The following is a 57,671-nucleotide window of genomic DNA, read 5'->3' as shown; positions in this document are numbered from 1 at the left end:
ATGCTTCGGCGGCAGGACGATCGTGCGGGCGCTGTGCGCGGCCGCGACGAGGGGGGCGTCGACGTTCGTTCATGCTGCTGTTGTTGAGTAAAGGTGAATACTCCGCCTGCTCGCCCATGACTGAGGGCCGACTGCAAAACTGCGGAAACTCGAGGTCAAGCTGGTGTGTCAACGCTGCGCGACATCGCGCAGAGCGCGCAGCCGGAACCGCTCTGAATCCTGTATGGACTCGCAGTGCGGAATCGACGCAATGTGGCGGGATCGATGCGACGCTTGCTTTGCCTTTAGCCGCTAAGAGCGAAGTTGGCTCACGGCGGTGCCGGCTATCGTCATGCGGCGCGGCGCGTCAACCAACCGGAGAATCGCTCGAGCGCGGACCCAGTCTGCCACGCCAAATCGGAGCGACCGAGCGGACGACGTCGCAGTCGTACCGGCGGACGCCTACGAGTATCGCCACTTACTCGATGTCGCGCAACCCTGAAGTTAATACCCTGCCACGAACAATGCGCTGCGAACTTCGTGCCGCACCCCGAACATCGCGCAATCCCGGCAATCCAATCCATCTCCGGTAGTGCGCCCCGTCACGTTGCGCTGCCTCCCAATACGTCCAGTCGCCGCACGAGTGTCACGATGCGACGGCACAGCTCCACCATCCGGTCTACTGAAGCACGTTGCTCGCTCGTTAGTTCCTCGAGTTGCATCAGCTGCGCTTCCGCGAGAAGTGCGGCGAGCGGATTGTTGATGCCGTGCTGAAGGGACAGGGCCATCTGTCCCGCGGCGAATGTCCGGCGCAGCTGGATCAGCGCCGCGGATTGATTCACGTCGATGTCGAGTGCGCTCGCCAATGCGGTGCCCAATGAAATCGGGTTCGCGTCGTCACGCGGTAAACGCGTGGCACCCAAGGCCGCCGCCGTCGAGTGCAGGCTGGAGTCGTCAGGCACTGGCGTTACGAGAACGATCGGTCGCGTGAAACCATGCCCTCGCAACAATCGCAACGAGTCCGCCGCACCACGGACTACTGCGCCGCCGTCGATCAGTGCGATGTCGGCTGGCGGGAGTCGACCCTCCGCGAGCGCGTGTTGATCGACGATATGCACCGTCACTCGTGGAAAGATCATGGCGAGCTGCGCGTTCAGGAACGACGCGCGGTCGTCGCCCTCCGCGATCAGCAGGACGGTGAGCTCATCGGATTTGTGAAGGGCCAGTGCGGTCACACGGTAATCGTCTTTCCTCGTCGAACTGACTCTCGCACACGACGCGAATAGTATTGGTGCATGGAATCGAGCGATCTATCGTTGGATCTCGGCCTCGCGCGGATTGTGGAAGAGTATCGCGGCACGGCCAACATCGGTACGCTGTTCGATCGTGTGCGCGCGCTAGCGGCAGACGCCGACCCCGATCGGTTGGCGCAAGCCACGAAGCCATATCACGACATGCCCGAGGTCGTCATACCCGCATACGAACACATCGTCTCCGAGCGTCCCCAGAACGCGCAGGCGATGGTCGTCCTCGCGAACGCGTACTGGCTCACCGGTCGGGGCGCCGAGGTGGTCGGCGCGCTTGCGCGGCGCGCGAAGGAAGCGGACTCCCGGAATCGCGGCGCGTGGCATCTGTGGGCGCTCGCCGAAGCCGATTTGCGATTGCGCGTCGAGCGTTGGCTGGAGGTCACGCGACAATTTCCCCAGGACCAACTCGCGCGGGCAGCACTTGCCGACAATGCAACGAGTCTCGCCGGCGCCGAAGACGATCCCGCCGCACTCGACCTCGCGATCGCGACCTATGAGAGTCTGCTCAGCGACGCCTCGAAGCCGGAGCAGCGTTCCGCGCTCCAGGGGACGTTGAAGGTGCTCAGGACGCGGAAACTGGAATAAAGGCAGAGATCGGCACTTCGAGAGGAGCCGTCCTGGCTTTCATTGTACGAAGCGGTTCTTCGTCGCATCGAGCCTGTCGAGGTACTTCCGGATGTCCTCGCCGACGGCCTGGATCCTCGTTATGCTGTGCGGGTTGAACTGCGGATCGTACGGGCTTCGTGTGGGGCCGCCCGCCACCTCGAGCACCGCTTCGAAACTGTACGTGTGCGTCTTGCCAGTCTTCGGATCGGTCCACGAGCCACGCCAGGCGAGCTCGCGGTTCTTTGGCCAGATCCCATATGGCAGCGCGAATGTGCGGACCCGGTATCCGGCGACGGCCGAGTCGATGCCCATCACATTGCGCGCGATCTGCTCTTGCACGACCGCATCTGAGTATTTGTTCAACATCGCGTGCCACAGCGTGTGGCCACAGAGCTCGAAGCCGTTATCGGCAAGCCATTTCACTTTTTCGAAGCGCCATTGGCGACGTTGGCCGCGCCATTTTGGGCCATCGCCGAAGAAGTTGTGGCCGTCCGAGCCGCCGTTCAGCATGCAGAACGTCGCGCGATTCTTCCAATCGGGATGCGACTTCTTGAAGTCGAGCCAGATGCCCATGCCGCTCGTCGGATCGATCTCCAGCTGCCCGTTGTTTTCGATGTAACTGAACTGCTCCGCCGAGGCATCGTCGAAGACGAAGATCACGGGCGACATGCCCGGAGGCACGTCGCGAAAGTCCTTGTCGAGCATTTGTGAAACTGTGATCGGCCGATAGCCGCGGGCGTAGACGTCCTCGAGATCTTTCCGGAAGCTCTCCGGCGTCCGCGTATACTCCGTGTTCTTCGGTCCCCTGATGACGTGATACTCCAGTATCGGTATCCGGCCGAGATGATTCGGGGCGAAGCGCGGAGCACCCGGTTGTGCAACGTCGCCGGCCGAGGACGTCTCCTTGACGCTTCCAGGTGACGCCGTCGGCTGACTGGCGGCCTCCGGCTCGCCGGCAGCGGATCGCACCGGGGCATCGGTTCTGCTCGTAGCATGGGCGTCCCTGCCGGTACCACGGCAGGCGACAGCAGCCATGAGGACGAACGCGGGGATCAGCGATGTGTTGATCGTGCGATATGTCATAGCGTGCGATAACCTACGGCTCACAATCTTGATGAAACGGAATACAACCAGTGTTGGCGAACGGAACTCCGAGACGCGTGAGAACGTAGCAATGTCATGGCCGACAACGCGCGATGGCAGCGCACCTTCCGCGTGAGACTGTCTCCCCGCGTGCTCGTAACGCTGCTCCGGCAACGTTTCCGGGAAGCTCCAAGGCTTCCACTTCATACACTGGTCCGGCGTCACTGGATCGGTCTTTCCATGCTCGTGGGGAGCATTGCGGCTGTGGCCGCCGTCGACTCGTGGCTGTACACGTGCGGATTCGCGGGTTGCCCAACCACGTCGGAGATCCGGGCTTTTCACCCAAGTGAGGGGGGCCGCATCGTCGACGAGTACGGCCGGCTGCTCGGTCACCTCGCGATTGTGCGCCGCGTGAATGTCGATTTGCGCGACGTGCCACCGTACGTCCAGCAGGCATTCATCGCTACCGAAGACCGGCGCTTTTACGACCACAACGGTCTCGATTGGCGCGGGTTCATGCGCGCGCTCGTGCGCAACGTCGGATCGCTCGGCGTGCGCGAGGGATTCAGTACGATCACGATGCAGGTGGTCCACAACAGCTTCCTCGCCGAGCGTTATCACGGCCGTTCGCTGCGCCGCAAGCTCGTCGAGCTGCGCATCTCGCGTCTGGTCGAGCGCGAGCTGACGAAGAATCAGATACTTGAGCATTATCTCAACGTCATCTACCTCGGCAATGGCATGAACGGCGTCGAGGCCGCAAGTCGTGACCTCTTCGGCAAGCACGTGAGCCAACTGACGCTCGCCGAAGGAGCGATGTTGGCTGCCTTGCCCAAGGCGCCGTCAACCTACACGCCGCGCCGGAACGCCCAGGTAGCGGAGAATCGACGCAACCTCGTGCTGGGATTGATGGCGCAGCAGGGCTTCCTGACGAGTGCCCAGGCCAGCGCCGCGGAGCATGAGCCTCTGCGCATTGCCGACACGGAGTGGCGTCCGTCAACCGTGGACGAGCCAACTGCGCTCGATGCCGTGCGGGCCATCGTCGATTCAGTGCTGCCCGACGTGCTGCAGGACGGCGACGTCACCGTACACACGACGCTCGACTACGCGCTGCAGCGATCGGCAGATCGGGCCGTGGCAAAGCAGGCCGCCGCGATCACCCGTGAGACGATCGACTCATATGGACGTGTGAGCGAGCCGGCGCAGGGAGCACTGGTCGCGATGGATCCGGCGAGCGGCGACATCCGCGCCCTCGTGCCCGGTCGTCACACGAATAAAACGGTGCGCGGTGGATTCAATCGTGCCCTCTTTGCCAAGCGACAGCCTGGTTCGGCATTCAAGCCCTTCGTCTACGAAGCCGCGCTCCATGCGGGGTTGTCACCTGCATCGATGGTCGACGACGATCCGGTCGAAGTCAGCACCGGACGCACGATCTGGCGGCCGGCGAATTACGGCGACAATTACGCGGGACAAGTCACGCTGCGACGTGCGCTCACGCTCTCCGCGAACGCCGCCACGGTTCGCGTGAGCCGGACGATCGGTGAGCCGGCCGTCATTGCCGCCGCGCACCGCAACGGAATCGTCAGTTCGATCCCCGCCGTTCCTGCCATCGCGTTAGGCGCGGTGGACGTGACACCGCTCGAGCTCGTGACCGCGTACGCGCCATTCGCCAACGGCGGACGCAAAGTGCGAGCGCGTCTCGTGACCCGAATCGAAGCGCCGGACGGCACACTGCTGTGGAGCACGGAGGTCGAGACCACGCCGGTCATCGATCCACGTGACGCGTACGAGATTACGTCGATGCTGCGTTCGGTGGTCGATTATGGCACCGGTCGCACGCTGCGCGATCTCGGTGTCACGGGGCCAGTCGCGGGAAAAACCGGTACGACGAACGAGGGCAACGACGTCTGGTTCGTCGGCTACACGCCTTCGCTGCTCGCGGGCGTGTGGTTTGGCTATGATACGCCGCGGCCGATCGCCTATGGCGCGTCAGGCGGACATTTCGCCGCACCCGCGTGGGCCGACTTCTATCTCAATGGCTGGCGCGAGCGACCTGGCGCCGACTTCCCCGTGCCGGACGGCATGGTGATGCGCGTGATCGATCCCGAATCGGGAATGCTTGCAACCGAATTCTGTCCTCGCCGCCAGCGCGAATACTTCAAGCCCGGCAGCGAGCCCCAGTTGCCATGCAGCATGCATCAGGCGCCTTTTCAGTCACAGACTGTCGATAACGGCGAGAGCATTCCCCAGGACGTCGGGAATGTTCTGCAGTCGATTGGGAAGGGGATTGGGAAGCTGAAAAAGATATTCCGATTCTAGTGGTGGCTGGTCATTGGTTGCTGGTGATTCGGTTGCTGGTGATTCCTTCTTCACCAACGACCAGCCACCAACAACGAGATCACAGCAGTCCCAACCACTTCGACCGATCATTCTCGAAGCCCGGGAAGATCGCATCGAGCTTTGCTGCGCCGAGGTGTTTCGCGGCCACCTCGCTGAACACCGAACGGAAGTCCGTTGTTAGGGCGAGATCACGTCCTTCGTTGAGCTGCTCCTGCTCCAGGCCCGGCCAGCGACCGAAGATCTTCTTCCCGCCGTGTACGCTGCCACCGATGACAAAGAGCGCTGTCGCGTGACCGTGATCCGTTCCGCCGTTTCCGTTCTGTCGCGCCGTGCGGCCGAACTCCGACATCGTCATGATCACCACGTCCGCCATCCGCTCGCCGAGATCGGTGACGAGCGCGTGAATCGATTTCGCAAAGTCATCGAGTCGCGCTGCCAGTTGCCCCGTCGCGCCACCCTGATTGACGTGCGTGTCCCAGCCACCGACGTCCGCGAAGGCGACTTCGAGTCCGACGTCAGCCTTGATCAGCTGCGCAATCTGGCGCAGATGCTGGCCAAACGGTGACCGTGGATAGTCGGCGCTGTTCTGCGGGATGTATTGCTGCGGATTCGCCGAGCGCAGGATCTTCATCGCCTCGAACATCTCGCCACCCGCGGCGTGAACGACGTCAGCCGACCCGGTGCGATACAGAGCTTCGATTCGTTCGGCCTCACTGCCATTCGTTCGAATCGAAAACTCGTCGAGACTGTTCATCGCGATGACCGGCGCCGGTCCCTCGAGAATACGAGGCGTTTGTGGCGTCATCGCCACGGCCTCGAACGCCGACGGTTTGGAGCTCTCTTTCCGGTTGCCGGCGAGTTGCGCGTCCGGGGCGCATTCCTCGCACGTTCCGCGCGTAGCGAGATAGCGATTGAGCCAACCGTCGGGCGTACCCTTGTTGTCGGGCGTTCCGCTCTCCATGTAGTCCTGCGCATCGAAGTGCGAGCGCGTGTTGCTCGGACTTCCGACCGCGTGCACCGGCGCGAGCAGACCTCGGTCCCACAATTCCTTCATCGGACTGAGCGATGGGTGCAGGCCGAAAAATCCATCCAGATCCACCGCCGCTTGCGCGGCGCCGGACACAGGACGCGGAATGGCAATCGAAGGCCGCATTCGATAGTAGGCCGCCTCGCCGTGCGGCACGACGACGTTCAGCGCGTCGGCCGCGCCGCGCTGGAAGAGGCAGATGAGAATCTTCCCCCGGCCATTGCCGTACGTCGACGCCCCGCGCAGCAGATCCATTCCGTACACGCTCCGGCGCAGGAAAGAAGGGCTCAGCCCCATCGTGACGAGCGACATCGCGCCGGATTTCATGAACACACGACGATTCATACGATACCTCGATGCTCGATAGGCGTCAGTCCGATGCCTAACGACGTTGGAATTCCGGTGAGCCCAGCGCGAGACCGACAACCTGGGCAAGGCCCTCGAGATTCACCGGTCGATTGAGCGGTGACGCGGCATTGGGCCGCGGCCGACCATTCTTCGCGACGGCCTTGCCGGCTTGTCGCGGGCGCTCGTTCGCCATGTCGTCTGACATCGGATTGTCCATGATGTCGCTGCCTGACGAGTCGGCCGTGGCGAGCTTGCCGACAAGGGGGTTCTCGCCAGACATCAGGATCGATCGTGTCTCCGGAGACGACTGTCCGCCGAGGATCGACTTGATCACGCCATCCACCTGGGCCGATCGGCTTTCGCCGCGGAGCGACGACGCATACGGCCACGTTGTGAGCGTCGCGCCCGGAACGCGACCGGCCGCGAGCGCCAGCCCGAAGTTGATGCGATTGAGGATCGCGCCGGTGTTCATCCACGCGTCGCCACGATCGGGCCAACCATCCGGTGTTTGTCGTCCGAAGATCGGCTGCCCGAGACGCGCGACCAACTGTGCGGTGCGCGGCGTCGTGTCCGGCTGCGCGTTCATGGCGCGCAGCGCGCTCGCGACGACCTCGAACGGCGTCTTCACCTTGACGCGATACGCCGCTCGGCTGAAGAACTCCGGGGAGGTGACGATGCAGCGCATCGTTTCGCGAATGTCACCGTCGGTCTTGGAGAAGACGGCCGAACACCGATTGACCACGGGAGCCGGAGCCGTGTCGCTCACGAAGTGCCTAACGAGCTTCGTCGTGATGAAGCGCGCCGTGGATGGGTGGTGCGCGACGATGTCGAGCACCTGCTCACCATCCTCGATTCCCTGTCCCGCCTTGAGCTTATGGCCGAGCACGATCTTCTCGCCGGCGTCGTGCATCTCCGGTCGGAACACGAACTCGCCATTTCGCGGATTCATCGTCCAGCCAGTGAGCGCGCGCGCGACTTCGATGACGTCCTTCTGCGTGTAGCCGCCGTCGACACCGAGCGTGTGCAGCTCCATCAGCTCGCGTGCGTAGTTCTCGTTCAGTCCACGCGCGCGGCGCTGCGGTGCGGGCGCGGCGGCCCCAACGGTCCGCGGAAAGCGACCGAAGTTCGGGCGCAGACCACCACCGTACCGACGCACGGGCTGACGTGCCGATGCGAGTGTCGGATGCAAGCTGTCCGCGGCACTCTGCCAATTGTCGAGGAAGAAGAGCATTGCGGGACTCTTCGCGACGGCCTCGAGCAGATCTCGGAATTTTCCCAACGCGTGTGGACGAATTACGTCGCGATCGTACGAGGCCAGGAATAACCGCGTCTGCCCTTTGCCCGAGTACACCGAGAAATGGTTCTCCCAGAAATCGACCATGACTTCATCGAGCTGTCGCTCACTCACCACTGCGCGCGCGAGCTTCGCCGACTGCACGTCGCCGACGATCTTCTGCGCCTTACGCGCGAGATCGCGCAATTGCGGATCGTTCGCGAGCGCTTCGCGTCGCGCATCGCGCTTGCTCGCCGTGTCGCCTTCGTTTCGCAGTTGCATTTGCTCGCGGCGACGTGCCTGCTGCACCTGGCGGAACGTCTCGACCAGATCGGACGTGCTCTCATGGAGCGTTTGATATTCCGACACCAGCTGGTCGGCGGCTGCGTCATCGATTCGGTCCGGCTGCAATTGCGTCGCAATCCATCTGTCGACGCCCATCGCACGTACCTTATCGGCGTCGCCGGGACGCGCACCGAAGCTCAGGCGATTGAGGACCTGCTCCACTTGCTCGTCGGGCAGCAGTTCCCTGGGCTCCGCCGAGATCGCGACCAGGGGGCTCGCGACCGGCGCGGGAACAGCCGCGGATCGCATCGTCGATCCGACGGGCCTGCCGGTCGAACATGCGGCCACAACTATGGTCGCCAACCCTAATGAAAAGGTCGTAACGCGCATGGGAGTCACACTACTCGATAACGGGAAGAAACGACTGTTGGTGGACGGCGCCGGAGGTCCCATCGTTAAGGATGCGACAGGCCGCGGAAGCTGGCTCGCATGAAGACTATATGACCCAAATCGCGTCTTTTCCCCTTGCGTCATTCGGGCCTCCGCTCTTACGGTTGTCTTTACCCCCGACTCGAAGCCACTCTGGCCACGGCTGCGAGCGCCCTGCCGGCAGGAGCATCTCATTCTTCTCGATCAACAGCGACGGCTCGCTACGTACGACGCCTTCGTCGACACCGCCACGGCATCGGTCGCCGAGGCGGGCGCTGCGCGTCGTCCAGTTGCGTTGCTCGTAGCCGATATCGATCACTACCGACGGCTGGCCAAGGAGTTTGGTCAACCGTACGCAGAGTCCGTATTGCGGACGATCTTCGATCTCGCGCGCGCCAATCTTCGTGAAGGAGAGTTGGTCGCGCATCCTGGCGGGGACGAGCTCGTTGCGCTTCTTCGCGCTTCGGCGCCTGCGGCACGCGAGGTCGCCGAGCGGCTCTGCATAGCAGTGCGCGGCCATCTCTTTCCGAGCACGGACCACGCGCCGGCGCCGCGAGTCACGATCTCGATCGGGGTAGCGACTGCGCCCGAACATGGCGCCACGTATCAAGCTCTGCATGCCGCCGCCGACGCCGCTCGCGTACGCCTCAAGTCGCAGGGCCGCGACGGCGCTGCGCTGGCCGGCCTACCTGGGGACGAGCCACCACAGCGCGGGCTCGACATCGAGCGATTCGCCGGCCGGAACGAGGAGTTCGGAGCACTCGTTCGACACCTCGTCGAGGCGGTAAACGGGACGCCGCGAGCGGTCGCCATCCTTGGCGAAGCGGGGTCGGGCACGGCGACGCTCGTGCGACAGCTGGAGCCCGAGATCCGCTTGCGTGGCGGTTCGCTCGTGGTCGGTCGTTCCCGCGAGCACAGGGTGCGCGAGCCATACGGCGTCTGGTCGGCTTTGATCGCCGCGCTTCACCGATTGCCGGAAGCGCCCAGCGGCCCGTGGCGCGAACTCCATTTTCTCGTGCCGGCGATCGCGGGCGAGTCATCGCCGGAGGGTTCGCGCTGGGGCAGCAAATACCGGCTGTTGGACGAGATCGCCGAGTACATCCGCAGTGTCGCGCAGCGACGACCTTTGGTGTTGTTGCTCGACGAGATGCAATGGGCGGACGTGGCCTCGTGGGATGTGCTCGAGCACGTGTGTCAGCAGCTCGAGAATGAGCGTTTACTCATCGCGATGACGTTTCGCACCGAGGCGGCGTATGCCGAGGCTGCCGAACGACGCCAGGAGCTGACGCGAAGCGCCGTCTATCGGGAGATCACGCTGCCGCGTCTCACGCGCGACGACGCCAAGCGCTGGCTCGAGGGCGCGATGCACGGACAGGAGGTCGGCCGTGAGCTGCTCGCCTTCATCTATCGGCATACGGAAGGGAATCCACTGTTCATCGCGCAGCTGCTGCGCGCGCTCGTCGAGGAGAACGCGCTCTGGCAGGTGGAGGGCCACTGGCAGTGGACACCGGTCTCGGAGCTTCGCCTGCCAATCGGTCTATCGGCACTCATCGCGCGCCGGCTAAGTCGTTTATCGTCGAGTACGCAAGCCGTGCTGAGCATCGCCGCGGTGATTGGCGACGAATTCGATGTCGGACTCGTGGTCGAGGCGGGTGCGGGAAGCGAGGCGGCGGTCCAACTGGCTCTATCCGAGGGATTGGCGGCTGGCATTCTCAAGCCATCATATGAGCGCGGCGGCCGCGGCTACATATTCGCCCACGCGCACATGGTCGAGGCACTCGTGCAATCGATGGCGCACGATCGGCTGCGCCAGACGCATCAGCGCGTGGCCGAGGCCATCGAGCGTCGGGACCGTTCACGGGCGTCCGAGATCGCGCTGCATTACGATGCGGCGGGCAGCGTGTCGCCGGCGTACCTGCACGCGTTGATCGCCGCCGAGCACGCGGAACGTGTCTACGCATATGCCTCGGCGAATGGTTTTCTGAACGTGGGCAGCCGCAATACTTCGACACCGGGCGAGCTCGCGGAGGTGCGCGTCCGTCTCGCGACACTTGCGGAGATCACGGGCCGCTTCGACGAAGCGGAAGAGCTCTGCGATCTGGCGATCGAGTGGTTCGTCGGCAAACGTGACGCGCGGCGTGCGCTCACCCTTCGAAGAATGCGTGAGCGGGCACGGAAGGAACTAGCGCACCCCGCGAAGCTAACGCTCGAGAGCTTGTTGCAGCTCGATTACGAGGCGCGAGCGCTTGGCTTCGTCACCGAACGCATCGAGATATTGATGATGCTGTCGCAGACGCACGGTCGTCTGGGTGACGACGCCGAGGCGGAGCGAACGGCGAACGAGTGTGTCGACACAGCCACGGCCCATGGCGACCAGATGCTCCTGGCTCAGGCCCTTAATCGTCTGGCTGCGACGCTTCAACAGAGAGAACCTGATCGAGCAGAACAGATCTATCGGCAAGCTCTCTCCATCGCCGAACGAACAGGCGATACGCGTGGCCAAGCGCGCTGCCTCAATAACCTCGGAAACATCGCGGCCTGGCGAAATGCCTGGCATGACGCGCGAAGCTCGTACACCACGGCGATCTCGCTGGCACGGTCAGCTGGAATGCCAGACCTGTGGGGTATCGCGGCGCTCAACCTGGGAGTGAGCTACCACCGCAGCGGCGATTATGAACGCGCTCGCGAACTCCTCGGTGAGGCGCTTGCCTTGGTCGCGGCCGTGAAAAACAGCGAGATCCAGCTCTACGCGCTATACAACATGGCGCACGTGGAGTGGGAAAACCGAGCCTGGGAGGTGGGCGCCGAGCTCTACGAAGCGACGGCTTCGCTGGCGCAGCGAATTGGTGCGGACGATGTCGAGATCGGTTCTCTAGCTGCCGTTGGGCTCTGCAGTTTGGAAGGCGGCAAGATTGAGAAGGCGCGCGAGGGCAATGAGGAGATACAGGACCGACTGAGCCGGCGTTCTGATTGGTTCCAAGGTCGAGAATTTGCAGAAGCTCTTGCGGTGATGCTGCTTGTGGCCGATGACCGAGTCGAGGAAGCAATCGGACGATATGAGTCTGCGGTCACAATTGCCGAATCCTCCGACCTCTACACGGCGGCGTGGCTAACCGCGACATGCTCGAGAACATTGATCACTTTGGCCCCTGATCTGATGCGCACGTGGATTGAGCGATTCAGATCACCAATAGACGAATTTGGATACACTGGTATCGCGAAGCGATTCAATGAGTTGATCAGTGGGTGATACAACTCACGGCATCAAGTCCGACTCTGGCGGACCTTGTGACAACATCTTAGCTTGGTGTCGATGCCGGCGCCTTGGTTCGCCCTCGTCCGATGAGTTCGCGGGCGGGCCCTTACCCACATTGGTCGACGACGACTATGCGAAGTAAATCCCTCCTCCTGCTCGTGGGTGCAGTTGCGGCGCTTGCCGTCGCGTGCCGGGATGCCGTTGCTCCCACGCGCAATGCGGATCCCCTCTCCGCTTCTGCTGCGGCGTCCTTTTCGAAGAACGGATCCAACGCCAACCGTACGATACTCGGGACGCTCGAGCTTTCGCCTAACGGCGGTACGTATCACGTTGGTGATTTCGATATCGTCGTGCCCGCGGACGCTGTCTGCGATCCCGCAACAACGAAGTACGGCGTGAAGCATTGGGACGACGACTGCAGACCGGCGACGAAAAACGTCACGGTGAACGTGGTCGCAAAGAAGCAAGGGCACGGCGTGAGCGTCGACTTCCAGCCCGATCTTCGGTTCAGACCGAGCGCGGGCTGGGTGACCATCCAGACGAGCGCATATAGTTCGCTGCTCACCAGCAACGGTGTTCGACAGCTCTCGCCTGCGTCTTCGTTCTTCCAGAATTTCGCGATTCTCTACGTGCCCACGGGCGGATCGGCGCACGTCGACGAAGTACGGTCGACCGGCGACGCATCGATGGTCACTCACGTCGACCTGCAGACGGGTCTCGTGTGGCGTCGCGTCAAGCATTTCAGCGGCTACTTGGTTACTGCTGGTTTCTCGTGTCCGTCGGTCGGATCCGATGGCACGTGTAATGTCGATCCGACGAACATTGCGGCACCGTTCGTCGATGCCAGCCTATTCGGTCCGGTGCTGGCCGATAGCCTCAGCCTGCTATCGGTTATTGTAAATCCCTAACGAATAGTACTCGATCAACGCCAAACGGGGCGCCGCGATTGCGGCGCCCCGTTTGCATTCCCTTTATCCCTCGATCACTCGTCACCTCGGACGCTGCGCGAAAAACATATCCGACGCGACGCGACGTACCATGCAGCGGCTACGCTGCTGCTTCCGCTGCCTGCCCGGCCGCACTGGTCGCCGCGAGCCGGGTCGCCGGCGATGTCGATCCCGCCGATATCGCAACTACGCCTCCAGCGGGTTTCGACGATCGAGGCAAGGCCACCACGCTCGCCCACGTCGCCAGTAACTCCGGATCACTTTGAATCACCGGTCGCACCAACGTGTCGATCACGCGCACGAGCTGGATGACGCGAGTCTCATGTCCCAGCATCGCCGCCGTCGTGCCGATCCGCCGCGCCACTTGCGCGGAGCGCTGGTCAATCGCGTCGCGCAGCGTCTTCGTGGCGGTGCTCAACTGCTCCACGAAGTTCGACGCAGAGCCGCGCGCCGTGAACTGCGGCCCTACCACGTTCAAGGCCGCCCCCATCGCGTCGCTCGCCGCGGCGAGGCGTTCGCTGTTTACCTTCTCGCTCGGTAACGCGAACGTGATTTCCGTCCCGTTGATCTCGAGCTCCATCGTGCGGCTCATGCGGACGATGGGCTTGAGATGGGTGTCGCGGAGCGTCTTTCGGAGCCGCCGGATCTCCGTCGTCTGCACCAGCGACTGCTTCGTGATGGCCTCCTGCGCCGCCGCATCCGCCGTGAGCTGATCGAGCGTGTCGTCGAGCTCCTGCCTGAGCGTCGTGAGCTCGGCGAGGTCGCTCTTGACGTCGTACTCGCTGAGGAAGTCGCGGACCCGACGGGCCCACTGCAGGACCTTCGCTTGATACTTGTTCATCGCCCTATCCTCCCTGGAGGTGTGTGTTGGACGCGTGACGACCGCCGGCCGGGCGTGCGCGTCCTTCGCGCCCGGCGCCACGGCGTTGCCGTTATGCCTCCTACTGATAGGAACGCCGGCGACGGCATTCTCACTAGTCTGCTCGTTTCGTTTGTGCGCTCCGTATTAAAGACGTTGCCATTCTGAAAATGTCTTAGTCGGCTTCCAACTTTTTTGGTAACGCCGCTACTGTATCAACTCCGCCGAGCTCCAGTTTGGCCCCCCGTTTTCTTTCGGTGAGCTGCCTAACCGCTTCGTCGAGCTCGTTTCCGAGCGCGGTGAGCCCTATCTCCGATCGGGCAACGTGAAGTTTCGTGAAAGCGCGATGCGTCCTCGCCAGACCATGCGCGTGTTCCACGCCGGCGTGAGGTCGTTCCCGAGTGTCGTCGCGTGATTCAAAAAAAGGGTGATGCCGCTCCGAAACGGTGCGGCCCCTTTCGCAAAAGGTGCGCTGCGTCCTGGAAAGCCAGCGCTCGATTCTAGAAAGCGCGCGGCCGATCCTCGAAAAGCGCGCTGCATCCTCGCAAAAGCACGCTCGAGCTTCGCAAACGCATGCTGGATCGTCGCAAAGGCGCGCAGCGTCCTCGAAAAGCACGCTGGATCTGCCCAAAAGCATGCTGGATCTTCGAAGAAGCACACGGGATCTTCGAAAAGCGCGCTGGAGCTTTGAAAAGGCGCGCTCAATCGTTGAAACCAGGGACTCGAGCGGGCAAACAACGGCGTCGATCGCAGAAACAGCACTGGTGGTATGCCTAACGGCGCCGCCGATCGTACAAGAGTTACCGTCGATCCTGCGAACGGCGGCGGCGATCGAGGCAATTCCAGCGGCCGCCGAGGAAATCCCAACGCTGATCGAGCGAATACCAGCGCCGATCGAGCGAATTCCAGCGCCGATCGAGCAAATAGCAGCGCCGATCGAGCAAATCCCAATGGTGCTCGATCACATTCCAGCGCCGACAGAGGAAATTCCAGCGCCGATCAAGCCAATGACAGCGGCGATTGGTCAAATTCCAACGGCGATCAACCAAGTCCCAGCGGCCATTGGTCATGTTCCACCGGCGACCGAGGAAATTCCAGCGTCGATCAACCAAATCCTGGTGGCGTTCGTTCATATTCTGCCGCCGCTTGAGCAAAATCCCAACGCCGGTCGATCGAATTCCAGCGGCGATCGAGCAAATCCCAACGCCGATCGAGCAAAGACCTGCACTCGCAGCGGGCACGCAGCTCGTCCTTCGGCGTACTCCTCAGTCGGTATCCTCGGACGATGCGCGAAAGACATATCCGACGCGACGCACTGTGAAGATCATCGCCGTGCGATTGTTCGCCTCGAGCTTCTTGCGCAGATACGCCATGTACACGTCGACGATGTTGGTCGGGTCCGGATCGCCCGGTCCCTGCTTCCAGACCTGCGCGACAATCGCCGCGCGCGTGAGCGTGCGGCCGGGGTGGCGCATCATGTACTCGAGCAGCGCGAACTCTCGCGGGGTCAGCGTCAACGCATGCCCGGCGCGCCACGCCTCTCGCGTGAGTGGATCGAGCAGTACGTCGCCCACCCTGAGCTGTGCGGCCCGCGTGCGTAACGCCGAGCGACGCAGCAGCGCGCGCACTCGCGCAAGAAGCTCTTCGGCGTCGAATGGCTTCGCGAGATAATCGTCGGCACCTGCCTCGAGTCCGGAGACGCGATCGGCGACCGCTCCGCGAGCGGTGAGCATGAGCAGTGGCGCGTGGATACCGCGACGACGCAGCTCAGCTGCGACTTGAAGACCGTCTCGCCCTGGCAGTCCGAGATCGAGGATGACCAGATCCGGCGTTTCATCGAGCGCGCGCGCGAGGCCTGTTTCACCGTCCATCGCTGCGCTCACGTCATAACCCTGCTCGCCAAGCACTCGCTCGAGCAGAGAGACTACCTCGGCGCTATCCTCGACAACGAGGATGCGGGCGGCTTCAACGGCGGCAAACATGCGGTGGGCCAAGTTAGTGGAGCGTCCGCGTGCGGCAAGTACGGTTACCAATCGAATCTTCCATCAACTGATGATGCGGACACGCGACGATCTGTCGCTGACGCTCGGCACAGTTGAGTGACACGAGTAGGAACGAGTGTCGCTCTTTGAGACTTGAGAGGAGACTGAACACGGCATTTCTTTGTGCGGTGCAACGCCAGATGATCGTAAGGGGCATCACGGTCGGGATGATTCCGGCCGCGGCCACGACAGGGATGCTCTGGGGCTATGGAGTGCGCGTAGGCGCGCCAGAACGCGTCTTTGCGGCCATAGGCGCGGTTGTACTTGGAACAGGCACCCAAGCCGCGTTCGGACCGCTGTACGTCCTTGCCGGCGCGCTCGTGCACGTCGCGGCGATGCTCTCGTTTGGCGTCGCGTACGCTGCGGTCACCCGCGAGCAGGGTGAGCATCCGGTTGCCTGGGCGATCGCGATTGCCGGCGCTGCAATCGCCGCGGTCTTTGTGTCCGCGCGGACCTTCGCCGGGTCAATCACCCTAGTGCTCACCCCGGGAAATCTCATCGCGATCGGCGTGGTCATCGCCATTACTTTGCCGATCGGCATGCGCTTTGCCCCTTCTCGTGTGTAAAAGTTCTTGACCGTTCGGTGCAATGTGACAGCGTTGCAACCGCGATGTGACTGTAAAGGTGTTCACCACAGTTTTACTGGAACATCGCACGTGTGGACGGGTTGGACCTGATGACGCTCAGCTTGCGCACCGGCGTCTTGGAATGCGCTAGGGAATCGTCAGGCTATTGGGAGTAGGGCGGAGGGTGCGATGCTCGAGTCGTATCATCTTCAGGAGGAGGGCATGGACGTTCTCGTCATGCTCGAAGAAAACCCTGATCACTCACCGGTGCTCGCGCACGTGAATTCGGTGCCGTCTCCGCTTGCATCCGCGGAACGCCCCTCGCGCGACATCGTGACGCTGTATGGAGCGCCGAGTCCGGAGTCTCTCGCTCTCGCGCTGGCAGCTGCCGTGGAGTGTCATCGGTCGAGCGGAAATAGCTTGGAGGCCATTCGTCATCTTGGTGTGTGGCCGGAACGTGGCGCGATTGGCGATGCAGCCTGGCGCGATGTGAACACGGGTCAGCTGATGACTCGTGACCTCGAGATCCCGCTCGAGATTCTGCACTCGACGGCGGGCCGGTTGCTCGCGGAGTGCGGTCAGCTCATTCGTCGATTGGTCGCCGGCTTGTCAATGCCGGATTGGCCCGAAGGAGCACGGCGCGCGATCACGGTTTCGATCGGACCCATCGTTGGTCTCACGGCGCCGATGTTCTCTCCGCTCGAGACCATGTTGGATCGAATGCGCGAGGCCGAGGGCCTGGCATTCGAAGCCGAGGGCGATTGAGAGATTAGCGAGGGGGGCCCGTCGGCTCCCCTCTCTTCTTTCAGTGCGTTGCTGTTACTCGGGCTCGCGGCAAGCCTGTTTGGAGTCGCTCGCACGCTGCGCTCGCTCCTGCTCCTCTTCGATGACCCAAGGCTCTGGCCGCTCAGCGGAAAGGTCGAGCCCGTGATTCCCTCTTGACGCATCTCGATTCAAACGCGAGGGTATCGATAGAGGGAGGGAGAATGTCACGGCCGTTCACTCGCCGACCAACCAAGCAGGCGCGTAGCGACGAACAGCGCGTGTTCGCCGACGAATCGGGCCGCTTATGGAGCGCCGCTCTCACGGCGCGCGCCGTGGTCTTCACATGCATCAGCGACGCGCGACAATCGGGTCGCGCGATCGCGATCGAAGACATAATGCGCGAGGACGACGCCGGAGATGAAACTCTGCGGGCGTGGCTCGGGGCCGCGCCCAAGATCGGTTCACTCAGCTAGGCTGAAGGAGCGCGACTCATGAGGGAGTTCAAAGGCTCGGAAATCCGAAACATCGCGGTGGTGGGACACGGGGCGAGCGGCAAGACCAGTTTGGTCGATGCGCTCGCCTTCGTGTCAGGTGTCAGCAAGCGCCACGGATCGGTGAAGGACGGAACGTCGCTCACCGATACAGCGCCAGAAGAACTCGAACGCGGCTACTCGATCAATCTCGGTGTCGCCCATGCGGAGTGGCTCGGCACCAAGATCAACATCATCGACACGCCGGGGTTTCTCGATTTTCAGGGTGACGCGGTCGCTGGATTGGCGGCAGCCGACGGCGCGCTGTGTGTCGTCAGCGCGAACAGCGGCGTCGAGGTCGGAACGGAGCGGATGTTCCGCGCGGCCGTGCGGCGTCGCGATCCTGTCCTGTTCGTCGTCTCGATGATGGACAAGGAGCACGCCGACTTCGATCGCATCTATCAGCAGATCAAGACACGACTCAGCTCCAAGGTGATTCCGGTCGAGGTGCCGTTGGGCGAAGGTCCCGATTTCCATGGCGTCATCAATCTGTTCACGAAGAAGGCCCTGCTGTTCAAACACGGTTCGAAGAGCGGTGAGTTCCAGGAAGTCGACATACCGGCGGATTATCGCACGCAATTCGATCGTTACTACCAGGAGTTGATCGAATCCATTTCATCGACCGACGACACTCTGCTCGAGCGATATCTCGAGGGCGGCGAGATCGGCCGCGACGAGGCGATCGCGGGGATGAAGGAAGCGATGAAGAAAATGGAACTCTTCCCCCTCTTTTGCGTTTCCAGCGAGCTCAATTACGGTGTGCAGGCGGTGCTCAATACCATCGTCGAGCTCCTGCCTAACGCGTTCGAGATGGAGGAGGTGCACGCGTTCAAGGGCGCGGAAGGACACGCGACCATCGAGATTCACGCGGACGATACCAAGTCCTTCAGCGCGCTCGTGTTCAAGACGATGTCCGAGCCGCACGTGGGCGACGTCAGCTTCTTCCGCATCTTCTCCGGGTGCATCGCAAATGGTCAGGAAGTCTTCAACGCAACGCGCGACACGCCGGAGAAGCTCAATCATCTCTCCGTAGCGCAGGGCAAGGAGCGCGTCGAAGTGAATCGGCTGTGCGCGGGCGACATCGGCTGCGTGGCGAAGCTGAAGAGCACGCACACCAACGACACGCTGTCGACTCGGGAACATCCGGTGCGTCTCCCGCAGGTCGATTTCCCAGAGCCGATCATCGAGATGGCAGTTCACGCTGCGGCGCGCGCAGACGAAGAGAAGCTGCAGGCGGGTCTGCACAAGCTGCACGAGGAGGATCCGACCTTCCAGACGCATTACAACGCCGAGACACACGAGACGATCGTCTCGGGTGTCGGCGAGCGGCATCTGGAAATCTCGATGGCGAAGCTCCGACGCAAGTACGGCGTGCAGGCGCAAATGACGCGGCCGAAGATTGCCTATCGAGAGACGCTGAAGGGACGGGCCGAGGGCCAAGGGAAGCACAAGAAGCAAACAGGCGGGCGTGGCCAGTTCGGCGATTGCTGGGTGCGCATCGCGCCGGCGCAACGCGGCGGCGGCTATGAGTTCATCGACAAGATCGTTGGCGGCGCCATCCCCCGTCAGTATATCCCTGCTGTCGATCGAGGAATTCAGGAAGCGTCTGTCCGCGGCGTGCTCGCTGGCTATCCCGTCGTCGACTTCAAAGTCGAGGTCTTCGACGGCTCGTACCACACTGTGGACTCGAATGAGCAATCGTTCAAGATGGCGGGCATTCTCGCGTTCAAGACCGTTGCGCCGAAATGCAAGCCCGTGCTCCTCGAGCCGCTCGATGAGATCGACGTCGTGACGCCTGACGAGTACATGGGCGATGTGTTGGGAGATCTCTCGGCGCGGCGGGGCCAGATTCTCGGCACCGAGGGCCTCGATTCCGACGGCGCGATCGCCGGCGCGCATGTGCGAGCGATCGTGCCGGAGGCGGAGCTACATAGCTACGCCGGCACGCTACAGTCCATGACGCAGGGTCGCGCGACCTTCACCAAGCGATTCAAAGGGTATGAAGAAGTACCGCACGAAGTCGCACAGCGTGTGATCGACGAGGCATCAAAGGACAAGGAAGAGGAAGCCGCCGTTCACTAATCAGGAAAGGCGCAGGTGCCATTCAGTACTGAATCGCTGAAGACGTTTCGGATTCGCCAGCTCACTTTGTCGTAATCGAGGTCGCCATGGCTACTCGTTCGCTGCTGATCGTCGCCGCCGCCATCGTGGTGCTCATACCGGGGTGCGCATCTTCTCCCGCCGGCCAGAGTGCCACGCAGCAATCCTCGTCGGATCCATCTCGGGCCCACGGCTCCCGCGATGTCATTACTTCCGAGGAGCTCGCGAAGGTTGACGTGCAGACTGCACTCGACGCGGTGAGACGACTGCGGCCGAATTTCCTTCAGACGCACGGCGGTCAGTCGTCATCGCTCACCATGGGCCCCCAGGAGATCGTCGTGTACGTGGACAACACGCGGATGGGCGGCCCGAACGCGCTCGCGCAGATTCCCGTCAGCGATGTCAAGGAGATCCAGTATCTCAGCGGCACGGACGCGACGCAACGCTACGGCACGGGCCACGGAGCGGGCGCGATCATCGTAACGCGGAAGTGATCGTTAGGTCGCACCGTCACGAGCCTGTCTTTCGACGTCGCCGGGCTCGCGGCGCTGATTTCTTGGCGATCTGTATCGGCACCACATCCTGCGCCGCCGGGGCCATGTCGTCGCATCCCGATACGCTCACGGGCTGACGTGGCTGCTTGTACACGAATCGCTTCCCTTCGTAGTTGCGGAAGATCACCTCGTCTTCATTGATCTCTTCGACGTACTCAGGAAGAAGCGGGACCTTACCTCCACCACCTGGCGCGTCGATCACGAAGTGCGGAACGGCGAGGCCCGAAGTCCAGCCGCGCAGCGCCTTCACGATCTCCAGACCCTTCTCGACCTGCGTGCGGAAGTGTTCGCCGCCGGCGACCTGGTCAGCCATGTAGATGTAATACGGACGCACGCGCGCCTTGAGCAACTTCTGCATCAGCTCCTTCATGATGTAAGGGTCGTCGTTCACCCCCTTGAGGAGAACTGTCTGACAACCCAGCGGCACGCCAGCGTCAGCTAACCGCGCAAGCGCGGCGACCGAAGCCGGCGTGAGCTCGCTCGGATGATTGAAGTGCGTGTTCATGTACACGGGATGGTACTTGCGCACCATCTCGCAGAACTCGGGCGTGATGCGCTCCGGAAGATGTGACGTGATGCGGCTGCCGATGCGGATGATCTCGATGTGCGGAATCGCCCGCAGCCGCTGGAGGATGTACTCGAGCCGCCGATCGGAAAGCATCATCGGGTCGCCGCCCGAGAGGATCACATCGCGCACCTCCGTGTGCTCGGCGAGATAGGCGAATGCGGAATCGTACTGATTGAGCGGAATCTTCTCCGGATCACCAACCTTTCGCCGTCGCGTGCAGAACCGGCAATAGCTCGCGCACACGGGACTGACGAGGAAGAGCGCGCGGTCTGGATAGCGATGCGTGATATTCGGCACCGGCGAGTCACCATCTTCGTCGAGCGAGTCGATCACGCCATCGACTATCTCGAGCTCTTGCACCGTGGGCACGTACTGATTCCACATCGGATCGCCCACTTCCTTGATCTGCTCGAGCGCTGCCGGCGTGATACGCATCTGAAAGTTCTCGAACGCCGGCTTGAGTGCGTCGACGTCGATCGCGTCGCCGAAGCGAGTCGCGAGCTTGTCCAGCGTGTCGACGCCCTCGTGCAGGATCTTTTGCCAATCACTCATGGAATGAGGGGCTAGGGATGAGGGCCTTGGTGGTTAGGGCCTTTGTGTAGATCACTCGGTCATCGCCAATGGCGTAGAAGTCGCGCATGCGCGCGGCCTCGTGATATCCCCGAGCGAGATAGAAACGTCGTGTCGCGTCGTATTCGGACCGTGACGACGTCTCGACGACGAGGAGTCGTGCGCCGCGATCGCGGAGACGCTGCTCCACTTCCGCCAGTAAGCTCGACCCGCCACCGTGGCGCTGCGCGTTGGGGTGGACGGCAATCCAGTAGAGATCGAACGTGCGGTCGGTTCCAGGCGTCGCGCCAAAGCACGCGTAGGCGACGAGGCTGTCGTTGTCGAAGCCGCCGAGGAATTCGTAATCGCCGCTGATCGCGTCATCGAACAACTCGAGCGCGACCTGCACTTCGTCCGGACGGAAGACGGCTGTCGCGTCGAGGATTTCCCGCAGTTGTCCGCGGTGTGTCCGCTGCAACGCGCCGAGCCTCACCGCGGTCACCGTCTTCAGTGATCGCCGACCGCATGTTCGGTCTCCTCGCGCGCTTCTGCCTCGAAGAGATCGAACGCCGGTGCGCTCCGTTCAATTTCGCCGGCAACGCCTGATAACCGTTGCGCGAGCGCCCACCCATCCTCCACCGAGAGATCGTCGTGATTGCGCTCGAGTCCGACCTGGCACATCGAGCGCACGAGAGCCGAATACTCGATGCCGGCAACTGCGGCCATACGCGCGAGGCCGGCGTCAGGTGCAATGTCCGGATTCGCGTTGACCTCGAGGATCCACGGCTTGCCAGACGAGTCGATGCGCATGTCCACGCGGCCGTAGCCGTGACCGCCGACGAGCCGCCACGCGCTCAGCGCGATGCGCCGGATTTCCGAGGTAAGCTTGGGCGGAAGTTCCGCCGGGCACCGTGGCGCTGCGCCGACGTCCTCATCGCTGCCGACGAGCCACTTCGATTGATACGTGACGATGCGCCACATCCCGCGCGGCATCGCGCCGAAATCGATTTCGGAGATGGGAAGCACCGTGTCACCCACGATGCCGACGTTGATTTCGCGCCCGTGGATGAAGCGTTGCACGAGTACTTCGTCCCACCGTTCGAGCATTGCGTCGACGCGCGCCGTAAGCGCGCGCATCGTGCGCACGACGGATCGCTGTTCGACGCCGAGTGACGCGTCTTCAGCGGCCGGCTTGCAGATCGCCGGGAAGCCGACCGAGGCCAGCGAGCCGCCACGACGCACCGTCGTAAAGCGAGGAATCGGCAAGCCCGCACGCTCGAGCAGCGCGTTCACGACGTGTTTGCGCAGGCAGAGCGACGTCGTATAGCTGGAGCTCCCGGTGTACGGAATTCCGAATAACTCGAGCACGCCGATAACGGGCGGCTCGAAGTTCGCCACGCCGTCGATTCCCTCGCAGACGTTGAACGCGAGATCGAACTTGCCGCGTCGGAGACGCTCGATCCAACGCCCATCCATCAAGATTGGGATGCGGACGACGTGATTTCCTTCGGCCGCGAGTGAGCGTTCGATGGCCTCTACCGTTCCGAGAATCAGGAGATCGGGCGACTTGGCGAGCGCAGAGGCGCCGTCGAAGAGAACCGCGATCTTCATGCGACCGCCTGTGAGCGCTCGCTCGCGACGCGACGACCACGCGCGCTGCGCCGACGCATCGTCACACCACACCGCTCCGCCGCGTTCAAGAGACAGCTCTGGATGAGTTCCTCGTACGACAATCCTGCCGCTCGCGCTGCCTTCGGGAGACAGGAGTTGTCCGCGGGATTCGGCAGAATACCCGGGAGCGGATTGATCTCGACGACGTTGGGCACGCCGTCGGCATCGAGGCGGACATCGACGCGAGACCAGTCGCGACAACCCAGCACTCGATAGGCACGGAGGACGACACGTTCGATCGCAGTACGCATCGTCTCACTTATTGGCGCCGGGCAGGCGAAGATGTCCAGTGGACGTTCGGGCCGGTCCCAGATCCACTTCGCTTCGTAGCCGTAGATCGGAACCGATCCACTGGGAAGCGCGTCGAAGTTCATCGCGACCATCGGCAGCACACGTGCGTCCGCTCCGTTACCGAGCACTCCGCAGGTGAACTCGGCGCCGGGTAGAAATTCCTCGACGAGCACCGGCTGCCCATAGGTGTCGAGAAGGAATCGTACCTGCGCCTCGAGCTCGTCTGCGCTGCGAACGAAGTTTCGCTCGGTGATTCCCTTCGATGAGCCCTCGTGCACGGGCTTCACGAAGAGCGGCATGATCTCCGACGGCGGCGAGAGCGGCAGTGCCCCCCCGAGCAGCCGATCGAGATCTTCCGCCGATTCGACGAGCAGGAACGCCGCGGTTGGTACGCGATGATAGCTGAGAACTTCCTTCGCGCGCGCTTTGTCGAGACAGATCGAGAGCGTGAGCGGATCGCTCCCGGAGTAGGGCACTCCGAGAAATTCACAGATGGCGGGAACGTGCGATTCGCGATTCACGCCGTGGAGTCCTTCGGCAATGTTGAAGACGAGGTCTGGTTTTTCGGTTCGAAGGCGCTCGGGAAAATCCGGCGAGGCCTCGAGACGAATGACTTCACCGTACGCAGCGAGCGCGCTCGCGACCGCATCGATCGTTTGCGCGGAATCCCATTCGGCGTAGAGATCATCGGTCGAAGACGCGACGGCGGCGTTTGCCGCCGTCGGCTCCTTCAGGCTCCGGGACGCATCGTCCCGGCGCGTACTGGGAGGTTCCTCTTCCGAGCGCGGTGTCTCGCTGTCCTCGCTCGCGAGCGCCGCTGACTCTTCAGGCTTTTGATTGTACGCGAAACCGATGCGCGTCATCCGATCTCGTTTGATCGTCCGCGGCGCGGAGTCGCCGCTCTCGTGTCCCGAGTCTTGAGTGCATCTCGTGCGCTCGTTGCTGGTGACGCTGTGCACGATGAGTCGCGCAAGAGCGGTGCCATGTACGAGTCGGGCGCAAAATACAAACTGCGAAATTTTCGCGCAATGAAAATCTTCCGGTGATTGGTGATTGGTTGTTGGTGAATCCGATTTCACCAACCGCCAGTCCACCGATCACACCTTGTGGTAGATCACTCGCGCCGCCTCGCGACGATCGTCGGCGGCGTAGATCTCGAAGTCGGAAAAAAATCCAGGCGCCTCGCACGAGACGAGACGCAGCATGGCGATCGCGGCGCGACGAATCTCGAGCTCAGCGCCCTCGCTCGCTCGAAGCTCGAGCATCGTCCGCCACGCACGCGCGTTCGCGGTGACGACGATCTTCGTCTCCGTGGCGTTGGGCAGCACCGCACGCGCGGCCTCACGCGCCATCTTCCGTCGATGCACGCGATCAGGAACCCACCCATATCGCTCCATCAGCTTCTCGACGAGAGACACGTAGGCCTGCTGCGCCTGCTCGACCTGCTCGCGCCACGTCGCCTCGAGATTCGTGTCGCCGATCACCGCGGGCGGAACGACGAAGTTCGCTTCCGATTCATCGACGTATCGCTGCGAGAGCTGCGAGTACGCGAACCCGGCGCGATGCCGCACCAGCTCATGTGTGAGCGATCGGCTCACGCCCTCGAGCAGCACCGTGTAATTCGCGTGCTCGAGCACGGAGCCGTGTCCCTGCTTCTTGATATTGTCCAGATACTCGCGCGTCGATCGTTTCGCCGGATTGTGCTGGCTCATGTAGCACACGCGACCCGCGAACTCCGCGAGCTGCTCTCCGTCCGTGCTCTCGCCGATCAGGTTCACCGGAAGGTGCACTGGCATAGAGAAGAGCGGTCGTGCGAGAAGCGTGACCGTGGGCTCGTAGTAGAAATGCGGCATGGCGAGGAGAGCGAGAGGCAGGAAGATCGGCGCCTGACAAAGCAAGGCGCGACCGCACGACGCGTCAACCCGTGCGCGCCGCGACCACAGCCTCATCCAGCAGCTCGAGTCTCGATCGCGCGTACGCACGCTCGCGCTCGACGCGCGCGAGCGCCGCTGCCGCCGCGCTCGGGAGCTGCGCGAGCGAAGGATCGTACTTGATCTGATCCAAAGCACGCTCGCCCGTTGTCGGCACCTTCACGCCAGGGTTGAAGATTCCCGCGGGATCGAAACAGTGCTTGACGAGTGCGAAGCGGGCCCGCGCGTCGCCGAACCAGACACGCTCGAGGAGCGGCGTTCGCAGTCGGCCGTCGCCGTGTTCACCGGTAAGCGTTCCGCCGAGTCTCGCGACGAGCTCCGTCACTTCGTCGAGAATACGCGCCATGCGACTGCGCCAGTCGGAGGTCGAGACGTCAATGAGTGGATTGACGTGGACGTGCGAGTCGCCGGCATGGCCGAAAATCACGCCACGAATTCCATTGCGAGCGAGACTCTCACGGACGCCGCGGACATAGTCGGCGAGTCGCGCGGGCGGTACCGCGCCATCTTCGATGAACTGCATCGAGCGCAGCGACGGATCGAGACGTGAGAGAATTGGACTCGCGGCGTGACGCAGCTCCCAGAGCTCGGTCTCTGTCGGTTGGTCGAGAGCGATCCGCACCGAGGTCGATCCCGACTGCTCGAAGAGTGTCGCAATCGCTCGCGCGCCGTCCTCTGCGTCTGCGGCGGAGTCGCCCTCGACTTCGGCGAGCAACACGGCCTCCGCGTCGTTCGGCACGTCGCGGACGGAGCCGCCACCGCCGGAGCGTGCGACGTCGAGGAATGTTCGATCGAGAAGTTCGCACGCGACCGCGCCACTCTCGCGAGCGCGCCCGGCAGCGTCGACCGCGTTCTCGAGAGTCGGGAACGCGCCTAGGACACTGCTCGTCGCCTGAGCGAGGGGCGCGAGCGACAGTTCCACACCGACGAAAATCGCGAGTGTGCCCTCGCTGCCAACGAGCAGATCGACCAGGTCGTAGCTCCGCGCGTACTCCGCCGTCGCATAGCCGGAGGATTCCTTGCGGACGCCGATGTGTTGGGCACGCATAATCTCTTCGCCGGCGGCGATGGCTGGGTGGCCGAGCTCCATGAATCGCGCGATGGCGGCGACGTGCATCGGCGGTGCGGCACCGCGTCGCACGTCAGCGATGGTGCCGTCGTCGAAGACGCAGCGCAGCGAGCGAATCCAGGGACGCGTCGCGCCGAATGAGAGCGAGTGCGAGCCCGCTGCGTTCGTCGACGCCATTCCGCCAATCGTGCAGAAATCGCCGCTCGATGGATCGACGGGAAAGCGGAGCTCCTTCATCGCGGCGGCGCCGTTCGCTTCGGCGCGCAGAACGCCAGGCTCCACGACGATCGATCGATCGGGGGCATTCACTGCGATCACTCGTCGCAGGCGACTCAGATCGATGATGACGCCGTCGCCGACGGCACCGCCAGCCATGCTGCTTCCCGAGCCTCGCGGGATCAGCGGCGCATTGTTCTCGCGAGCCCACCGAACGAGCGACGCGACGTCCGCCTCGTTGCTGGGAACGGCCACCGCGCGCGGCAGCACGCGCGCGATGCCCGCCGCCTCCGAATACACTGCGCGTGCGGGCTCGTCGGTGCGGAACACGCCCTGATATCCTCGAGGAGGCGGCAAAAGAGACACGTGTTGAGCGGCCGCTTCGTTAGGCGCCTCTGGCGGTGTCAATACTTGCGCGGGATCGCCGCGGCGGCGGCGGCAAGCGCACTGAGAATCGAAGGCTGAGGCTTGGTCACCTCACCGCGCTCCAGGCCGTCGAGCAGCTGCTCCAGCGCAAGCTGTGCCGCACTTGCTGTGCGCGAGTTGATGCCACGGGCGAGATAAAGCGCGCCCGTGCCAATCAGCACGGGCGGCGCGACCGCCGCGGCAATTGCAAAATGCAAGGCGACGAGCACGCCGCCCGCGGCAACGCCCAATACGGTCACGCCTGAGCTCTGACGCGCGAGGCTGCTTCGAAAGGGCGCGAGATCGGCATCGATGCGCACGAGCGTGCGAGCTCCGTCGACGGCGACCGCAGTCGCTGCCACCTCGTGTGCGCGCGCAAGGGCGTAGCCGCGCCCGCCGACGTTCAGCGCGCGACGCACGGTCCCGACCAGGTCGCGACGCGCCTCCCAGACGATGCGATCCGGAAACTGTCTCTTGAGCTGCAGACATTCCTGGCGCTGCATCCACACGTCGATCGCATCGAGCACGTCACGTGGACGGCCCGGCACGGTACGGCTCGCGCCCACACGAGCACCGCCCAGCAACTTCGCACTCAGGCCAGATTCGCTTGCTGGCGGAGCGACGCGTGTGCGTTCTTCGGCGAGTGCCTGACGAAGATGGTCTGACGAGAGACCGACTTCCTTTCCGAGCTCGAGAATCTGCTCCTCACTCATGACCTCTTCCGGTTCGCCGGAGCCAGCCTGAAGCTCGGCGGCGCGCGACAGCACGCGCTCGAGCGCGCCGCGATCCAGTCCCGAAGTCGGATTGCGTGAGGGCAAATTCGAGTCGCTGGGCATACGCCGAAATATACGGCGTGCGATTTGGTTCAGATTCCGCCGAGCACGACGTCGAGTTGCCGCGTGATGGCGTCGCGAATCGCGTCGGGAATCGGGAAAGTCGAGAGGAACAGCGCGTTGAGCTCTGCACCAGGTGCCGTGATTCCTGCCGCGCGCACATAGTAGCGCATGTATCCGGCGACGAGCTCCGGAGCGGCACGCTGGAGGAGAATGGCGCCGGCTCTGACGTTCGCGTTCGCGGCGTACCGCGTGAGGGCACCGTTGCGAAGCTCGGCCGGCGTCACGTTGTCGCTTATGGCCGTCGCGGTGATGGCGTTGACGGTCTCGTGGGCCAGAACGTAAATGGCCTCGACGGCCGCGCCGGCCGAATCCGGAAATCCGACCGCGACGGAATTCTGCAGCTTGGAATAGGCGATCGTACGGCCCTCGCCGTCGAGCGGGAGGGAGAGAATGAGCTCCCCGTTCGCCTGCTGGGTATTGTTGAGGAAACGCTGAAGTTTGGGCCGGTAGACGCGCCACACAGAATCGACGGCGCGTCGTGTCGCGGCGCGGCGCCCCGTCTCGTCTGTCCAGTACGCCTGATAGAATCTGGAATTCTCCTCGCCGAGCGACTGCACGAAGAGTCGCAGCCAATCCCGATCGGCAGCGCTCGGGAAGGCGCCGTTCAGGACGCCGAAGAGCTGCTGTGTCGTTTGATCGTTCGTTGCCCTGGGATCGCCTTCGGCTCGAATGAATAGATCGGTGACCTGTTGGATCTGCTCGAACGAGGAGAAGTAGAAGGGAACGAACTGACCGTTGACGAGCGATGGGTTCGTCACGAATCGCGCGGAGAGCTTGTCGGCGTTTGCGTCCAGCTGAGTGAAGGCATTCCGCGCGCTTCGAATGGCGCGTATGCGCTGTCGGTAGGCGCGCCTAAAGAGTGGGACGCGTGCCGTATCGCTCGTCAGCATCGCGTAGCCGTGCAGCCAGAGATCGACGTGTTCACGAGTGCTCGTCGGCCAGTCGGCGTCCGGCGAAATGGAGCTCGTCCCCGCGGTCCTGGTGTCGGTTCCGCTCGACTGACCGAGGGTGGTGGCGCACGCCGCGAACGCGCACAGCGCCAGTGCAACGAGCGGCCACCCTCTCGGACTTTTCTCCCGCATCATGGCCGTGCCGCTCGCGTGAGCCTAACGAGGCGCCGCCGCGCCGAACTCAAGCGCTCGACACCTGGCGGCCGCACGTCGTACAGAACTTCCAACCCAGCTCGAGCTCCGTGCCGCACGCCATGCAATTCACCACGCTGAGATTCTGCCCGCAGTGCGGGCAGAATGTGATTCGGCGGCCAGCCGGAAGTGCGCCGTTGCAGTAGCGGCATTGCTCACCGGCCTGTGGAACGATGGTCTGCGTAGGGCGCGACGCTCCCGGCGACGCCGCGGCGCGCGGTCCAGTGCTCACCGTAGTCGTACTCGCGTTAGTGGTTGTGCTCGAGGCTGCGCGTCGCGGCGCGGGCTGCGCGGGCATCGCCGCCGGCGCGGTGGCTGCGGACGACGTGGCTCGCGGCCCCGTCGATACCGATGTCGCGGAAGCCGCGCGCTGCGATGGCATGCGTTGCGTCGTTTCCGTCGCGGACGCCTTGGCAGCGCCAACAAGCGCTGGCTCGCTGCCGGCGGCGCCGCTCTCGAACCGCCGGACCGCAGCCGGCGACAGCGCGATCTGCGAAGTTGAGAATTCGCGAAAAGCACCCGGGTCGGGGTTCGGCGATGCCAGCTCGCGTGCCAGCCGCTCGCGCATCTGGTCGTTCACCACCAGGTAGTCGCGTGCTCCAGAGAGGAGTTGGAGCAGCACGAGCTCATACTCCTGATTGGTCTCCAATCCGAGCTCACGGCGGTGATGCCGGTATGGCAAGATATTCTGATAGAGCTCCGCGACCTCGAACGGCTGCGTCACATACGCGGGGTAGCGCGTTTGAATGGTCTGGAGAAGATGCCGGAATGTTCGATCGAGTGCGTCCATCATTGCGCGGTGCTCTGGTTCAGCACGCGGAACTCAGGGTCGGGACGCCTCTTCCGTAACCTTGGCGCGCGACTCTTCCGCTGCTCTGATCTTTTTGGCGCCGAATGCGTTCAGCACTCGGACGGCGACATTGTCTCTGCCTTTCCTGGCGTCTCCAAAACCTTGCCAGTACCCGACGGCCAATCCAAGCAGCAGACCCACGATAAGGGGCTTCATATCGGCTCTCGCTCACGTTTCCCCTTATCACGACGTGAGTGAGCCTTTCGTCACGACTGGCAAGGCGCGGGCCGGTCGAAAGGGGCGTTCCAAGGGAAAAGGGTCTGGCTCCGCGGCCATTCTTCCCTTTGCGCGCTCCGCTGCGAGCCACTCGTCGAAACCGGACGCGACGACGCCCGACGACATGGTTTGTTCGCGCGCCGCCCGCACCGCGAGAAAATTCGCATACTCGTTCTGCGGATGGCCGATGTGTCCGCGCACCCACCGCCACTGCACGACATGACGGCCAGCTTCGGCGACAGCGGCTTGCCACAACTCGAGATTCTCGATCGTGCCGCCCTTGCGCTTCCATCCTCGTGCGCTCCACCCGTGCACCCATTCCGTCATTCCCTTCACGAGATACTGCGAGTCTGATGTGAACACGACACGAAACCGTGTTCCCTTACGCGAAATCGTGCGAAAGGCTTCGATGACGCTGCGAAGCGCCATGCGATTGTTCGTGGTCGCCGGTTCGGAAACCCAATAATCGAATCGCGTGAGGCGCTCCGTGCCCGCGTTCCAGTACTCGATTACACCGGCAGCCCCGCCAGGGTTGCTTCCCTCGCGTCCGTTGCCGAGGCATGACTCGTCGGCGAAAATCGCCAGCAACGCCAGTTCACTGTGACGCGTGTCACTCACGCGATGACCTCCAGGGAGTCGATCTCGTCGAGATAGAGCATCAATGAATCACCAGTCGGACGGCGCGCGTCGATCGCCTCTCGTCCCGATTGCAAGCGCAGCTGGGTTGGGACGACGACATACTCGATGCCTGCGCGCCAGACGACGATTCGCTGTCCGGCGCGAATGGCGCGCTCGAGCGCGTCATAATCCTGGTGCGATAGGTAGGCCACGTTCACGCTCCTTTGCGCGTCCACTCCATCGTTAGCGCCGCGAGCACGAGCGTCGCGCGCTCGATCTCGTCGACGCGGACGTACTCCTCGGCCGCGTGCGCGAGCGCGATATCTCCGGGACCGAAACAGATCGCCGGAATGCCGGCCTCGTTCAGGATCGCGGCGTCGGTCCACGCACTCATTCCGGTGACATTCACTTCTTCGCCGCACGCGCGCAGCGCGCCGTCGAGCGCACGCACGATTGGCGCGTCAACGGGCACGTCACTCGGCGGCTGCTCGAAGATGAGAGACACACTCGCGTCGAGATCGGGCCTGCGCGCACGCACGCGAGCGAACGCCTGTTCAATTTCCTCCATCACTGCCGCTGTCGATTCCCCCGGAATCGTTCGGCGCTCGATCGTGAAATGACATCGGTCGGGATACGTCGACAGACCGGTTCCGCCATCGATCGTGGACGCGTGCAGCGATGGGCGTCCGAGAAGCGCATGCGCACGAGACGGAAGCAGGTCGGCGTCGAGTGCATCGAGCGCGGCGAGGAGCAGTCCCGCGTGCCGAATCGCGTCGACGCCGACATCCCACTTGCTCCCATGCGCCGCCCGTCCGTGCACGACCACGTCGACCCAGACAAACCCTTTGTGCGCGGGCATGATAGCGAGAACCGTCGGCTCGGTGACGATCGCGGCGTCAGCCCGAACGCCGTCGGCGATCAGCGCGCGCGTACCGAGGCTCGAGTACTCTTCGTCCGCCACAGCGGTAACGATAATCTCACCATCGAGCGAACCTCCACTCGCGCTCGCGGCGCGCGCCGCTGCCGCGCACATCGCGGCGACACCAGCCTTCATATCAGACGAGCCACGGCCGTAAAGCCGACCATCGCTCACGGTTGCGTCCCACGGCGCGTGCGTCATTCCCTCGACGCCGACGACGTCGATATGGCCGTTGAGCATCAGCGAGCGACCTCCGGCAGTCGCATTCCCAATGCGAGCGACCACGTTAGGCCGGCCAGGCGCTGCCTCTCGTACTTCCACTCTGAAGCCCCACGCCGAGAGAATCTCGGCGAGCACGCGGGCCACTCCTGCCTCACCTGGCGCGCCGGCGACGAGCGTGGGATTTCGCGAATCCACACGCACCAACTCGCGCGTGAGAGCTACCGCGTCGCCGCTCGTTATCCTCATCGGCGTTCCGGTTTGGACCGCGCGTCCGCGGCCATCGTCTCGACGCCCCGCTCCGCGACTGAGAACGGAAGCAGCGGTCCAAGAGCGGAAACGGCAGTAGCGACGTCGGCCTCGCGGCCGCTCCGCGCGATTGCGAGCACGCATCCGCCACCGGACGCGCCGAGCGCCTTCGCACCCAGCGCGCCCGCATCTCGCGCGCGCTCGATAATCGCATCGATCCGCTTCGTTGGAATCGCCGGATGCAATGAGCGCTGGTACGCCCAGTGTTCGCCGACGAGAGCGGCCAGCGCATCGATATCTATGCGAAGGAGTGCCTCCGCCATGTCCTCGGCCAGCGCGCTCATGCGCCGCAGCGCGAGGAGCACCTTGGCATCGCGACGCTCGTAGGCACCCGTCACGGCGCTGATCGTATCGCCGGAGATTCGCGACTCGCCCGTGTAGACGACGATGCAACGGCGCTCCAGCTCTTCGCGCGCTTGACGAGTAAGCGGAATCTGACGCACGTCAGTTCCATGATCGGAAAAGCGCAACGCGAGCGCTCCTCCGAAAGCGGACGCGTAGTGATCCTGACGTCCACCGGCAACACCCAGCTCGTCCACTTCGGTCGCCCGACTTCGTTCGGCGAGCTGTGCGGGATCGAGCGATTCGCCGGCACAACGGCTGAGCGCTTGCGCCAGTGCCACTCCTGCCGCGGAGGAGCCGCCGAGTCCGGCACCGACTGGGAAATCATTATATAGGGCGACGTCCACGCCGCTGACGCCGGCACGACGGACCGCGGCCTCGACCATCGGCTTGTCACGCGCTCGATCAGCGCTGAGCGAGACGCCATCGGCCTGCGAGGCAGGAGCGAGGAGTACCGTTGCATAACGCGCAATGGCGAGGTTGCAGACGAAGCCGCCTTCCCGCTCCGAGTACGGCGGAACATCCGTCCAACCGCCACCGAAGTCGATACGCGTCGGTGCGCGCGTGCCGGAATGGACCATCGCGCGTGGCGGGAGCGAGGGCATCGATACAGCGCGCGTCAGATGGTTTCCGCCATGGCTGATGAACTAGTTTGCACGAAAGTTCGCTAAACGTATCGGGCACCAGACGAATCGCCAGCCCGGAACGTCTGTTGCGACGAATCAAAGCTCATGCTCGACTTCGTCCATTATTTGAACGACTGCAAGTTCATTCTCGTGTCCAATCGCGAGCCGTATGAGCACATGCGTGGCCCGCACGGGATCGAGATCAAGCAGCCGCCCGGCGGGCTCGTGTCGGCATTGGATCCGACGATGCGCCACACGCACGGCACCTGGGTGGCGTGGGGCTCCGGAACCGCCGATCGCGATGTCAGTGACGAAGCCGGTCGCGTGCAGGTTCCGCCCGACGCTCCACAATACACCCTGCATCGAGTGTGGCTCGACGAGGCAGACATCGACGGCTACTACCACGGCTTCTCGAATCGCGCGCTCTGGCCGCTCTGCCACATGCTCATCCAGCACTTCGAGTTTCGCACCGAGTTCTGGGAGCGCTATCGCGCGGTGAATCTGCGCTTCGCGCACGCCGTCGCCGATGAAGCGGAGCGATGCACCGGACGCGCGATGGCCTGGATACAAGATTACCATTTCGCGCTCGCATCGGAATTCTTACGCGCGATGCGGCCATCGCTGTTCATTCATCAATTCTGGCACATTCCCTTTCCGCCGCCCGACATTCTTCGACTGCTTCCTACGGGCACGCATGAATCACTGCTTCGCGGCATGCTCGGCAACGACCTGGCTGAATTCCAGATCGACCGGTATGCCGAGAACTTCATGGATTGCGTCGAGCAGTTCATTCCCGAGGCGCGCGTCGACCCCGTTAGGCAGGTGATCACATATCGCGATCGGGTGATTCACGTCGGCGCGTTTGGCATCAGCATCGACGTCGAGCGCTACGAGGCGATGGCGCGAAGCGACGACGCCACGCAGCGCGTGCGAACGCTCCGCGATCGGTATGCGCGCGACGGACGTCAGCTCGGCGTGTGCGTGGATCGGATCGACTACACCAAAGGCATTCCGGAACGACTGCGAGCACTCGACACACTGTGGGATGAATCGCCCGAGCTCCGCGGCCAGTTCACCTTTCTCTTCGTGGCGACGCCATCGCGCTCGAACGTGCCCGCGTACAACATTCTCGAGCGCGAAGTCGTCGAGACGACGATTGCCGTCAACAAGAAGTACGGGTCGAAAGACTGGACACCGATCGTGCTGATCAATGAGAACGTGGACGCCGATTTACTCGCCGCCGTATATCGCGCCGGAGATCTCTGCATCGTCTCGTCGCTTCAGGACGGAATGAATCTCGTCGCCAAGGAGTTCGTCGCGTGCCAAGTCGACGAGCGTGGCGTGCTGATGCTGAGTCGCTTCACCGGATCGGCGGAGGAAATCGAGGGTGCGTGCCTCATCAATCCATTCAACGTCGATGGTTTTGTGAACGCGATTCGCATGTCGCTCGACATGTCTCCTGACGAGCGACGTCGTCGCATGCGACGCATGCGTCGGCAGCTCCACAATTCGACGATCTTCGACTGGCTGGACTCGATTCTCGCGCGGGCAACGGCGATCATGGCGCAGCAACACGCGACCGTGTGACACAGCCGCGAACGAGTCTGGCGCAGACGGCGCCGCGCAACGCGCTCCCGGCGAACGAGGATCTCGAGGGGCGCGCCTCCCGGTCGCCGTTGCTCGTTGCGCTCGATATCGATGGCACACTCGCGCCGATTGCACCAACGCCGTCCGCCGCGGCGATTCCTGCGGAGACACGTCGCACGCTCGAACGACTCGCACGCGCGCACGACGTCCATCTCGCGTTCGTCACCGGCCGCGCGGCGCGCGACGGCCAGCGTCTCGTCGACGTGCCGGACAGTTGGACTATCGGCAATCATGGTATCGAGCTGATCGATCCGACGAATGCCTTACGAGTCAACTCGCTTGCCGAGGCGTTCGCGCCAACACTCGCCCGAGCAGCTCGTCTACTCGCTGAACCGCTCGCGGGGATCACGGGCGTTTTCATCGAGAACAAAACCTGGACGCTGAGTGTTCACGTGCGACTCGCTGCCCGAAGCGATGTACCGACGGTCGAGCAGGCGCTCACCGCCGTGGCTCGCCAGCTCGAGCTTCGCATCATTCACGGCAAAGAGATCTTCGAACTGCGGCCGCCGCTGCCGATTAATAAAGGCACGGCCTTGATCGAGCTCGCCGAGGCACTCGGCGTGAGCAATAACCGGGGCATGCTTGGCGGGTCGCTGCTCTACGCCGGCGACGACCGCACGGACGAAGATGCATTTCGCGCGATCCGTGCGCGGCAGTGGAGCGCGATCACCGTGCACGTGGGTGAAGGGATTTCGCCGGGCGGCGTTCAGACAGAGGCGGAATTCGTTCTTCCCGATCCGCCCGCGCTGCGGGAGCTGTTGAATTGGTTAGTTACAATCCGAGAGCGCGCCGCTGGGCCGATCAGCTAACGGCGCTTCTTCGCAGACTTCGAGTTGGGTTTCTTGGCCGCGCTCTCGCGCTTCGCGGGTTCTTTCTTCGCCGACTTCGCCGACGTGGCCCCGGACAGGCGCTTTGCGGCTCCGGCTTTCGTGGACTCGCGACGGGCCGGCTCGCGCGGTGGCTCCGATTTCGGCGAACGTTCAGCGGCGGGGGCAGATGCGGCCGCCTGGGTGTGGGCGCCGGAGGGCGCCTTGCTCGCGCTCGTGCGACCGCTGCGTCTTCCGTGCGCCTGTTCGGCTTCGCGGATCAGCTTATCCGCTTCGTCCTGCGTCATCTGGCCTCGCCGGACCATGTACTGCACAAGGTCGCGCGCGCTCTCGACGGCAAAGCCGGCGAGACCGGCGGCGGCGCTAATAACGTCCTTCATAGCGGCGGCGATCATTGTCCCAGCTTCCTGGCTGATCAGCTGCGCGCGCTCGGCCATCTCCGTCATCGCATCTCGCACATCCGAGCTTCGATGACGAGCATTCCGGGCGCCGGATGCGCCGGCGCTCGACTCACCACCGGACGCTTCGGCTGACGGCCCCCGGGATGATGAGGAAGCCGGATGGTATTGCGCTGAAGATGGAGGAAACGGCTTGTCCGCCATGGGCCGTCGAATCCGCGGAATGGGATGCCCGACGCTGTTCCTGTGTCGGGACGCGGCGCTATCTTCGCGCGCCGCAGCCGGTTCGTCGTGGCGGAAGTATAGAAGGCGGCGACAGCTACGCAAGCGCGTTCGAGTCAGACGTCCTCACCAATTGTACTGCCGCCAGACGAATCGAGTGATTTGCGTCACGATCAAGACATCATAACGCAAGACTATGCTCAATGGCATTCGAGTCCTCGACCTCACTCGCGTTCTCGCCGGCCCACTCTGCACAATGATGCTTGGCGATCTCGGCGCGGACGTCATCAAGGTCGAGCGGCCGGGTTCGGGAGACGAAACGCGAGGCTGGGGTCCGCCCTTCGATGAGCAAGGCCAGAGCGCGTATTACCTGTCGGTCAACCGAAACAAGTTGAGCGTTGCCCTCGACCTCGAGTCGGCTCGAGACCGCGATGTAATCATCCGCCTCGTCAATGAGGCGGACGTGGTGGTGGACAATTTCCGGCGCGGCACGTTGGAGCGTCGCGATCTCGACCCAATCGCGCTGATGCGTCGAAATCGTGAGCTCGTATGGTGCACGATCACCGGCTTCGGAGAGGACAGTGGGCGCCCGGGATACGATTTCGTCACACAAGCCGAGTGTGGCTGGATGGCGATCACTGGCGAGCCGAATGGGGATCCCATGAAGGTCGGCGTTGCGCTCGCCGATGTGATTGCTGGGAAGGATGCCGTCGTGGCGATTCTGGCGGCACTCGTGCACCGCGACAAAACGGGTGCCGGTCGACGGCTCTTCATTTCACTCGTCGACAGCGCGCGCGCTGCGCTGGTGAACGTCGCGCAGAATGTGCTGGTCAGCGGTGTCGATGCCGGGCGATGGGGCAACGCGCACCCGAATCTTGTTCCCTATCAGTTGTTCCGCGCGGCTGATCGTCCGTTCGTAATCGCCGTCGGCAGCGACGCACAATGGGCGAGCTGCGTGCGTACTCTTGGCTTGACCGAGCTCGCGTCGGACCCGCAGCTCGCGACGAACGCCGGCCGCTTGGGGCAGCGGGATCGAATTGTTAAAGAATTCTCATCAAGGGTTGTGACCGCACCCGCGGGGGTGTGGCAGGAAAAGCTCGCGGCGGCCGGCGTCCCGACGGGGGTCGTGAAGTCAATCCGCGAGGTCATCGCGGATGTTGAAGCGTCACCTACGTTTGGCATGCCTCCAAGCGTCGGGACGAGCCCGCGATTTCCGCCGCCCCGGCTCGATGAACATGGGAGTGTGATACGTCACCGCGGTTGGCGCGTCTTTGATTCGACGTTCGGGCAATCCGACGGACGGTAAAGGTCAGAGAGACGAATCGCTCAATGATTAGTCGGATCGAGCAGCCGAGTGCTCGTTCCGTGTTGTCGTTACTCCATTCACCCTCCTTCGTCCCCTCCACCGTGGCGACTGCCGTGAAACCAAGGACCGCCAGCGGGAGCGCGCCCGCGGCCTTGTCCGAAACGCGGGAATCGCGTTACTCTGTTGTCGTGAAGACGACGGAGCAGCCCGCACAACTCGCAGATCAGGACACTGATCAGCTGATCATCCAACGCGTACTCGCGGGTCAGCGCGACGCGTTCCAGACGCTGATCACCAGATACAGCGATCCGCTGTATCGACACGCGCTCTGCATGACGGGAAGCCCCGATGTCGCAGAAGACATCCTGCAGCTCAGCTTCATCAAGGCGTATCAGCACCTCGCCGAGGTGCGCGGGCGGTTCGATGCTTGGGTTTTTCGCATCGTCGCCAACGGCTGCAAGGACTGGCTCAAGAATATTCGCCGGTCCCACCTCAGCTACGACGAAGACGATCAACCCTCGTCCTACGCGACGCCCGACGAGGAGTTGGATCGCAGTGAATTACGCACGGATCTGGACAAGGCCCTGGCGACGCTGCCGTCATCGCTCCGCGAAGCGTTCATCATGAAGCACGTCGAAGGACGCTCGTACGAAGAGATGGCCGATCTACTCGGCACCACTGTCGGTGCGCTCAAGATGCGCGTCCACCGCGCTCGTGAGGCGCTGCAAGCCTTACTCGAGGAGAAGTACGCCTAACATGTTCGACGACATTCATTCCGAGAATGGCCGGAACCTCGATGGCCATAAGCGAGAGCGCCGCCCGCAGCCTGAGCGCCGCTCGGAGCTCGAGCATCCGCTCAGCGATCGTGAGGTACCGCTTCCTCAGCCCGATCTGGGCCGCCAGCTTTCTCCCGCGATCCATGCGTGGCTCGACGGTGAGCTGCCGGAAGCCGCGGTGCGTCACGGCGACACGCAGCACGACGTCGAGTTCTGGAAGCGGATGGCGCAAGTCACCGATACGCGGCGACACATGACGACGCCCGCGCACGTGCAGCAGCGGATCATGGACGCCCTCCCGCGCACCGCGCCGCAGCTGATCACGCCGTGGTATCGTCGCGAGTTCGTCATCACGCCGGCGGCGGCATTCGGCGTTGTCGGCGCAATCATCGCCCTCACCGCCGCGGTGACAGCACTCTTTGTGGTGCTCTTCCAGCGCTGACCTGTGACTCGAACGCGCTGAGCGTTTACGAATATGTTGGTACGATTGGGCCGGTCCTCGAGTCGAGGCCGGCCCTTTCCGCGTTCTGGGCCGGGACCGATACTCCATGAGCGTGAGTTCTGTTGTCGTGCCGCTCCGCGTAGGAACCGGCATGGCGGAACGGAGTATGCGAACAGCGGCCTCAGCTCGCGATCCCGTGGGTGTGGCATGACGGAAGGGAAGCGGTTCGCGCAGTTATTGAAGGAGTTCGAACGCGTCGGCGTCGATCCGAACACGATCAGCGCCGGGCTTGCCGTGCGCGAGGAAGACGCTCTGCGCGCGCTGCATGCGCTGCCCGATAACGCCGGTCCGGCGGCGTTTCTCACGCAGCTCCGCCTCGTGATGACGCAGACGACGTCTCACGCGCCGCCGCGCGAATAGCTGACGCGCGTCCCCAGAAGCGCAATCACTGGCTTTCGCCGGGTCACGCCAAGTAATTTCGCGGGAGCGGAGGTATTGCGATGAGCTCGAGATTCCGGGCGGTGCGCTGGCTGATCGCGGCCATTCCGGTGACGATCCTCATGGGATCGTTCGCCAGTGGAGCGGCGCATCAGGGGCCGCCGCGAGCGGCAAACGCGTCTTCATTCGCGCTCGATCACCCGGCGCGAGTCGACTCGGCGTTCGCGAAGCTCGTCCAGCGCCTGTCCGAGCCAGGCGGCTACTTCGATTCCGACAATCTCATTTCCAACGAGACATCGTATCTGCACGTGCTCGACGGCATGCGCCGTCTGAAGGTCCAGGGCGGTGCCTACATCGGCGTCGGACCCGATCAGAATTTCTCATATATCGCGGCGGTGCATCCCAACATCGCCTTCATGATCGACATTCGTCGCGACAACCTTCTCGAGCATCTGCTCTTCAAGGCGTTGTTCGCGATGTCGCGCAACCGCGTCGAGTATGTCTGCCTCCTGTTCGGCAAGCCCGTCCCGCGCGACATGGACCACTGGGGCTCGAAGTCGATCGAGGAGCTCGTCGACTATATCGACGCCACGCACACCGACGCCGATCTCGTCGATTCCGTGCAATCGGCGATCAGCCAGCGCGTTCGGCACTTCGGTATCTCACTCTCGACACTCGATCTCGAGACGATCGCGCGCATCAGAGACGCGTTCGTCCGCGATTCACTGGACCTGCGCTACTCGAGCATCGGGCGCGCCCCGCGACCGTACCACCCAACGTATCGGCAGTTATTGCTCGAGAAAGATCGGTCGGGACACCAGGCGAACTACCTCGCCTCGGAAGAGGGATTCCAATTCGTGAAAAACCTCGAGGTGCGCGATCTGATCATTCCCGTCGTCGGGAATGCCGCTGGCGATCACGCGCTCGCTGCCATCGGCCAGTACGTCGGCGAGCGAAACGAGAAAGTCTCGGTGCTCTACATCTCGAACGTCGAGCAGTATCTCATCAGGGATGGCGGCTTTCCGCAATTCGCCGAGAACGTCAAACTGCTGCCACGCGATCACCGGAGTGTCATCATCCGGAGCTTCTTCGGGTATGGCTATGGCTTCGGCACCGCCGGAGCGCATCCGCTCAACGTGCCCGGACACTACTCGACGCAAATCCTCCAGACGCTCGACGCGTTCGTTGCGACGTACGACAGCGGTGCGGTGCGCTCGTACTACGACCTGATCTCGAAGAACTACGTGGCGCCGTGACGCAACGCTATCTCGCGCTCGGCGACTCGTACACCATCGGCGAGGCGGTGAGCGCGAGCGATCGATGGCCGGTACAACTGGCAGCCGCGGTGCGGAACGCCGGCGTTGCGTTGGGCGATCCGGTCATCATCGCGAAAACCGGTTGGACGACGACGGAACTGATTGCGGTGCTCGACGAGGCGTCGCCGGCGCCCGATGCCGGCTACGATCTCGTCTCATTACTCATCGGAGTCAACGACCAGTACCGCGGGCTCGGCGTGCTCGCATTCCGCGACGGGTTCCTCGAGTTGTTGTCACGGTCGGTGCGCCACGCGCGGGGCGAGCCTTCGCGAGTGCTCGCGGTTTCGATTCCGGATTGGGCAGTGACGCCATTTGCGGTCGCCGATCCGCGTGGCGCAGCGACGATAGCGAGCGAGATCGACCAATTCAACGCATTGATCTGCGACGAGGCCTGTAAGGCGGGCGTGCGATTCATCGACGTGACTCCTATTTCACGTCGCGCTGCCGACAATCGCGTGCTGCTCGCCGACGACGGACTGCATCCATCGTCGGCAATGTACGCCGAATGGGCCCGTTTCATTCTTCCCGAGGCGCTCGCCGCGCTCCAGATCTCCCGATAGGTGAACGATCCGCCGCGTATCACAACGGCTGCTTGTACGCAGGCGGAGTCACGCCATTCAAGCGTAGGTACGGCACCGTTTGGCCTAACGTCCATACCGCGTGCTCGTAGCTGAGCGTGAGCCAGCGCGCGGCCGATTGTGGCGGCAGATTGTACACCGACGATTGTTTGAGCAGTTGCGAGGGCGTGGAGCCCTTGAGCGCGTCGAGCAGGAAGCCATACACCCGATCGGTGTAGTCGCGGAGCGCGGCCTTCTGATGTAGCTGCGTCGTGTCGAGCGTAAACGGCGCTTCCTTGAGACCGCGGAGCGCGATCGCGGCGACCTCGAGGTCGGTGCTCACCGCGTGCACGATCTGCTGCGCGAAGTCGCGCACTCCAGGCGTCGGATGAAAGGCCATCGCCGAATCCGGCATCGCATCGATGTACGCCAGCACGTTGGTGCGTTGGCGTTCCCAGTCCTCGACGAGCTGCTGTTTGGTTTGCGCTCGTGCAGTCGACGAGAGCGTCGCGAATGCGAAGATGCCAACGAGAAGGGAACGCATGGAATCGCCAGAAAGAGTATGCAGTCAGGAAATCTTAACGAACAACCTGCATCCGTGAAGCACGGACCGACAACGCGGAGGGACGAACCTACCTGGCCCCGGCGTAACCTTGTCCTCGCAGGACGTGGCCTGGTTTCGCGCCCGTGTGCGCTCCGTCGCGCCAAACGAGCGTGCCGTTGACCCAAACGTAACGCACGCCCGTCGACAGTTGCTTCGGCTGCTCGACGATGGCGCGTTCGTTGATCGTCTTCGGGTCGAAGACGACGATGTCCGCGTACATGCCTAGGAGAGTTCGGCGCATGGCTACGATACGGGACGTTGGCCGAGCCGTGCCCGGCCGGCGGCGGGAATGCAGGCGGAGGAGAACGCAGTGTGAGGCAACCTTTCGCCAGGGCGAACGAACGACGGCAGTCTGCCGTATTCTTCAATGTCGCGCCGTCGACGTATGCGGCGACGTGCACACCATCGCAGAGGAAGTGAACATGAAAGTGGGAACGCTCGTCGGACTCATTCTCGTCCTACTTGGAGTCATCGGCGTCGCGTACGGCGGTATCACGTACACGCGTCGTCGCGAGGTCGCTCGCGTAGGGCCGCTGCAGGTGACGGCGCGCGAAGATCGGACAATCCCGATTTCGCCGATCGTCGGCGGCGTGGCGATCATCGCCGGCGCAGCGTTGATCATCGCCGTGCGCCGCGTGACCTGATGCGCGTTTTCGCGGCGCTCGTGGCGCGATCTGGTGATGATTGGACGCGCTGAGCGGTCGCGACCGACGTCTGTAAGGATTTGGTCGGGCGGGTAGTCGCACGGCGCTCTCGCGCCTAACATCTGAGCCGACCTCGCATTCGCTTGGTGGTATGACGACAACGAGACGAGACTTCCTGAAGGCGAGTACGGTTGTTGGTGGCGCGCTGCTCAGCCGAGGCCTCCCTGCGCTGGCGCAAGCGGCGACGGGCCTCGGTGCGCCACGCGCGACATCGTCGCTCAATCTGCTCGTCCTCGGCGGCACCGGCTTCATCGGTCCTCATCTCGTCCGGCACGCGGTGTCGCGCGGGCATCGCGTGACGATTTTCACACGCGGGCGGCGCCAAGCGGATCTGCCTAACGAGATCGTTCGTCTCACCGGGGACCGGAATGGACACCTCGAGGCGCTCGTCGGAAAACGCTTCGACGCCGTCGTCGACGACTCGGCCACCAATCCGGAGTGGGTCCGGCAATCCGCACAGCTGCTCGAGGCCTCGGCCGGCCGTTATCTCTTCACGTCGTCGACGGGTGTCTACTACCCGTACTTGAAGCGCGGCCTCGACGAATCGTGGGCGCCACACCTCGATGTCGCCGATCCGAAGGACGAGTCGGAGACATATGGCGTGGCGAAAGCGCGCTGCGAGAAAGAGGTGCGCGACGCATTCGGCGATCGAGCACTCCTTGTTCGCCCGACGTACATCGTTGGCCCCGGTGACACCACCGATCGCTTTCCGTACTGGCCCGTGCGCCTGGCGCGCGGCGGCGAAGTGCTCGCGCCGGGCCGCCACGACGATCCAGTGCAGATCATCGATGTGCGCGATCTCGCGGAGTGGATGATCGGGCTGCTCGAGGAGCAGCGCTCGGGCGTCTACAACGCCGCCGGGCCCGAAGAGACCCTAACGATGCCGAGCTTTCTCGAGCAGGCCAAGGCGGCCCTCGGCGCCAACGTGAAGTTCACATGGGTGGACGACTACGCGTTTCTGGCGGAGCACAAGATCGACGAGGCGATTCCGTGGGCGCGGCTCGCGGGGAATGACGACGGCATGATGTCGATCAGCAACCGGAAGGCGATCGCGGCTGGCCTCACCTTCCGGCCTCTGGCGGTAACGGTGCGCGACACGCTCGCCTGGTGGCCGACCGTACCGACAACACGGCGTGAGCATCCGCACTTTACGATCACGCCGGAGCAGGAAGCGGACGCGTTGGCTGCGTGGCACGCGCGTGCGCAGTGAGGCGTAGTGTCATCCTGAGGCGACGTAGGGTCCAGGTCGCCTAGCGCTGAGGCGCCTCCCAGTCGTCCAGATGCCGGAGCAGGTAATCGAGCGAGAACACGTGCTTGCTGCGGTCGCGATCGCGGCGGAAGACGACGTGTGACCAGCCGCTCATTCCCGTCGGGGTGTACCAATCGTCGCGGCCCAGGTGCAAGCGGTCACCGTGAATGGCGCGAATGAGTACTCGCTCATATCGGGAACGTGGCAGCTCGTGCTCGGGGAAGAGATCCTCCCAGGCGCAGAGATGGCCAACGCTCTCGTACGACGGAGGACGGTCGGCGAGCTCCAGAAGCGACGGCGTCCGCCCCGCCATGACGGCGCCGACGAGGCGGAGAGAGAAGGGATCGGCGTAGCGGCGAATCGCCGGCCAGAAGTGCTTCGTGATGCGTCCCGCGATCTCACGCAGCGAGATCGATTCGCCGGTGCAGACGTCCCAGCGATCCGCGTCGACGTGCGAGGCGAAGGGATTGCGTGGGAAGCACGAGTCGCGCGCGACCCAACCCTTTCGCGAGCTATGGGGCGCCGGCGTGAACTGGCGAAAGATCGGGAGATCGCCGTGCTCCGGGCCATACAACTCGGCCAGTTCATAGCTCGGCCAGCTCATGACCTCACGCACGATGCCAACGATCACGGTCGCGGTCGCGATCATGAGCGCCGCGTCCGGCGTGAAATCGGCAGTGACCTCGACGCGGTTGCCACGCGGGCGCACGCCGATGCCGGTCGATTGACGGTTCGCGGCGAGCAGCATGACCGGCGCCGGCAAAAGATATGTAAGCAGGAGCGCGAGCTTTTCGACGGTGCGATCGGCCCTGCGATCGGGAGTCGGGAGATCGAACGAGACATTATAGTGAGTGCTAAACCCGACCAGTCGTACCTCATGGTCGTGTCGTGCCTGCCAATCGTCCAGCTCCTGCCGCAGAAAGAGAATGCTCTCCCACAGCGAGCGACCGGCCCGAGCGGCGCAGCCGCGTTCGATCTCGATCATCGGCGTCGCGAGCTCGATTACCCCGGTGTCGAAGTACACGGCGCTGCCGGTAGGTAAATGATAGGACCGGCCGGTGCGATGCATGAGCGGACCGCGGACGATGCGCCGTGGCGAGCCGAAGACGTCTTCGGGACGGACCGGCGCGCCGTCCATCACCACGACGAACTCCGCCTCGAGACCGATCGCTGGTCGTGAGACGATCGACGGCGACGTGCCTCGCGCGACGGGCGCGCGGCGCGCCGTTAGGCGCGGTTGCCGCTCTCGCTTGTTCCTCCCCGTCACAACCGCCATCGCTCGCGCGCCGCCCGCTCAGAGCGGGTCGCCCTCCAACTTCGGATTATACGGATCGCCCGGCGCGTCGCGCGGCACGGAGACGAGATATCCGAAGTCAATGTGCAGGTGATCGTCCGCGAAGCCGCGATCTTCGCCCACGGGGCGAATCCACGCGCCTGGCAGCGCATCGCGCGCGATCTCGGCGTATCGTTCGATCCGGTCGCGGGTATCGAGATACTCGTCGCCGACCCGGTATATGTTCACCGCCGACGCCCAGCAGTGCGTGGACGCATGGCTCGTGAGCTCGTGTTGCGGCGATCGATAGCCGCCGTTTGCGGCGATTCGCACCGGCTCACCCACAACGTCGCGGAAACGCTCCAGCAGTGCGGCGGTCAGCACGACGGCGCAGGGCACGTAGCGTGGGAAGAAGCGCAGCGGCGTCGCCTCGCGCACATCGGTGTGAATGAACTCCCACATGTGAAAGTGCGGTCCGAGCTCCATCTCCAACGCTGCGTTCCACGATGCAACTTCATAGAAGTACCGCGGCAGCTGGCGCGTTCGGCCCTCACGATCGCGCAACACACCACTCGGCACGAGTGCGTCGCGACGCGGCTTGTCGAGACGATAGCCGTCGACAATCCGGAGTGAGTCCGTGCGAAGATCAGGCATCCGACAGCGTTCCGCGCAATTGCTCGTACACCGCGTGCGACAGCGTGGCGATCGTCGGCGACCGGCTCCCCGCGTCGGGTGCCCACTCGGTGAGAATGGCGATCACATATGGTTTGCGCCCCGGCGCATAGACGACGCCGGCGTCGTGCGCCACCGTGGAGATGTCACCCGTTTTGTGGGCCACGCGCACCTCGCGCGGCAATCGCGCCGGAATTCCCTTCTTGAACTCCTGTTGATGAAGGATGTCGAGCATCTGGCGCGACAGCTCGGGTGAATAAGCGCGTTCCTCCGCGATCAGGCCCAGGAGTGCCACGAGGCCCTTCGCGGTAACACGGTTGATGATGCCGTGCTCGAACGCCTTCTCGTCTTCGACACCGCGGCGTACGTCGAGCCCCGTTAGGCCGAAGTGCGCGATCGTTCGCTGCACAGCGTCGAGGCCGATGAGGTCAAGCAGCAGGTTGGTCGCGAGGTTGCTGCTCGTCGCGATCATGTGATGAGCGAGCTCGCTCACACGCATCGTCTTGCCGATCGCCGCGTGCACCTCGGAGTCGGAATCACGATCGGCAAGCACGCGAAATGGCGAGCCGTCGTACGCGCTGAGAAAGCGGTTGCGGACATGCAGGCGCGATTGCGGCGCCAGGCGGCCGCGCGCGATCTCGCCGTAAACCGCGAGCAGGATCGCAACCTTGATCGTACTCGCGCCATGAAACCACCGATCTGCCTCGTAATGCAGTTCGGCCCCGGTCTCGGTATCGTGCAGCGCAACGGCGATGGCGCGCGCTCCCGAGTTCTTTGCGAGCGCCTCGATCTGCAGCCGCAATGCGTCGAGGTTGGTTGGGAAGGAGGGAGCTCGATCCCGGTTCAGCGCGGACGGGAGGGTCATGGCTCGGAGCTCTAGTCGCAAGGGCGGTGCCGGCGAGGTGAACAGTAAAGATCGCTGTGCGATCCGAACGGTGATGATTCCCCCTCGCCCCGCGGTGCGCGAGTTCCGATATTTAGCGCCGCTTCTCAGCATTCTTTTACCGGGCCCGACTCCCCCTGGAGGATCGTCATGCGCCGCACCTCCGCCGCGCTAGCATTGCTCGCGAGCACCCTTTTACTCACCTTCCTCGCACCATCGTCGCGCGCGCAGACAAAGCGCGCCTTACGAAGCGGCGACCTCTACCATCTCAAAGACGTTCGTGATCCGCAGATCTCGCCGGACGGCGGGTGGGTCGCGTATACGGTGACAACGGTCGACTCCGCGAAGGACAAGTCCGACAACGACGTCTGGATGACGAGTTGGGATGGCGCGACGACGATCCGCGTCACGTCGACTCCAGAGAGCGAGAGCTCGCCACGGTGGAGTCCGGATGGCCGCTATCTCGCGTTTCTCTCGGGCCGTCAGGAAGGAAAGGGCGCGCAGATTTGGCTGCTCGATCGACGCGGCGGCGAAGCGCAGCGCGTGACGCAGCTCCGCGGCGGCGTCTCCGAGTTCGCCTGGTCGCCAGATTCAAAGCGCATGATCCTCGTCGTCGACGAGGAAACGGATTCAGTCGCGCGCAAGGACACGTCGGAACACAAGACGCCGAAGCCGATCGTGATCGATCGGTACAGTTTCAAGCGCGACGTCGCCGGCTATCTCGGCACGAAGCGAAGCCATCTCTCGCTGTTCAACGCCGAGACGAAAAAGACAGAGACGCTGACATCCGGTCTCGACGACGACGGCTCGCCGAGCTGGTCGCCCGATAGCCGGATGATCGCATTCGTGCGCGGACCAGTCGCCGAGCCGGATCACTCACGCGACGACGACGTGTACGTCATCGAGGCGCGCGTCGGCGCGAGCCCGAAGCGTCTCACTGATTTCACCGGCCCCGACGGTGGACGGCCGGCCTGGAGTCCGGATGGCAAATGGCTCGCCTTCTTCCGAGGCGACGAGCCGAAGTATCAGGCCTACAATCTCAGCAAGCTCGCGATTGCGCCGAGCGATGGCAGCGCGCCGGCTCGCGTCATCACGGAGGCGCTCGATCGGCCACTTTCGAACGCGCAATTCAGCGCTGACGGAAAGTCGGTCTATGTCCTGTTGTCCGACGATCGCGAGCAGCAACTCGCGCGCGTGCGAGTGTCCGATGGCGCGGTCGAGCGGCTGATCACCGGTAAGCGTGTCGTCTCGGGCTATTCGACGAATGCATCGGGCAAGTTCGCCGTGATGAGCTCGACGCCTGAGCGCTCCGGCGAGGTCTACGCCTGGGAGAACGGCGCGCTGCGCCAACTCTCGCACCAGAACGATTCGATCTTCGCGCAGCTGCAGCTCGGAACGACCGAGGCGTTCTCGTCGAAAAGCAAGGATGGAACCGAGGTTCACGGTGTACTCGTTAGGCCGGCGAATGCTGCCGCCGGCAAGCTGCCCATGATCCTGTACATCCATGGCGGTCCGAATGGACAGGACAGCTACAGCTTCAGCTTCGATCGCGAGTTCTTCGCCGCGAGTGGCTATGCCGTTCTCTCCGTCAACTATCGCGGGTCGAGCGGTCGTGGCTCCGCATACCAGAAGGCGATCTTCGCGGATTGGGGTGATAAGGAAGTGATGGATTTGCTCGGTGCCGTCGATGAGGCCGTTCGCTCGGGCGTCGCCGATCCCGACCGGCTCGGCATCGGTGGTTGGAGTTACGGCGGCATTCTCACCGACTACACCATCGCATCCACGCCTCGCTTCAAGGCTGCGGTCGCCGGTGCGGGCAGTGCGCTGCAGCTCTCGATGTACGGCACCGATCAGTACATCACGCAGTACAATCAGGAAATCGGACCGCCTTGGAAAGCACAGGATCTGTGGATCAAGATTTCATATCCCTTCTTCCACGCCGATCGCATCAAGACGCCAACGCTGTTCATGGGTGGATCCGCGGACTTCAACGTGCCGATCATCGGCGGCGAGCAGATGTATGAGGCACTCCGCTCGCTCGGCGTACCAACCGGGCTCGTGATCTATCCGGGCCAGTTCCACGGCCTCACGCTGCCAACATATCGAACGGATCGGCTCGAGCGATATCTGGCGTGGTACGACAAATACCTGAAGACGACAACAACGGTTCAGGCGGGCGCAGCGAAAGCAAAGTAGAGAATGCTAAACGTCACAGGGACGGCGTTCGTCCCTGTGACGTTTTCGAAGCTGGTGAGGTCGCGCCGCGTCTCGACCGCACGCACGAACGTGGGCTCGTCGATTGCAAACCGCCGCTTCTTCGCAATGGACCCAACGCGGAGGAGCACATGACGAAAACTGGCTTGGCCCTGGTCGCGCTCGCGATGTTGCCGTCACTCGTGGCGGCACAGACCGATTCGTCGCGCATGCGTGTCGACACCACACGCGCTCGCCACGAGCGCACGTCTGCCGGCGCGATCGGTCGGGCGACGACGCACAATCACGGCCTGACGGCGGATCAGACGAAGCAGCTGCAGACCGCGCTCAGTCAGGCAAACTGCAATCCGGGCACGGCAGATGGCATTTGGGGCCCGCGGACGCAGCGTGCGATGAACTGCGCACGGCAGAAGAACAATATCACGGGCAACAACCCAAACGATGTTTTTCGTTCGCTCAACTTGAGTTTCACGACAACAGACAGCCTCGGCAGTCGAGCCGGCGGCCGCGGTATGAATCGCGTGCGTGGAGACACGTCGATGCGTCACTCCATGCGTGATTCGCTGCGACGGCCGCCGACGACAAGGAAAGACACCACGCCGAAGACGTGAGTTGCGTCAGAGTTCGCGTCGCAGGAGCGTGAGGGCAACCCCCTCTCGATAGAAGTCCGGTACGCGCGCTTCTTCCTCGAATCCTTCCGAGAAAAGAAGCGCGCGAACCTGTCCCATCGCCGGGTCGTCCGGCAACTCGGCGACGACGAGACGCGCTCCTTCACCACGTGCCTCGTCGAGCACGGCGCGCACGATGCGCTGGCCGACGTCGTCAGCACTCACGCTCGGCGCGAGCACGGCGAGGTGCAGCTTCCTGACGCCGACGGCACCGACAACGGCGCCGAACAGCGCGAGCGCGGCTACGGTTCCGTCGCGCTCGATCACGAGGGCACGATGCTCCTCGTCATGTCCGCTGCCGCGCTCAGCTAACTGGAGCACTTCCATCGCGCGATCGATGTATGGCGTAACGCCGAGCGCGCCCATGAGCAGCACGCGCGCGGCGACATGATCATCGGGCGAGAGCACACGTGGCGCCGCAGCGAAATACCCGGTCATGTTCCGCCGAGAAAGAGGCGGCCTAGATATGTAGAGCGCGCCCCAGAGCCGCCAGCGCCGCCTCCTTTGTCGATTCGGAAAGTGTCGGGTGGGCATGCACCGTCACGCCGATGTCGTCCGCGGAGGCACGATACTCGAATCCGAGGACCACTTCCGCGACCAGCTCCGACGCATTCGGACCTACGAGGTGGGCGCCAATCAGCTCGTCGGTGCGCGCGTCGGCGATGAATTTCACGAAGCCTGCATTCTCGCCCATGGTGCGCGCGCGACCGTTGGCGCTGTATGGGAATCGGCCGACGCGGTACTCGCGTGCACTCTCTTTCGCCTCACGCTCCGTAAGCCCGACGACCGCGACCTCCGGCCAGGTATAGACGACGTTCGGGATTGACCGGTAGTGCATGTGCACGTTGTGTCCAGCAATGACCTCTGCAGCCACGACACCTTCGTCCTCTGCCTTGTGGGCCAACATCGGGCCAGGAACGCAGTCGCCAATTGCGTAGACGTTAGGCACGCCAGTTCGCATCTGGTCGTCGACGAGAATCTCACCGCGTCGTCCGAGATTGAGACCGAGCGCCGCCGCGTCGAGGCCGCCGAGCGACGGCTTACGGCCGATTGCGACGAGCGCATAGTCGCCCTCGAGCGTCTCCTTGGCGCCGTCCTTCTCGATGTCGACGAGAACGCGATCGCCATCTCGACGCCCGCCGACGACACGTGTGGCCGTGCGAAGATCGAGTCCCTGGCGACGAAAAACGCGGTCGCACTCTTTCACAACGTCGTCGTCCATGCCCGGTAGAATCGTCGGCATCAGCTCGACGACGGTGACTTTGGCGCCAAGTCGTCGCCAGACGGAGCCGAGCTCGAGACCGATGACGCCACCACCGATGACGATCAGATGGCGGGGAACGCGAGAGATGGTGAGCGCGCCGATGTTCGAAAGGATGCGGTCTTCGTCGAATTTGAGGAACGGGAGCTCGATTGGTACGGAACCGGTCGCAATGATGACGTTCTTCGCGAGGTAGGAAGCAATACTGTCGTTCGGCGGGAGCCCCCCGGCCGCCGTGCTCGGCGCGACATTCGCCTCCAGCCCCTTGTCCGTCTTTCGCAGCGATCCCTTCCCCTTCGCCCACGCGATTTTGTTCTTCTTGAACAAGAATTCGATGCCGCGTGTGTTCTGCCCCACGACTTCATCCTTCCGCTTCAGCATCTGCGCCAGATCGACGGACAAGCCCGACGCTTCGATTCGTATTCCGTGCTCCGCAGCATGCTGCCGCGCAAACTCGTAATGCTCCGACGACGTCAGCAGCGCCTTCGATGGAATACATCCGACGTTGACGCATGTCCCACCCAGCGTCCTCTCCATCTCGACGCAGACGGTAGTGAGTCCAAGTTGCGCGGCCCGTATCGCCGCGACGTACCCGCCAGGGCCACCACCAATGATGACGACGTCAGCAGGTGTCAGTTCGGTTGCCATTGTTCTGATTCATTCGGTCTCGGACGCGAGCCTCATGCTGCGCCCGACGTGAAAGGTAAAGACACACGGAAGGGCATGGTCGTCGCCGTTCGTCGTTAGGCTCATGCTGGTGATTGGTCACCCGTCGTCGGTGACTGGGCCGGGTGACTGGTGGCTGGTGGTTGGTGAATAACAAAGGCCGGTGAGCTTTGCTCACCGGCCTTCAACGACCAACCACCAGCAACCGACGACCACCGACCGACTACTCCACAAGCATTGTCGCAGGATCTTCCATCAGCTCCTTCACGCGAACGAGGAAAAGCACCGCCTGCTGGCCGTCGATGATCCGGTGGTCGTACGACAGCGCGATATACATCATCGGACGAATCTCGACTTTTCCTGCGATCGCGACGGGTCGCTCCTGTATCTTGTGCAAGCCGAGAATGCCAACCTGTGGATAGTTGAGAATCGGCGTCGACACGAGCGAGCCGAACACGCCACCGTTCGTGATCGTGAAAGTGCCGCCGGTGAGATCTTCCATCGTCAACTTTCCATCACGGGCTTTCTTTGCGACGGTGGCGACATCGCGCGCGATATCGAGCAGCCCTTTGCGATCCGCATCCTTGATGCTCGGAACGACGAGTCCCGCGTCCGACGCAACCGCGATTCCCATGTTCACATAATGCTTGTAGACGATCGAGTCACCGTCGATCTGCGCATTCACCGTCGGATACGTCTTGAGGGCGAGACACGCCGCCTTCACGAAGAACGGCATTACCGACAGTTTGACGCCCTGCTCCTTCTCGATTCGCTCCTTCACCCGTCCGCGCAGCGCGTCGACGGCGCTCATGTCGATCTCGTTGAACGTCGTTAGGTGCGCCGTGGCGTGCTGCGACTCGAGTAGGTGTTCGGCGATTCGCTTGCGCCGCGTGGACATCTTCTCGCGTGTTTCCCGAGTGCCAGTTGACGCCGGTGCCGGACGAGACGGCGGCGCCGATACTGGTGCCGGTGGCGCGCTCACCGGCACGGCCGCGGACGGCGCAGCCGGACCGGCAACAGAAGGCCCTGCGCCGTCGCGCGATTGATCGATCACATCTGCCTTACTCACGACGCCGCCACGACCCGTCCCTCTCACGCCGGCCAGATCGATATTCTGTTGAGCGGCCAGACGTTCGGCGGCTGGTGACGCGCGCACTTCGCTCTTCGCAGGCGCCGCTGCTTTGGATGACGAGGCTGAAATTCCCGATGATGTCGGGGCGGATGAAGGAGGAGCCGCCGGAGTGGCCCGCTGCGCGGCAGCACCTGCTGCCGGTGCTGCAGGCTCCTTTTTCGGCGCCGCTGCCGCAGCGCTCTCGTCGATCTCGCCCAACAAATCGTCGACCTTCACGACGTCGCCCTCGGCGTGCAGCCGCTTCGTGAGCACGCCGCGACTCATCGCGGGAACCTCGACCGTGATCTTGTCCGTCTCCAGCTCGACCAGCGTATCACCAGGTGACACCTGATCGCCTTCCTTCTTCATCCATCGAGAGACGGTTGCTTCTACGATCGATTCACCGAGCGGAGGCACCTTGATTGATGTCATCGCCTGAGGAGCGCTGCGCCGACCATCGAGCCGTGTGCCGGCGAAAGGTTAATATGCGTTGTTGGTTGACCCGGAATATAACGGTACCCATTTCGTGAACGGCCTGACGATTTCCGCGCACGGCGACCTGGACCAGCTCGCGGTGCGAGACGATCTGCCGATACCCGAGCTGCGACGATCGAGCGATGTGCGCGTGCGCATTCGCGCCGCAGCACTGAATCATCTCGATCTCTTCGTCGTGCGCGGCTTACCTGGCGTCACGATCACTCCACCGTGGGTACTCGGCGCCGATGGAACGGGAATCATCGACGCAATCGGCGACGACGTTCGACGCGTGACGGTGGGTGACACCGTCGTGATCAACCCCGGCATCAGCGACAGGACGTGCGAATACTGTCTCGATGGCGAGCAGTCGTTGTGCGTTCGGTTTGGGATTCTTGGTGAGCATCTGCCAGGCACCATTGCCGAATACGTCGTCGTGCCAGCGGCGAATGTCCGTGCGATACCGTCATCGATCGCCGCTGATGTCGCCGCCGCCTTTACCCTTTCGACGCTGACCGCGTGGCGCATGGTCGCAACGCGTGCGCGTGTTCAGGCTGGCGATGAGGTGTTGATCTGGGGAATCGGAGGCGGCGTTGCAATCGCCGCGCTGCAGATCTGCAAGTATCTCGGAGCGCATGTGTGGGTGACGTCGAGTAGCGACACGAAGCTCGAACGCGCGAAATCACTTGGCGCGGACGAGATCATCAACCATGCAACGACGGATGTCGCCAAGCTCATTCGTGATCGCACGAAGAAGCGCGGCGTCGACGTCGTCGTCGACGACGTCGGCGCGGCGACATGGAAACAGTCGTTGCTCGCGCTTGGACGCCGCGGCCGCCTGGTGACGTGCGGAGCGACGAGCGGCCCGATGGTCGAAACGGATGTGCGACGCCTGTTCTGGAATCAGTGGTCCATCATGGGATCCACAATGGGAAACGACGCCGAGTTCGACGCCGTCGTCGAGCAGTTCCGGTCTGGTAAGCTCTACCCGCCTGTGGATTGCGCGTATCCACTGGGGCAGTCCGCGGCCGCATTCGAGCGGCTCGAGGGGGGCCAACAGTTCGGAAAGGTCGTGATCGAGGTAGGGGCGAGGGGTTAGGGAGCAGGGGCCGAGATGGAAAGAGCGCAATACTCCGTAGAAGAAGAGGTCGCGATTCGTAAGGCTGCGAGCGCGGACGAAACGCCCCACTGCCCGCGGGACGGATCCGCGATGACGACGCGCTCCATCGGCGGGGGGTCGTTCGGACTTGGATACGCTCGACGACGTGAGTGGCTCATCTGTCCCGAATGCCGCCGGAGTGTAATCTTCGATCAGAAGCGGGGCACGCGAAACTAGCCTCGCACGCGACACGCTCATTCTCAAGGGTTCTTGGTGCAGTTCCCTCAGGCAACAGATTCGCTCAACTTCGGCGACCGGCTGCAGACCAGCTTTTCACAGGTCTTCGGGCAGCTCGCGCTGCCCTTGTTAGGCGCGCTCGTCATTCTCTTCGCCGGTTACCTCCTGGCGAAAGTTTTGGAGAAGCTCACCGAGCGACTCCTTCGTCGTATTCGGCTCAATTATCTCCTGGAGCGCGGGGGCGTCACGCAGGCCGTGGAGCGGTCGGGCACGCACGTCAACCCGACACGGGTGATTTCGAATCTCGTTTTCTGGCTCGTGATGTTCACGGTGATTCTGCTCGCCGCGAACGCGTTGGGCCTGCAGTCACTCGCGAATGTCGTGTCGACACTCGTGAGTTATATCCCGAGCGTCATCGCCGCGATCGTGATCGTACTCGTCGGCATCGTGCTCGGAGGCTTCGTCGGTGGACTGATTCAAGCGTCCGCGGGAGGATTGCACGGCGGCCGCGCCCTCGCGCGAACCGGCCGCGGCGGCGTGATCCTCCTCGCGGTATTCATGGCGCTGCAGGAGTTGGGCATCGCGACGGACATCGTGACCACTGCCTTCGCGATTCTCTTCGGCGCCATCGCACTCGCGATGGCGCTGGCATTCGGCCTCGGGAATCGTGACCTCGCGGGGGAGGTGACACGCGAGTGGTACGAGCGGTGGCGTCGGGAGCGAGAGGATCTGCTCGAGCGCGAGCGGGCGGCCGAGGCCGCGGACGCCGCGGAGATCGAGGAAGAAGAGCGCGAAATCGCGCGCACGGCGGAGCGGGAAACGGAGCGCCGCGAAGCAGCCGCAGCCGCGCGGAGGGGTAACGTGGCGACCGATTCGGAGAGCCACGCGTAGATCCTCGCCGTCGACGAGAGGAACGCTCACGTCGCATGAGCTAAAGGACTGAAAAATCTCAACTTAGGTGAGGCCGGGCGAATTGATTTGCGCCCGTCGCCGGGCTAAATTTCAGCCTTCCTTCCGCGGGCCCGATGTGGCTCGCCTCCTGTTATTCTGGCTGGATTGCTGGGACCTCAATGACCGCACCAAACAATCGAGAACGTATTCTCCCGCGTCTCATCGATGAGGAGATCAAAGAGTCGTTCATCAACTATTCGATGAGCGTGATTGTGTCGCGCGCGCTGCCCGACGTGCGCGACGGATTGAAGCCGGTGCACCGACGAATCCTGTACGCGATGAACGATCTCGGGCTGGTCCCCAACCGGCCGTTCAAGAAGTCGGCGACCGTCGTCGGTGACGTTCTCGGGCGGTTCCATCCGCATGGCGACTCCGCGGTTTACGATGCGCTCGTCCGCATGGTGCAGGACTTCTCACTGCGTTATCCGCTGGTCGATGGACAGGGGAATTTCGGCTCGATGGACGGCGATCCGGCGGCGGCCTACCGATACACCGAGGCTCGCCTAACGCCGATCGCGACGGAGATGTTGGCCGACATCGACAAGAATACGGTCGATTTCGCGCCAAATTTCGATGATCGGCTGCAAGAGCCGAAGGTGCTGCCGGCGGGGCTGCCGAACCTTCTCGTGAACGGCTCGTCAGGCATCGCGGTCGGCATGGCGACGAACATTCCGCCGCACAATCTGAGCGAAGTCGTCAGCGCCGTCCTTCATCTGATCGATAATCCGGAAGCGACGATCGGCGATCTCCGGAAGATCGTCAAGGGTCCTGACTTCCCGACGGGCGCGTATATCTACGGGCGGCAGGGGATCAAGGATTATCAGGAGACGGGACGCGGGCGCATCGTTATGCGCGCGCGCGCCGTGATCGAGGAGCGTGAGACGTCGAACAAATCGCAGATCGTCGTCACGGAGATTCCATATCAGGTCAATCGCGCGAATCTCGTGAAGGCCATCGCGGATCTCGTGAGAGACAAGAAGCTCGAGGGAATCTCGGATCTGCGCGACGAGTCCGCGGACGAAACGCGCATCGTCATCGAGCTGAAGCGCGATGCCATTCCCCGCGTCGTGCTGAATCAGCTGTACAAGCATACGGCGATGCAGTCGACCTTCGGCGTCATCATGCTCGCGCTGGTGCCCGACGCGACGACGAAGCAGCTCGTGCCGAAGGTGATGCCGCTCCGCGAGATGCTGGAGCACTTCATCACCCACCGGCACGACGTCATCGTCCGGCGCGCGCAGTTCGAGCTCGAGAAAGCGCTCGAGCGCGAGCACATCCTCGAAGGTCTCAAGATCGCCGTCGACAACATCGACGAGGTCGTGCAGATCATTCGCAAGGCGAAGGACACGCCAACTGCGAGCGATCGCTTGCAAAAGCGATTCAAGCTCTCCGAGCGTCAGGCCGAGGCCATTCTCAATATGCGGCTCGCCAAGCTCACCGGCCTCGAGATCGAGAAGCTGGAGGAAGAGCTGAAGGAAGTGCAGGCGACGATCAAGGACCTGCGTGCGCTGCTCGAGTCCAAGGCGAAGCGCATGACGCTCATGAAGCAGGAGTTGAAGGCGGTCGCCGACAAGTACGAGGACGAGCGCCGCACCGAGATCACGAGCGACGAAGGCGAATTCACGATCGAGGATCTCATCGCCGAAGAGGAGATGGTGGTGACCATCTCACACTCCGGCTACATCAAGCGGACCTCGGTCTCCACGTACAAGAAGCAGCGGCGCGGAGGGCGCGGCAACAACGGCGCGACGCTCAAAGACGAGGATTTCGTTGAGCATTTGTTCATCGCATCGACGCACGATTACGTGCTCATCTTCACCGAAGATGGACGCTGCTTCTGGCTCAAGGTCCACGAGATTCCGCAGGCGGGCCGCGCGGCGAAAGGCAAGCCCGTCGTCAATCTCATCAACGTCGCCGCGGAGACGACAATTTCCGCGCTGGTCGCGGTGAAGGTATTCGCCGACGATCAATTCCTGCTCTTCGCGACGAAGAACGGCACGGTCAAGAAGACGAGCCTCTCCGAGTATGCCAACCCACGCTCGACGGGCATCAAGGCCGTGAAGATCGAGGGCGGCGACGAGCTCATCGACGTTCAGATCACGAGCGGCACGAATGACATCGTGCTCGCCACGCGGCACGGGCTGTCCATTCGATTCCATGAGGCGGACGTACGCGAGATGGGTCGCGACACCACTGGCGTGAAAGGCATCGAGCTCGGCGACGAGGACCAAGTCATCGGCATGGTCGTGATCAAGCGTGAGGCGAATCTGCTCGTCGTCACCGAGAAGGGCATGGGTAAATGCTCGCCGATCGATGAATACAGGGTCCAGCGGCGAGGTGGTAAGGGCATTATCACCGTCCATCGCACCGAAAAGACAGGTGACGCGGTGTCGATCAAGGAGGTATTGCCCGACGATGAGTTGATGCTCATCACCAAGCAGGGCGTTGCGATCCGTATGCCCGTGAAGGGGATTCGTGTCTCGGGCCGCAACACGCAGGGCGTCAGGCTCGTCAACCTCGACGAGAACGATCTCGTGATGGACGTC

54 protein-coding genes (1 of these 54 only partly in view) are annotated in these 57,671 nt (G+C 63.2%); 24 read left to right on the top strand and 30 right to left on the bottom strand.

Annotation, left to right across the window (positions count from 1 at the left end):
- Positions 1-581 precede the first annotated feature (581 nt).
- On the bottom strand, positions 582-1,214 hold the full coding sequence (locus VGH98_11265; protein ID HEY2376543.1) for a histidine kinase dimerization/phospho-acceptor domain-containing protein: 633 nt from the start codon (positions 1,212-1,214) through the stop codon (positions 582-584).
- Positions 1,215-1,274: 60 nt separating this feature from the next.
- Between VGH98_11265 and VGH98_11260 the strand changes: the two genes are divergently transcribed.
- On the top strand, positions 1,275-1,871 hold the full coding sequence (locus tag VGH98_11260; GenBank protein HEY2376542.1) for a hypothetical protein: 597 nt from the start codon (positions 1,275-1,277) through the stop codon (positions 1,869-1,871).
- A 39-nt stretch (positions 1,872-1,910) separates the two neighbouring features.
- On the opposite strand, the gene VGH98_11255 is transcribed toward VGH98_11260, so the two are convergent.
- Positions 1,911-2,975 carry a polysaccharide deacetylase family protein gene (locus VGH98_11255; protein HEY2376541.1) on the bottom strand — a complete coding sequence of 355 codons (1,065 nt, stop codon included), beginning with the start codon at positions 2,973-2,975 and terminating at the stop codon, positions 1,911-1,913.
- A gap of 240 nt (positions 2,976-3,215) precedes the next feature.
- Here VGH98_11255 and VGH98_11250 point away from each other — a divergent pair, with 240 nt between their 5' ends.
- Positions 3,216-5,291, top strand: a complete 2,076-nt coding sequence (locus VGH98_11250) for a PBP1A family penicillin-binding protein (GenBank protein HEY2376540.1) — start codon at positions 3,216-3,218, stop codon at positions 5,289-5,291.
- Positions 5,292-5,370: 79 nt separating this feature from the next.
- Here the strand turns inward: VGH98_11250 and VGH98_11245 are convergent, their stop codons facing one another.
- Together VGH98_11245 and VGH98_11240 are read right to left on the bottom strand one after the other, a co-directional pair.
- A complete protein-coding gene (locus VGH98_11245; protein ID HEY2376539.1) occupies positions 5,371-6,684 on the bottom strand; it encodes a DUF1501 domain-containing protein in 1,314 nt (437 codons plus the stop codon).
- Between the two features lie 37 nt (positions 6,685-6,721).
- Positions 6,722-8,554 (bottom strand): DUF1800 domain-containing protein, encoded by a 1,833-nt coding sequence (locus tag VGH98_11240; GenBank protein HEY2376538.1) that lies wholly within the window; start codon positions 8,552-8,554, stop codon positions 6,722-6,724.
- A gap of 223 nt (positions 8,555-8,777) precedes the next feature.
- Between VGH98_11240 and VGH98_11235 the strand changes: the two genes are divergently transcribed.
- The gene (locus tag VGH98_11235; protein ID HEY2376537.1) at positions 8,778-11,924 is read left to right on the top strand and encodes a diguanylate cyclase; all 3,147 of its coding nucleotides are present in this window, start codon (positions 8,778-8,780) and stop codon (positions 11,922-11,924) included.
- A 137-nt stretch (positions 11,925-12,061) separates the two neighbouring features.
- Positions 12,062-12,838 (top strand): hypothetical protein, encoded by a 777-nt coding sequence (locus VGH98_11230; GenBank protein HEY2376536.1) that lies wholly within the window; start codon positions 12,062-12,064, stop codon positions 12,836-12,838.
- 139 nt (positions 12,839-12,977) lie between these two features.
- Here the strand turns inward: VGH98_11230 and VGH98_11225 are convergent, their stop codons facing one another.
- The 3 genes from VGH98_11225 to VGH98_11215 all read right to left on the bottom strand — a co-directional run bounded on the left by VGH98_11225 (position 12,978) and on the right by VGH98_11215 (position 15,718).
- Positions 12,978-13,718, bottom strand: coding sequence for a hypothetical protein (locus VGH98_11225; protein ID HEY2376535.1), 741 nt, complete (start codon positions 13,716-13,718; stop codon positions 12,978-12,980).
- An 818-nt stretch (positions 13,719-14,536) separates the two neighbouring features.
- Positions 14,537-14,869, bottom strand: coding sequence for a hypothetical protein (locus VGH98_11220; protein ID HEY2376534.1), 333 nt, complete (start codon positions 14,867-14,869; stop codon positions 14,537-14,539).
- A gap of 132 nt (positions 14,870-15,001) precedes the next feature.
- The gene (locus tag VGH98_11215) at positions 15,002-15,718 is read right to left on the bottom strand and encodes a response regulator transcription factor (GenBank protein HEY2376533.1); all 717 of its coding nucleotides are present in this window, start codon (positions 15,716-15,718) and stop codon (positions 15,002-15,004) included.
- Positions 15,719-15,906: 188 nt separating this feature from the next.
- Here VGH98_11215 and VGH98_11210 point away from each other — a divergent pair, with 188 nt between their 5' ends.
- The 5 genes from VGH98_11210 to VGH98_11190 all read left to right on the top strand — a co-directional run bounded on the left by VGH98_11210 (position 15,907) and on the right by VGH98_11190 (position 20,233).
- Positions 15,907-16,344: a hypothetical protein gene (locus VGH98_11210; protein ID HEY2376532.1), complete on the top strand. Its 438-nt coding sequence runs from the start codon at positions 15,907-15,909 to the stop codon at positions 16,342-16,344.
- Positions 16,345-16,533: 189 nt separating this feature from the next.
- Positions 16,534-17,109, top strand: a complete 576-nt coding sequence (locus VGH98_11205; GenBank protein HEY2376531.1) for a hypothetical protein — start codon at positions 16,534-16,536, stop codon at positions 17,107-17,109.
- Positions 17,110-17,330: 221 nt separating this feature from the next.
- Positions 17,331-17,582: a hypothetical protein gene (locus VGH98_11200; protein ID HEY2376530.1), complete on the top strand. Its 252-nt coding sequence runs from the start codon at positions 17,331-17,333 to the stop codon at positions 17,580-17,582.
- A gap of 18 nt (positions 17,583-17,600) precedes the next feature.
- Positions 17,601-19,721 (top strand): elongation factor G, encoded by a 2,121-nt coding sequence (gene fusA, locus VGH98_11195; GenBank protein HEY2376529.1) that lies wholly within the window; start codon positions 17,601-17,603, stop codon positions 19,719-19,721.
- 86 nt (positions 19,722-19,807) lie between these two features.
- Positions 19,808-20,233 carry a TonB-dependent receptor plug domain-containing protein gene (locus VGH98_11190; GenBank protein HEY2376528.1) on the top strand — a complete coding sequence of 142 codons (426 nt, stop codon included), beginning with the start codon at positions 19,808-19,810 and terminating at the stop codon, positions 20,231-20,233.
- Between the two features lie 16 nt (positions 20,234-20,249).
- Here VGH98_11190 and VGH98_11185 read toward each other — a convergent pair whose 3' ends face one another.
- From VGH98_11185 to VGH98_11120, 14 genes are all read right to left on the bottom strand, one after another.
- On the bottom strand, positions 20,250-21,413 hold the full coding sequence (locus VGH98_11185; protein HEY2376527.1) for a KamA family radical SAM protein: 1,164 nt from the start codon (positions 21,411-21,413) through the stop codon (positions 20,250-20,252).
- Complete coding sequence (locus VGH98_11180) at positions 21,406-21,912, bottom strand: GNAT family N-acetyltransferase (protein ID HEY2376526.1); 507 nt, start codon at positions 21,910-21,912, stop codon at positions 21,406-21,408. Before VGH98_11180 ends, VGH98_11185 begins: the two co-directional genes overlap by 8 nt.
- Before the next feature lie 5 nt (positions 21,913-21,917).
- Positions 21,918-23,021 carry a hypothetical protein gene (locus VGH98_11175; GenBank protein ID HEY2376525.1) on the bottom strand — a complete coding sequence of 368 codons (1,104 nt, stop codon included), beginning with the start codon at positions 23,019-23,021 and terminating at the stop codon, positions 21,918-21,920.
- On the bottom strand, positions 23,018-24,235 hold the full coding sequence (locus VGH98_11170) for a hypothetical protein (protein HEY2376524.1): 1,218 nt from the start codon (positions 24,233-24,235) through the stop codon (positions 23,018-23,020). The genes VGH98_11175 and VGH98_11170 overlap by 4 nt, the downstream gene beginning before the upstream one ends.
- A 234-nt stretch (positions 24,236-24,469) precedes the next feature.
- Positions 24,470-25,225 carry an FAD-dependent thymidylate synthase gene (gene thyX, locus VGH98_11165; GenBank protein ID HEY2376523.1) on the bottom strand — a complete coding sequence of 252 codons (756 nt, stop codon included), beginning with the start codon at positions 25,223-25,225 and terminating at the stop codon, positions 24,470-24,472.
- A gap of 64 nt (positions 25,226-25,289) precedes the next feature.
- Complete coding sequence (locus tag VGH98_11160; protein ID HEY2376522.1) at positions 25,290-26,918, bottom strand: FAD-binding oxidoreductase; 1,629 nt, start codon at positions 26,916-26,918, stop codon at positions 25,290-25,292.
- Positions 26,919-26,992: 74 nt separating this feature from the next.
- Positions 26,993-27,829 carry a hypothetical protein gene (locus VGH98_11155; GenBank protein HEY2376521.1) on the bottom strand — a complete coding sequence of 279 codons (837 nt, stop codon included), beginning with the start codon at positions 27,827-27,829 and terminating at the stop codon, positions 26,993-26,995.
- Positions 27,830-27,858: 29 nt separating this feature from the next.
- Entirely contained in the window at positions 27,859-28,974 is a 1,116-nt protein-coding gene (locus VGH98_11150) for a hypothetical protein (protein HEY2376520.1), read from the bottom strand.
- 46 nt (positions 28,975-29,020) lie between these two features.
- Positions 29,021-29,824, bottom strand: a complete 804-nt coding sequence (locus VGH98_11145; protein HEY2376519.1) for a zinc ribbon domain-containing protein — start codon at positions 29,822-29,824, stop codon at positions 29,021-29,023.
- A 30-nt stretch (positions 29,825-29,854) separates the two neighbouring features.
- A complete protein-coding gene (locus VGH98_11140) occupies positions 29,855-30,037 on the bottom strand; it encodes a hypothetical protein (GenBank protein HEY2376518.1) in 183 nt (60 codons plus the stop codon).
- Positions 30,038-30,064: 27 nt separating this feature from the next.
- Positions 30,065-30,715, bottom strand: coding sequence for a ribonuclease H (locus VGH98_11135; GenBank protein ID HEY2376517.1), 651 nt, complete (start codon positions 30,713-30,715; stop codon positions 30,065-30,067).
- Entirely contained in the window at positions 30,712-30,927 is a 216-nt protein-coding gene (locus tag VGH98_11130) for a hypothetical protein (protein ID HEY2376516.1), read from the bottom strand. The genes VGH98_11135 and VGH98_11130 overlap by 4 nt, the downstream gene beginning before the upstream one ends.
- 2 nt (positions 30,928-30,929) lie before the next feature.
- The gene (locus VGH98_11125; GenBank protein HEY2376515.1) at positions 30,930-32,102 is read right to left on the bottom strand and encodes an ArgE/DapE family deacylase; all 1,173 of its coding nucleotides are present in this window, start codon (positions 32,100-32,102) and stop codon (positions 30,930-30,932) included.
- Complete coding sequence (locus VGH98_11120) at positions 32,099-33,109, bottom strand: hypothetical protein (GenBank protein HEY2376514.1); 1,011 nt, start codon at positions 33,107-33,109, stop codon at positions 32,099-32,101. The genes VGH98_11125 and VGH98_11120 overlap by 4 nt, the downstream gene beginning before the upstream one ends.
- 126 nt (positions 33,110-33,235) lie before the next feature.
- Between VGH98_11120 and VGH98_11115 the strand changes: the two genes are divergently transcribed.
- Together VGH98_11115 and otsB are read left to right on the top strand one after the other, a co-directional pair.
- Positions 33,236-34,717, top strand: a complete 1,482-nt coding sequence (locus tag VGH98_11115; protein ID HEY2376513.1) for a trehalose-6-phosphate synthase — start codon at positions 33,236-33,238, stop codon at positions 34,715-34,717.
- Complete coding sequence (gene otsB / locus VGH98_11110) at positions 34,714-35,586, top strand: trehalose-phosphatase (GenBank protein ID HEY2376512.1); 873 nt, start codon at positions 34,714-34,716, stop codon at positions 35,584-35,586. The genes VGH98_11115 and otsB overlap by 4 nt, the downstream gene beginning before the upstream one ends.
- Here otsB and VGH98_11105 read toward each other — a convergent pair.
- On the bottom strand, positions 35,583-36,041 hold the full coding sequence (locus VGH98_11105) for a hypothetical protein (protein ID HEY2376511.1): 459 nt from the start codon (positions 36,039-36,041) through the stop codon (positions 35,583-35,585). The genes otsB and VGH98_11105 overlap by 4 nt on opposite strands.
- A gap of 379 nt (positions 36,042-36,420) precedes the next feature.
- Between VGH98_11105 and VGH98_11100 the strand changes: the two genes are divergently transcribed.
- The 6 genes from VGH98_11100 (at position 36,421) to VGH98_11075 (ending at position 41,062) form a co-directional block, all read left to right on the top strand.
- Positions 36,421-37,530 carry a CoA transferase gene (locus tag VGH98_11100; GenBank protein ID HEY2376510.1) on the top strand — a complete coding sequence of 370 codons (1,110 nt, stop codon included), beginning with the start codon at positions 36,421-36,423 and terminating at the stop codon, positions 37,528-37,530.
- 113 nt (positions 37,531-37,643) lie between these two features.
- Positions 37,644-38,285: an RNA polymerase sigma factor gene (locus tag VGH98_11095; protein HEY2376509.1), complete on the top strand. Its 642-nt coding sequence runs from the start codon at positions 37,644-37,646 to the stop codon at positions 38,283-38,285.
- Between the two features lies 1 nt (position 38,286).
- Positions 38,287-38,748 (top strand): hypothetical protein, encoded by a 462-nt coding sequence (locus VGH98_11090; protein HEY2376508.1) that lies wholly within the window; start codon positions 38,287-38,289, stop codon positions 38,746-38,748.
- A gap of 207 nt (positions 38,749-38,955) precedes the next feature.
- The gene (locus tag VGH98_11085) at positions 38,956-39,168 is read left to right on the top strand and encodes a hypothetical protein (protein HEY2376507.1); all 213 of its coding nucleotides are present in this window, start codon (positions 38,956-38,958) and stop codon (positions 39,166-39,168) included.
- Positions 39,169-39,248: 80 nt separating this feature from the next.
- Entirely contained in the window at positions 39,249-40,442 is a 1,194-nt protein-coding gene (locus VGH98_11080) for a hypothetical protein (protein HEY2376506.1), read from the top strand.
- Positions 40,439-41,062 (top strand): SGNH/GDSL hydrolase family protein, encoded by a 624-nt coding sequence (locus tag VGH98_11075; GenBank protein HEY2376505.1) that lies wholly within the window; start codon positions 40,439-40,441, stop codon positions 41,060-41,062. Before VGH98_11080 ends, VGH98_11075 begins: the two co-directional genes overlap by 4 nt.
- Before the next feature lie 19 nt (positions 41,063-41,081).
- Here VGH98_11075 and VGH98_11070 read toward each other — a convergent pair whose 3' ends face one another.
- Both VGH98_11070 and VGH98_11065 read right to left on the bottom strand, forming a co-directional pair.
- On the bottom strand, positions 41,082-41,603 hold the full coding sequence (locus VGH98_11070; GenBank protein HEY2376504.1) for a DinB family protein: 522 nt from the start codon (positions 41,601-41,603) through the stop codon (positions 41,082-41,084).
- Between the two features lie 88 nt (positions 41,604-41,691).
- Complete coding sequence (locus VGH98_11065; GenBank protein ID HEY2376503.1) at positions 41,692-41,904, bottom strand: hypothetical protein; 213 nt, start codon at positions 41,902-41,904, stop codon at positions 41,692-41,694.
- A 181-nt stretch (positions 41,905-42,085) separates the two neighbouring features.
- Between VGH98_11065 and VGH98_11060 the strand changes: the two genes are divergently transcribed.
- Both VGH98_11060 and VGH98_11055 read left to right on the top strand, forming a co-directional pair.
- Complete coding sequence (locus VGH98_11060; GenBank protein ID HEY2376502.1) at positions 42,086-42,307, top strand: hypothetical protein; 222 nt, start codon at positions 42,086-42,088, stop codon at positions 42,305-42,307.
- A gap of 151 nt (positions 42,308-42,458) precedes the next feature.
- Positions 42,459-43,577 (top strand): NAD-dependent epimerase/dehydratase family protein, encoded by a 1,119-nt coding sequence (locus VGH98_11055; protein ID HEY2376501.1) that lies wholly within the window; start codon positions 42,459-42,461, stop codon positions 43,575-43,577.
- A 40-nt stretch (positions 43,578-43,617) separates the two neighbouring features.
- On the opposite strand, the gene VGH98_11050 is transcribed toward VGH98_11055, so the two are convergent.
- The 3 genes from VGH98_11050 to VGH98_11040 are packed head-to-tail and all read right to left on the bottom strand — an operon-like array spanning position 43,618 to position 46,426.
- Entirely contained in the window at positions 43,618-44,892 is a 1,275-nt protein-coding gene (locus tag VGH98_11050) for a hypothetical protein (GenBank protein ID HEY2376500.1), read from the bottom strand.
- An 18-nt stretch (positions 44,893-44,910) separates the two neighbouring features.
- Complete coding sequence (locus VGH98_11045) at positions 44,911-45,543, bottom strand: hypothetical protein (protein HEY2376499.1); 633 nt, start codon at positions 45,541-45,543, stop codon at positions 44,911-44,913.
- Positions 45,536-46,426, bottom strand: coding sequence for a serine hydrolase (locus VGH98_11040; GenBank protein ID HEY2376498.1), 891 nt, complete (start codon positions 46,424-46,426; stop codon positions 45,536-45,538). Before VGH98_11040 ends, VGH98_11045 begins: the two co-directional genes overlap by 8 nt.
- 168 nt (positions 46,427-46,594) lie before the next feature.
- Here VGH98_11040 and VGH98_11035 point away from each other — a divergent pair, with 168 nt between their 5' ends.
- Together VGH98_11035 and VGH98_11030 are read left to right on the top strand one after the other, a co-directional pair.
- Entirely contained in the window at positions 46,595-48,640 is a 2,046-nt protein-coding gene (locus VGH98_11035; GenBank protein ID HEY2376497.1) for a S9 family peptidase, read from the top strand.
- 149 nt (positions 48,641-48,789) lie between these two features.
- On the top strand, positions 48,790-49,269 hold the full coding sequence (locus VGH98_11030; GenBank protein ID HEY2376496.1) for a hypothetical protein: 480 nt from the start codon (positions 48,790-48,792) through the stop codon (positions 49,267-49,269).
- Between the two features lie 6 nt (positions 49,270-49,275).
- On the opposite strand, the gene VGH98_11025 is transcribed toward VGH98_11030, so the two are convergent.
- The 3 genes from VGH98_11025 to odhB form a co-directional block, all read right to left on the bottom strand.
- Positions 49,276-49,764 carry a hypothetical protein gene (locus tag VGH98_11025; GenBank protein ID HEY2376495.1) on the bottom strand — a complete coding sequence of 163 codons (489 nt, stop codon included), beginning with the start codon at positions 49,762-49,764 and terminating at the stop codon, positions 49,276-49,278.
- 22 nt (positions 49,765-49,786) lie between these two features.
- Positions 49,787-51,235, bottom strand: coding sequence for a dihydrolipoyl dehydrogenase (gene lpdA / locus VGH98_11020; protein ID HEY2376494.1), 1,449 nt, complete (start codon positions 51,233-51,235; stop codon positions 49,787-49,789).
- Positions 51,236-51,476: 241 nt separating this feature from the next.
- Complete coding sequence (gene odhB, locus VGH98_11015) at positions 51,477-52,796, bottom strand: 2-oxoglutarate dehydrogenase complex dihydrolipoyllysine-residue succinyltransferase (GenBank protein HEY2376493.1); 1,320 nt, start codon at positions 52,794-52,796, stop codon at positions 51,477-51,479.
- Positions 52,797-52,890: 94 nt separating this feature from the next.
- Here odhB and VGH98_11010 point away from each other — a divergent pair, with 94 nt between their 5' ends.
- From VGH98_11010 to gyrA, 3 genes are all read left to right on the top strand, one after another.
- Positions 52,891-53,937, top strand: a complete 1,047-nt coding sequence (locus tag VGH98_11010; protein HEY2376492.1) for a zinc-binding dehydrogenase — start codon at positions 52,891-52,893, stop codon at positions 53,935-53,937.
- Between the two features lie 273 nt (positions 53,938-54,210).
- Positions 54,211-55,065: a hypothetical protein gene (locus VGH98_11005; protein ID HEY2376491.1), complete on the top strand. Its 855-nt coding sequence runs from the start codon at positions 54,211-54,213 to the stop codon at positions 55,063-55,065.
- A 179-nt stretch (positions 55,066-55,244) separates the two neighbouring features.
- A protein-coding gene (gene gyrA / locus VGH98_11000) for a DNA gyrase subunit A (GenBank protein ID HEY2376490.1) crosses the window boundary here: on the top strand, positions 55,245-57,671 show its 5' portion. Its footprint extends 93 nt past the window's final position; 2,427 of the gene's 2,520 nt are visible here — the first part of the coding sequence; it begins with the start codon at positions 55,245-55,247; its stop codon lies beyond the right edge, outside the window.

The organism is Gemmatimonadaceae bacterium (assembly GCA_036496605.1).
Lineage (GTDB): Bacteria > Gemmatimonadota > Gemmatimonadetes > Gemmatimonadales > Gemmatimonadaceae > AG2.
Note: the sequence above shows the minus strand (reverse complement) of the source record. Positions and strands in the feature narration are given on the sequence as shown.

Excerpts from the sequence above, each read along its gene's own strand:
- VGH98_11260 (HEY2376542.1), top strand. The coding sequence starts at position 1,275 with ATGGAATCGAGCGATCTATCGTTGGATCTCGGCCTCGCGCGGATTGTG.
- VGH98_11255 (HEY2376541.1), bottom strand. The coding sequence starts at position 2,975 with ATGACATATCGCACGATCAACACATCGCTGATCCCCGCGTTCGTCCTC.
- VGH98_11250 (HEY2376540.1), top strand. The coding sequence starts at position 3,216 with ATGCTCGTGGGGAGCATTGCGGCTGTGGCCGCCGTCGACTCGTGGCTG.
- VGH98_11245 (HEY2376539.1), bottom strand. The coding sequence starts at position 6,684 with ATGAATCGTCGTGTGTTCATGAAATCCGGCGCGATGTCGCTCGTCACG.
- VGH98_11240 (HEY2376538.1), bottom strand. The coding sequence starts at position 8,554 with ATGCGATCCGCGGCTGTTCCCGCGCCGGTCGCGAGCCCCCTGGTCGCG.
- VGH98_11230 (HEY2376536.1), top strand. The coding sequence starts at position 12,062 with ATGCGAAGTAAATCCCTCCTCCTGCTCGTGGGTGCAGTTGCGGCGCTT.
- VGH98_11225 (HEY2376535.1), bottom strand. The coding sequence starts at position 13,718 with ATGAACAAGTATCAAGCGAAGGTCCTGCAGTGGGCCCGTCGGGTCCGC.
- VGH98_11220 (HEY2376534.1), bottom strand. The coding sequence starts at position 14,869 with ATGAACGAACGCCACCAGGATTTGGTTGATCGACGCTGGAATTTCCTC.
- VGH98_11215 (HEY2376533.1), bottom strand. The coding sequence starts at position 15,718 with ATGTTTGCCGCCGTTGAAGCCGCCCGCATCCTCGTTGTCGAGGATAGC.
- VGH98_11205 (HEY2376531.1), top strand. The coding sequence starts at position 16,534 with ATGCTCGAGTCGTATCATCTTCAGGAGGAGGGCATGGACGTTCTCGTC.
- VGH98_11200 (HEY2376530.1), top strand. The coding sequence starts at position 17,331 with ATGTCACGGCCGTTCACTCGCCGACCAACCAAGCAGGCGCGTAGCGAC.
- fusA (HEY2376529.1), top strand. The coding sequence starts at position 17,601 with ATGAGGGAGTTCAAAGGCTCGGAAATCCGAAACATCGCGGTGGTGGGA.
- VGH98_11190 (HEY2376528.1), top strand. The coding sequence starts at position 19,808 with ATGGCTACTCGTTCGCTGCTGATCGTCGCCGCCGCCATCGTGGTGCTC.
- VGH98_11185 (HEY2376527.1), bottom strand. The coding sequence starts at position 21,413 with ATGAGTGATTGGCAAAAGATCCTGCACGAGGGCGTCGACACGCTGGAC.
- VGH98_11175 (HEY2376525.1), bottom strand. The coding sequence starts at position 23,021 with ATGAAGATCGCGGTTCTCTTCGACGGCGCCTCTGCGCTCGCCAAGTCG.
- VGH98_11170 (HEY2376524.1), bottom strand. The coding sequence starts at position 24,235 with ATGACGCGCATCGGTTTCGCGTACAATCAAAAGCCTGAAGAGTCAGCG.
- thyX (HEY2376523.1), bottom strand. The coding sequence starts at position 25,225 with ATGCCGCATTTCTACTACGAGCCCACGGTCACGCTTCTCGCACGACCG.
- VGH98_11155 (HEY2376521.1), bottom strand. The coding sequence starts at position 27,829 with ATGCCCAGCGACTCGAATTTGCCCTCACGCAATCCGACTTCGGGACTG.
- VGH98_11150 (HEY2376520.1), bottom strand. The coding sequence starts at position 28,974 with ATGATGCGGGAGAAAAGTCCGAGAGGGTGGCCGCTCGTTGCACTGGCG.
- VGH98_11145 (HEY2376519.1), bottom strand. The coding sequence starts at position 29,824 with ATGATGGACGCACTCGATCGAACATTCCGGCATCTTCTCCAGACCATT.
- VGH98_11140 (HEY2376518.1), bottom strand. The coding sequence starts at position 30,037 with ATGAAGCCCCTTATCGTGGGTCTGCTGCTTGGATTGGCCGTCGGGTAC.
- VGH98_11125 (HEY2376515.1), bottom strand. The coding sequence starts at position 32,102 with ATGAGGATAACGAGCGGCGACGCGGTAGCTCTCACGCGCGAGTTGGTG.
- VGH98_11120 (HEY2376514.1), bottom strand. The coding sequence starts at position 33,109 with ATGCCCTCGCTCCCGCCACGCGCGATGGTCCATTCCGGCACGCGCGCA.
- VGH98_11115 (HEY2376513.1), top strand. The coding sequence starts at position 33,236 with ATGCTCGACTTCGTCCATTATTTGAACGACTGCAAGTTCATTCTCGTG.
- VGH98_11105 (HEY2376511.1), bottom strand. The coding sequence starts at position 36,041 with ATGGCCGAGCGCGCGCAGCTGATCAGCCAGGAAGCTGGGACAATGATC.
- VGH98_11100 (HEY2376510.1), top strand. The coding sequence starts at position 36,421 with ATGCTCAATGGCATTCGAGTCCTCGACCTCACTCGCGTTCTCGCCGGC.
- VGH98_11090 (HEY2376508.1), top strand. The coding sequence starts at position 38,287 with ATGTTCGACGACATTCATTCCGAGAATGGCCGGAACCTCGATGGCCAT.
- VGH98_11085 (HEY2376507.1), top strand. The coding sequence starts at position 38,956 with ATGACGGAAGGGAAGCGGTTCGCGCAGTTATTGAAGGAGTTCGAACGC.
- VGH98_11080 (HEY2376506.1), top strand. The coding sequence starts at position 39,249 with ATGAGCTCGAGATTCCGGGCGGTGCGCTGGCTGATCGCGGCCATTCCG.
- VGH98_11070 (HEY2376504.1), bottom strand. The coding sequence starts at position 41,603 with ATGCGTTCCCTTCTCGTTGGCATCTTCGCATTCGCGACGCTCTCGTCG.
- VGH98_11065 (HEY2376503.1), bottom strand. The coding sequence starts at position 41,904 with ATGCGCCGAACTCTCCTAGGCATGTACGCGGACATCGTCGTCTTCGAC.
- VGH98_11060 (HEY2376502.1), top strand. The coding sequence starts at position 42,086 with ATGAAAGTGGGAACGCTCGTCGGACTCATTCTCGTCCTACTTGGAGTC.
- VGH98_11055 (HEY2376501.1), top strand. The coding sequence starts at position 42,459 with ATGACGACAACGAGACGAGACTTCCTGAAGGCGAGTACGGTTGTTGGT.
- VGH98_11050 (HEY2376500.1), bottom strand. The coding sequence starts at position 44,892 with ATGGCGGTTGTGACGGGGAGGAACAAGCGAGAGCGGCAACCGCGCCTA.
- VGH98_11045 (HEY2376499.1), bottom strand. The coding sequence starts at position 45,543 with ATGCCTGATCTTCGCACGGACTCACTCCGGATTGTCGACGGCTATCGT.
- VGH98_11040 (HEY2376498.1), bottom strand. The coding sequence starts at position 46,426 with ATGACCCTCCCGTCCGCGCTGAACCGGGATCGAGCTCCCTCCTTCCCA.
- VGH98_11035 (HEY2376497.1), top strand. The coding sequence starts at position 46,595 with ATGCGCCGCACCTCCGCCGCGCTAGCATTGCTCGCGAGCACCCTTTTA.
- VGH98_11030 (HEY2376496.1), top strand. The coding sequence starts at position 48,790 with ATGACGAAAACTGGCTTGGCCCTGGTCGCGCTCGCGATGTTGCCGTCA.
- VGH98_11025 (HEY2376495.1), bottom strand. The coding sequence starts at position 49,764 with ATGACCGGGTATTTCGCTGCGGCGCCACGTGTGCTCTCGCCCGATGAT.
- lpdA (HEY2376494.1), bottom strand. The coding sequence starts at position 51,235 with ATGGCAACCGAACTGACACCTGCTGACGTCGTCATCATTGGTGGTGGC.
- odhB (HEY2376493.1), bottom strand. The coding sequence starts at position 52,796 with ATGACATCAATCAAGGTGCCTCCGCTCGGTGAATCGATCGTAGAAGCA.